Below are 57,671 nucleotides of genomic sequence, written 5' to 3' on the forward strand. Positions count from 1 at the left end.
ACCCCGGCTATTCGAGCTATCCGACGAAGGTCGGCAATCCCGCCCCCGGTTTCGTCGGCGATCCGCTGGTCGTGTGGCGCGAAGTGACGAAGCGCCGCGGCGTGTCGTTGTTCATGCACTATTCGGGCGTGTGGGACGGCCGGGCCGTCGAGCTGCATCCCGAGTGGGCCGCGGTCCAGGCGAACGGCAAGCCGCACGAGCGCGCGACGTCCGTCTTCGGCCCTTACGTCGACGAGTTGATGATTCCGCAGTTGCGAGAGCTGGCCGACGTCTACGGCGTCGACGGCGTGTGGGTCGACGGCGATTGCTGGGCAACGGTCCCCGATTACCGCGAACGCGTCGTGAAGATGTTTTGCGAGCAAACGGGCGCAACCGCTGCACCGAAGGGCCCCGGCGAACCGTACTGGTTCGAGTGGCTCGAATTCCACCGCGAAGGATTTCGCCGGTATTTGCGGCACTACGTCGACGCGATGAAGGCTTCGCATCCGCAGTTCCAGGTGATCAGCAATTGGGCGTTCAGCGACCACATGCCCGAGCCGGTTTCGGCCGATGTGGTTTCCCTTTCGGGCGATTTCTCGCCCGACGACAGTGTGAATTCCGCCCGTTTCGCCGGACGCTGTATCGAAAACCAGGGCATGCCCTGGGACTTGATGTCGTGGTCGTTCAGCCGCAAAACATGGCGGCAGAAACCCGCCGCACAACTCAAGCAAGAAGCGGCCGTCGTCCTCGCGATGGGCGGCGGATACCAGGCCTACTTTCGCCAAGACCGCGACGGAGCCGTCAAAGACCTGTCGCAGATGGACACAATGGCCGAAGTCGCCGAGTTCTGTCGTGCCCGACAATCCTTCTGCCACCGCTCGAAGGCCGTCCCGCAAGTTGCGCTACTGTACTCCACGGCCGGGCACTATCGCACGTCGAATCGTCTTTTTCACTGGTCCGAGCCCCATGTCGTCGTTTTACGGCAAGCCCTGACGGCCATCTTGCAGGAAAACTACGGGGTGCAGATCGTCAGCGAGCACCACGTGCGAGGACATGTGCGCGACTGGCCGATCGTGGTCGTACCCGACTGGGATTACCTCGAGCCCGACTTCCGTGACGAGCTGGCCGCTTACGCCGACGACGGCGGCAAGCTCCTTTTGGTCGGCGAAGGTCCCGCCGCCTTGTTCGCTCACAAACTCGAATCGCATGCTGCGAACATCGTCGCCGTGCCCGCGGTCGACGAACGCTTCACTGCGGCGCTGCGCCGCTTGTTTCCCGACCCGATCGTGACGGTAACCGGTTCGAGCGATGTGGACGTATCGCCCCGTACTCTCGACGGCGTGTTGTCGATCCACCTGGTCAACACGTCGGGGCCGCATGCGAATCCTCCGGAAGACGGTATCCGCGAGATCGAACCGATCGGCCCGCTGACGGTTTCCGTACGCCTTGCGGCCGAACCGAAGGCGATCGTGCTACAGCCGGAAGGGAAAGCGTTGCCGTTTACGTGGCGCGACGGTCGTGCCGTCACGACGGTCGACCAACTGCCGATTTACTCGATCTTGGTCGTGCAGCAATGACCACCCATCGGTAAAGGTGGCCTGGTTTCGAATCCGGCCGCGCTCGCCCTCGGGAGCTCGGCTTTTGGGTTCCTTCGGGGCCACGTGTGAGGCGTGGGCATCCTCTCGGCCCGCGATCGGCCCTTTTTCTGACGTGTGAGGTGAGAGCGTTTTCGGTGGGGGAAACCGACACAACCGCCTAGCACCCCTAATTCAAGCGGGGGATGTGCTCCTCTTTGTGAGGTCACTCGCTGTCAAGGAAAATCCGTGCTATATTATATGGCATCCACCGTTGTGGGGGCTGTGCACGAGGGATATCGCATTGGCTCAGCTCGTGCGGTCCGGTATGGGAAGGGTACTCAATACGGAGATTCCCTTTGGATGCCCCCAAATGGGTGGGTTATCTTTCTTCAAACCAAAGTAGAATGGTAATGGAGGACCGACCGGCGGACGGATCGGCCGGTACCTCTGCCGAATACCGCGTCGCCTACGGCGGCGGCGAGCCAGGTTCTCAGCCGGTTTCGAGTTCAGCATGACAGCCCCCCGCGACAATGCATCGCCCGCGACGGCTTCCGACAACGTCGCCGCGGACGTTCGTCGAAGGCCGTCGTTTGTGCGGCGAATGGGGCATTTCGTCCTCCGATGGTGGGCGACGGCCGCGGCCCTTGCCTTGGGGTTGGCGGTGACGCTGCTTTTATGGCGGTTCGCGATCTTGCGCGAGCAGGGGCGGCTGTTCGGTCAGTTCCGCTCGAATGCCGCCGACCGCGTCCAGGCGATCAAGGCACGCGTCTTGCGCGACGTCGACGCTGGACACTTCTTGAATGCTTTCTACGCGGGTTCTCAAGAGGTGACGCGCGACGAATTCCGCGCGTTTTGCCGTCCGTTGTTCGAACGGTACGGCGAGGTCCGTGCGGCGATGTGGATTCCGCGCCTTACGCCGGAGGACCTGCTCACGCTCCACATGCAAGTGGAGGAAGAGGAACATTTTCGCGACTTCGAAGTGTGGGAGTGGCAGCAGGGGGAGCCGGTGTTCGCCTCGACGCGGGCCGAGATCTTTCCGGTGCTGTACGCCGAGGGACAAGGCGACGTCTCGTGGTGGGTGGGATACGACTTGGGAAGCGACCCCGAATTCTTGGACGGCCTGCGACGGACATGCGCGCGGGCCGATACGACGCTGATCGAGTGCAACCACTTTTTCGGCCGCATGGTCGTCCCTGCCGAGCAAGTCCCGACGACGGATGACGATTGGTTCTCTTCGACGGACGCCGCGGCCGATCGGGTTCCCCCGCCGGTCCCAGAGGACGAACTCGCCGGTCGACACGGCGTGATGATCCTCACGCCCGTCTTCAGCGGCGAGGGAGTCGGTCCCGACGAAGACGCCCGGTATCACCTTTTGGGCGTGGCTGCGGTGGTGATCGACGTCGATCGGATGGTCGAGGCCGCGTTGCCCGCGTTTCTTCTCGACCCCGGCATCGTGATGCGCATCGAGGATCAATGGTCGGTGGAAGGGGATCGCGTGTTGTACAGCGATCCGGGGTTCGATCCCGACGCCCCGCCGGTTCGCACGCTGCTGCGACCGTTGCAATGGACCGAAATGGTCCAATTGGCCGGGCCGACCTGGGCGATCGAATGCCGGGCGCTGCCCTCATTCGCCGGACAGCGTCAAAGCTGGACGTCGTGGACGATCTTGGCCATCGGCATTGCAATGTCGCTGGCGGTGGCGATGTACGTGAACGTCTTGGCGGGCAGGGCGATGACCGTCGCCCAACTGGTCGTCGAACGCACCGCCGAACTGAAAGAGGCGAACCGCAAGCTCAAGGAAGAGATCGCCGAGCGGGAACGCGCCGAAGCGGTCATCCGTGATACGCAGGCCTTGTACATGTCGTTGGTCGAAAGCCTGCCGTTGCACGTGTTGCGCAAAGACCTCGACGGCAGGTTCACCTTCGCCAACAGCTCGCTGTGTGAATTGTTGGGGCTTTCGCTGGATGAGATACGCGGCAAGACCGACTTCGATTTCTATCCGCCCGACTTGGCTTCGAAGTACCGCCAGGACGATCGCCGGGTGATCGAGACGGGCGAAATCTTCGAGGACATCGAAGAGCACGAACGCGACGGCGAAACGCACTTCGTGCAGGTCAAGAAGTCGCCCGTCCGCGATGCCGACGGTCGCATCGTCGGCGTGCAGGCGGTCTTCTGGGACGTGACCGAGCAAAAGCTGGCCGAAGAAGGACTCAAACGGGCGAAGGAGGCCGCCGAGGCCGCCAACCGAGCCAAGAGTATCTTCTTGGCCAACATGAGTCACGAAATCCGCACGCCCATGAACGCCATCTTGGGGATGGCGGAATTGCTGGCCGACACCGAACTGTCGGAAGAACAACGCGAATACGCCCAAATCATCAAGGAAGCCGGCGAGGCGCTCTTGTCGATCATCAACGACATCCTCGACTTCTCGAAGATCGAGGCGGGGCGGTTGGATCTCGATCGCACGCCCTTCGCGCTCCGCGAAAGCCTGGGCGATACGATGAAGGGGCTGGCCGTCAAGGCCTATCGCAAGGGGATCGAGCTGGCTTACCGGGTCGATCCGCGCGTGCCCGAAACCGTCGTCGGCGATCCCTTGCGATTGCGGCAGGTGGTGACGAATCTCGTCGACAACGCGATCAAGTTCACCGAGGAAGGCGAAGTCGTCGTCAATGTCGATCTGGCCGAGCAAAAGGACGATGCCGTCGTCTTGGAGTTCCAGGTTCGCGATACCGGGATCGGGATTCCTCCTGAAAAGCAACAAGCCATTTTCGAAGCGTTCGAGCAGGCCGACTCGAGCACCACACGGCGCTACGGCGGAACCGGCCTGGGGTTGGCGATTTCGTCCCGGTTGGTCCAGTTGATGGGCGGCACGCTCAGTTTGAAAAGCGAAGTCGGCAAGGGCAGCACGTTCACTTTCCGAGTCAAACTCGATGTGACGGCGGAAGGCCGGCAGGCCGAGTATCAATTCCCGCCGCGCGACACGCCGATTCTGATCGTCGACGACAACGAAACGAACCGCCGGATTCTGGCCGAAATGATCGGCAACTGGGGTTTGGCCACGACGACGGCGGCCTCGGCCGCCGAGGCGCAACAATGCCTGGAACAAGCGGCCGCCGCCGGTAAACCGATCGAGTTGGTCATCACCGACGCCCACATGCCCGAAGTCGACGGCTTTTCGCTATGCCGCCGATTGCGCGACGATCCCAAGACGGCCGATTTGCCGATCATCGTACTGACTTCCGGCGACGGCGTGGACGATTTCCGCCGTCGCGACGAGCTTCGCCTGGCGGCCGTGTTGCGTAAGCCGGTGAAACAATCGGAACTGTTCGATGCGGTCGCCGAGGCATTGGGCACAAGCCCGCGTCGTCCCGCGATCGCCGCCGAAATCGAACCGCGCATCCCCGATTTGCCGCCGCTGGAAATCCTGTTGGCCGAAGACAGCGAGTTCAACCGCAAACTGGCCGTCTCGTTGTTGGAACGACGAGGACACCGCGTGACGGTGGCGGAAAACGGACGGCAAGCGCTCGATCGGCTGGCCGAGCGGGAATTCGACGTCGTCTTGATGGACATCCAGATGCCCGAGATGGACGGCTTTGCCGCGACCGCAGAAATCCGCAAAAGCGAACAGTCAGGCGGTAAGCATCAGCCGATCATCGCCATGACCGCCCACGCCATGAAGGGAGATCGCGAGCGGGCGCTGGCGGCGGGTATGGACGGCTACGTCGCCAAGCCGATCCGCGTGAGCGAGCTTTTCCGCACCATGGCCGAGGTCCTTGTTCGGTTCGGCCGCTTGCCCGAATCGACGCTTCACGGCGTGGAACCGCCGGAAACACCGACGGAAACCGAAGTTGCCGCTGCAGACCAGGCCTCGGCCTTGCCGCCCGTTCCCGATTCCGACGAGGCGAAGGCCGAATCAAAGCCGCCGGAAGCGAAACCGGCGGCGGCCGAAAGCGGCGCCTATCCCGCCTTCGATCCGAAGACGCTGGAGGGCGATGCCGCGTCGGACCTCGCCCGCGCCGCCGTCGATTGGACGCACGCCTTGCACACGGTCGAAAACAATCGCGAACTGTTGAACGAGCTTCTGGCCATCTTTCTCGAAGAGGCTCCCAAACAGTTGCACGAGTTGGCCGAAGCGATCGAACGCGATGATCGCGAACGGGCACGGCGCATGGCCCACACCTTGGCCGGCTCGATGCGCTACCTGGGAGTCGAAATCGGCAAGGAAATCGGTTACGCGCTGGAAGGGGCCGTCAAGACGGGCCAGCCGACCGAGACGCTGCAACGCCTGTACGACCGGTGGAAACCGATCGTCGAAAAGGTGCATGACGAGGTTCGAACCTATCTGAACGATCAGCCCCGCGCGTGATCGCCGACGAGGGGATCTCGGTTTGGAGCCGTGCCGCCGCTGCGACCAAACGGGGTCGCACCGTCTTTTCTCCGGCGTTTTTCAAAAAAGAATGGTCAACTGCGCCGAAGTCGGTCTTTGGGCAAAAAGAAACCTCGCAAGCGGGGGAACTTGCGAGGTTTAGAATGGTTGCGATAAAAGGCGCCGCCCGGATTTGAACCGGGGATGGCGGATTTGCAATCCGCTGCTCTGTCGCCGTAACACACCACCCTGCCAAGGATTATGACGACGGATGTGTTGTGGGTCCCTCAAAGGGTCCCCTATTTCTTAAAGAAAGCGGTGGATGGATGTCAGGAAACGGAAGACTGCGAGGTGTGACCGGATTGGACAGATTGCGTCTATGACGTAGTTTCCGCTCCAGCTTATCCCCCGAACTTCGCGCCGGCCGGCCGACCCTGCGTACCGAACGAAAGGCGGCAATTCTGGAATCGCTACGACGGCCAGGACAGCCCGCGGGATGAATAACTTCCCCGTGGGCGTTTTTTGTGCCTGTGTCTCGCCTGAAAAGGCTTCAATGGGGCCACGGCTTTTCAGCCGTGGAAACTCCGCCATCGCCCGTGCGATCGGCATGATCCGCGATAGCTTCAATGGGGCCACGGCTTTTCAGCCGTGGAAACCAGCTCGCCGCAACGAGCGAGCGAGTGGCCGATATGGTGCTTCAATGGGGCCACGGCTTTTCAGCCGTGGAAACCGTTCGCGTGATTCACACGCAGCGCGCGGCCATTCTGCTTCAATGGGGCCACGGCTTTTCAGCCGTGGAAACTCCGCCATCGCCCGTGCGATCGGCATGATCCGCGATAGCTTCAATGGGGCCACGGCTTTTCAGCCGTGGAAACCGGAAGCCCGACAACGGAGCCGCGTCGCGACATGAGCGCTTCAATGGGGCCACGGCTTTTCAGCCGTGGAAACAACTGCTTGAACTGCTCAGTGAGGAACATTAAGTACGGCTTCAATGGGGCCACGGCTTTTCAGCCGTGGAAACTCGAATGCCGGAAGAAGGCCCTGGCCGACAGGTATGGGCTTCAATGGGGCCACGGCTTTTCAGCCGTGGAAACTCACCAGCACGCGGGCCCCCTTCGCGCGCCGCGTCCAGCTTCAATGGGGCCACGGCTTTTCAGCCGTGGAAACCGTTCGCGTGATTCACACGCAGCGCGCGGCCATTCTGCTTCAATGGGGCCACGGCTTTTCAGCCGTGGAAACCGGAAGCCCGACAACGGAGCCGCGTCGCGACATGAGCGCTTCAATGGGGCCACGGCTTTTCAGCCGTGGAAACCCATGCAGTTGTATAGAAGGCCGCTCGGAGGGGATAGTGCTTCAATGGGGCCACGGCTTTTCAGCCGTGGAAACCAAGTTCACGAACTTCGTTCGGTGAAAGAATTCCATGCTTCAATGGGGCCACGGCTTTTCAGCCGTGGAAACCCGCTGTTCCGTTTGTACGAACGCCGAGCTTGCGGACAGCTTCAATGGGGCCACGGCTTTTCAGCCGTGGAAACTCCCGACCACCTGCGAATCGCCTACCCGATGACGGCGCTTCAATGGGGCCACGGCTTTTCAGCCGTGGAAACGCTTGCGTATCGTTGCCCGGAGGATTCCAGGTCCACGCTTCAATGGGGCCACGGCTTTTCAGCCGTGGAAACACCTGCGCGACCTGCTGATTATCCACCGGCACCTGGTCGCTTCAATGGGGCCACGGCTTTTCAGCCGTGGAAACTCGAGGATTCCCCTTGCCTTCGCCGATAAGTATGCTAGCTTCAATGGGGCCACGGCTTTTCAGCCGTGGAAACGCCTCGGCCCGGCCGGTTGCCGCCGGTGCCGGTTCGCGCTTCAATGGGGCCACGGCTTTTCAGCCGTGGAAACCCGAAACAGGTGCCCTTATCACTTGCCCGTGAACCAGGCTTCAATGGGGCCACGGCTTTTCAGCCGTGGAAACCCCACATTCTGAATCTCAATTTCTCGGATCATGATTGCTTCAATGGGGCCACGGCTTTTCAGCCGTGGAAACGCGGCTGCGGCGCGAGCGGAAACGGCGACGGCTGACGGCTTCAATGGGGCCACGGCTTTTCAGCCGTGGAAACGCGGGCCTTGCAAGTCCTTGTCAAATCACGACGTAGAACACGATTTGCGAGACCTACGGCTCGACGAAGCTCAATCTGCATTGCGCGCACGCCACACCTTCTGTAAGTTTCTGTTTCTAAAGAACTTACGCTTGCGAGAGGTCCCCAGGATTCCCGGCAGCACCGGACCACTCGCAATTCCCGATTGTAACCTGCATGTTAACTCCTGATGCGGCCGAAAACAATTCCCTTGCGGTGCGATTTAAATGATAATCGGCCCGCGATCTGAAGGATCGATTCTGGGCTGTCCCCAAAACTCGATGCACGTGTCGCCTCGCCCTCCGATCGGTCCCAGATCGACAAGCATCACGCGGTCGTGCTCCCAGTTCAAGATTTCCCACAAGGCCTCTTTCAACTGCTGCTTTTCGCTCGGCGAGAGCTCGCAACGAAAGACGGAAAATTGAACAGGGTCTCCGAAGCCGCACATTTTCTTGTATGTGCGACGCAGTCGTTTCGGGTCGGCGATGTCGTAACAGATCAAGAATACGTTGCGCATCGTCTTTGATCGACAATGAAGCGGTTTTGCCCGTCGCGGGTTGCTTCTAGCGGGTGACAAACGGCGGATAGTTCGGAATTTCACCGGTGAGGGTGCGGGCCAAGAGTCGTGCCTGGACTTCGAAGATACGGCGATAACTGACTCGGTACTTGAAGATGGGATGTTTGATCTCGGTATTCATGCGGCGTTCGAAGGCGGCAAGTACGGCTCGGCGTCCGGAGTCGGTCAAGGCAACGCTACCTGCTCGACGGATGAACGAATCGGCCGCGACCTCCTGATTGTTGACGACCGTGAGGACGACCGAGTCGCCGATGATCGGCCGAAACTCTTCCGCCATATCGAGCGCGAGCGAGGGGCGCCCGTATCGGGGACGATGTAGGAATCCTTGCATCGGATCGAAGCCGACCGAATGCAAGACGATCGTCCACTCTTTGACCATCATCGCATACACGAACGAAAGCAGGGCATTCACGGGATCTCGCGGCGGACGCCGATTTCGATGGCTGATGTCGAATCCTTGACGATCGCTCAGCAAGCGTGCGAACCCGGCGAAGTACTCTTTGGCGGCCTGCCCTTCGATGCCCATGAGTGAGGCGATATCGGGGGCTCGTTCGGCCCGTTCAACGGCGTCTTTGAGTCGATGCAACAGTCTCGGATCGGCCGGTTTCAGATGGCGCCGCAACATCGTGCGTGCGTTCTTGATCTTGCCGACGACGAAGCGCCGAGCCAATCGCAAGCTGCGTTTCGGGTCGGCGGCAGCGGCGAATTGGGCCGCACGCAGTTCGACATTCTTGTGAATAAGCCCCGTGGTGAGTGCATGAAACCATCCGCCGTACGAGAAATGAACGATCGGAATGCCGGCGGCCGTAATTTCGCGAAGGGCCTGCGACGTGATCTGTACGTTGCCGAAAAGGCAGACTTGGGATACGTCGAGCAACCGGGCTTTGCGAAGGATGTCGCTGCGACGCTTGATCGTCAAAACGTCGCCGGTCTTGCCGAGCGTGACGCCTTGTTCGTTGATGTATAGAGGATGGGCCACATGCGCAGCGGGGATCAATCGGCGGGGCGACGCCGCGGTCGTTGTGTGATCGTCCGCCGCAAAACACGTTTCGTCGGGCAGACAGATGCCGACGAGAGAACATCGAGGGCATTTGGAGCTTGTTTTCAGAGGAGGGGGAATCTTTCCCGAAGCGGCCATATCGATGATCGCCGTGATCCGTTCGCGTGTGCGCGCGATCAGCGGCGGATCGAAAGGGATCGTCACGCGCCGTCGCGACTCGGCATAGTAGAGGATCCCACGCTCACAGGTGTAGCCGTTGGCACGCAAAATCAAGCCTTGGGCGCACAACTGAACTCGATCAGGTTCCCAGGCGCCTTCGGGAATGTCGGGAGCCCGTCCGCGTTTGTAGTCGACGGGCACGGCATGACCGGCTTCGATTTCCACCAGGTCGATTTTGGCGATTAGACGTTCCTGCGGTGCCGACAGAAGGAGCGACCGAGCGTGAAACGCCTCGTGATCGTCCGATCGGTCGGCATCGGGAATCGGCCGATTGTCGCGATGGTCGACTCGTCGGTGGAGGAAACGGCCTTCGCGGGTGTCGAGATTGTCTGCGAATTCACCTTGCACCCATTCGAGATAGGCGAGGCGGGGGCAATAGCAAAACTCATTGAGCATGCGAGCCGGAACGAGGTCGGGAACATCCCGATTCACGTTCGCGCCGAAATCGGCCATGATCTGCCCCTTTGTGCATGACGGTCATGCTTGGTTCGGATTGTCGGCGAAAGGCGGGGGGAAGTTTTCTTGTCTTGTGCGAGCGATAGAAAACGCGATTGGGGCAAAAGTTATTTCCGGTAATTTCCGCCTTATGAATGCGTCTCGGACAATTCTTCCGAAGCGCGTTGCTTGCCGTCGTTTCCAACTGAGGGGATGAAAAGCCCGAGACCGAAGTGGCTCTGATTTCCGATGGCAAACGGTTGAGGCGACCTTGGGCGTGCGAAGGTGATCCGCAGCATCCGGCCGCAACCCGTGACTTTATGGTGTCGACGTCTTCGGCAGAAGCTCGCAGCCCGGATGAATCGGTTTCCGCCGTCGACGCGCAGTCCTATATTCAATCCGAAGCAGTATCCCGCATCGGGATCTTTGAGTGCCGCTCCTACGTAGCGGCTTTCGTGGATGAGCGTCGGTCTTGCCAGCGGCGGATAATCTGCGGGCGCGTCGATGACGGGAAAGTATTGACGAGGCGGCAACGGCTTACTTGCCGTGTCGGCAGGAAGATTCTTTACGAGGGCCGAAAGCTCATCGGGCATGTAATCGAAGACGATTTCTTCGATTTTCGCAACGTCCTCGGCAGCTTCGATTAGGCCTTGAATTTGCAGGCTTCTAACGACTTCGTGTTTCAAGGATCGCATGCGTCCGGAGCTCTTTCGGCCGTGCGAAAGGTGGACCGGACAGAAGTAGGGCGTGGCAGAGACGAGGACCATTGGGCCGTTTTCGGAGTCGGTGGATTGCCACGGCGGATAGTCTTCCGCCTTGCCGACATAAGTCGGTGTGACAAGCAGATCGGGTCGGCCGCCTCGCTGCCTCAGCCGGGTCAGTCGCCGCAAGGCATCGATGTCGCTTTGTTCAAATCCGCATCGTGCCCAAACCATGACATGGTCGATGAACCCGTCATTGTCTTCATCCATCGGCCACCAGTAGGCGTGCTGATGATTCGTGCAGGGTGAACCATTCGGTTGATGGCCGCTCAATCTGGAACTTGGACGACGAGAAAGGGCCATGACGGCACTGCGGAACTTGTCGGCGACGAGCAGCGTGTCGGTAACTGCGGGGAGAACGGCGCGGCCGATCGTGGCGGTGTTCAGGGCGTACCGGACGAGATTGACATCCTCTTTTGCCCTCGATCGCGGGCGAGGCCTGGGACGGGGCACGTCGTACACCGCGTGCGGAACGGCGTAATGCACCCAACGTGTTCCGATCGGCCTTTCAAGTCCGTCCTTGATGTCCTGCCCGGATTCGCGGAGGAGGCAGCGCAGCAGCAGCTTCCCGGGCGACTGTTCCGCCTCTTTCTCGAGGACTTCCTTCAGCCTCTTAGCTTGGCTGGCTTTACACTTGTTGCCGTTGGGCTTCTTTGTGCGCGACAAGAGTTCGATCGCTTCCTTTGTCAAGTCTGCGAGCGGCGCCAACCGACGTTCCAGCAGGTAATCGTGATATTCGTGCCCGGGTGGTTTGCCGTTCTCCCCCTCGATGCAGCGGCATTCCCAATGCGTTGTGTTCGGTACGATCGGGCTCATGCCCTGTGCGGTGATGTCTTTCAGCGAACACGTATGTGCCTCTGCCCGGCACCACGATTCTGCTCGACCGTAGTAGGTCATCCGGCTGAGCAACAGTCGCAGGTCGGCCAACTGCTGATCGCTGAGATCAATGTCCCTCCAATCAAATAGGAGTGGTTGGTCTTTTCGAACGGCGGCAAAAGTGTCGAAGACAGTCGATCCGGTGTTCATGACGCCGCCGCTTTTATGAATCGGAAAGTACTGGCGTGTATGACCGCCGGCGGTCTTTGGCAGCCAGATTGTCGGCGTTGCGGAAAGGGCGTGCAATAGTGTGGCGAGCCGTGAGAGCGGTATCTCGTCGTTGCACTCACCGGCCCAATTGTCCGGCAGAGCAACGTAGTCAGGTGCGGGCCAGACCGGCGTAGGGTTTTTCTTCGTCGAACGCGGCTTCTTACCGGGGTCTACGATGAAATCCGGATAGGGCAGCGATGTCAGTCCGCGGCCTGCGACGGCGACAAGAGCGCGAAGCAACCGCCATTGAGACGGCGGCCACTCGACACGGCCTTCGCTGTGGTGCGTCTGCCAAGAATGCAAGTGCGCCCGCCCGGTCAGAAAACGGATTGAGATTGCAAGGCTCATTCTTCATCCCCGCTTTCCTCGGTTCCCTCCATCTTTTTCTGCACTTTTTTCCAAGCCGTATGCCAGCTCTTTAACGCTTCTTTGACGACTGCGTGCGCTGGATTCTCTACTTCTTCCCCATCAGCCGTCATTTTCGTCTTTGGGTTTTGCTTCAACAGCTTCTGTTGATCATCCTCGTCCTGCCAATCTCCTGTGAGTTCCAGAACCGTCACCTTCTGCTTCTTGCGTGTCACTTCTTTCACTTCGGCTCGCCCGTCGAATCCAGTGAGATCGAACGAATCAGCCGTCACATCATTTTCAAGTGGCGCCTCCCCTTTTAAAGATAAGAACTGTTACGCGCCGCTGTGCCCATTCGTCGCCTTCCGTCTGCCGAGGGAAGCAGGTATCCCGAGCGGTGGTGAATGCTTGTAGGATGTCAGATGACGATGGCCACTTCCCCTCGCCGCCGCCGAGGTCTGCAGGTTTGCCGTCAACAGTCACTTTCAGGTCAGCAACTTCGAATTCGCACGCCGTCCTAAGTCGGAGGTGCTGATGCAGGAAGCGGTCGATCTTATAAAGAGCCCATGCCTGTAGAAATCTGTTCTTCTCCTCGTCAAGGCCGTATCCTTTCAATGTCGACTGGTGAAAGATGAACGAAGCGGTGATAGCGGTCGACGTGAACTCCTGCCGCTGATACGGGATGTTGTCCTTTGCCGTCACTTCGCCACGGTAGACACCGCCGGAATTGGCCAGGTTGGGTGAAGATGCTTCTATGCAGGCTGAGACGAGTCGAGGCAGCCGAATGCGGCCGTCGATTTCTTCGAGAAACACGCCATGGAGGACGCACCCCGGATCGCGTTCGAAAATCGCGGGTACCATTCGCCAGATGTGAACGGGTTGCTGCTTGTTGGCCCGCAGTGCGGATTTCAGTTCATCACGGTAAACCTTGTTACCATTCTTGGCTCCAAGGACATAAGGCGACGCGAGGCGGTGTGGTTCGCGGACGGACGACGTGAGGAACAAATGACCGTCCAGCACTCGGACGTAAGGAATACCCTGGCAGTCGGCGTTATAGTCTTCACCTTGCAGACATACCTCTTCCAGTCGGTTTGCCATCGACTGCACGGACTCGACGAGCAACATGTCCACTATCTCTGTCCCATGATTCTCCTGCGTCGCCTCGGAGTTGGCGCGAACGCCCTTGTAGAGAGCGGGACCGAGATCGGGGAACCCCGTTGGCTGAAATCGCCCTCCCGTTCCCGGTGGAACGCGCAATGTTGCCTCCACCAGCAACCGGGATGCAGAATCGAGCGGCGAAAGATCGAGCGGCATCGTTGGTTCTCCTTTTAGATGGTGATTGCGGGTTTGATCGCCAACGCGGCGCAGACGCCCGGCTGGCAGACGGGTATCAGCAGCATGCCGGCCAGCCGCCGGCATTCACGGACGCTCATGCCAAGGGTTTGCAAGTCGTCGTCGCGCAGTAGCGGGGGATAACCTTTGGCTTGGAGTCGCTGCGCGGCCAGCCGTGCGGCATCCGCCAGGCGTCCTGCTTGCAGCAGCGTCAGGACGTCGAGGCACCGGGGCGGGAACGGTTCGTCGCCGGTGCGGGCCGCAATTTGCCCTTCGACCGGCCGTTTCGGCAACCGACCACCGACGAAGCAAAGCTTGAGCAAGTGATAGACGCGGGGAAGTTCAAAGGCCGCTTGGAGATCGTCACTGGAGACAAGCGGCCGGCCGCGCCACCGGATCGACGTCAACCTGATACGGGCTTCGTCGTCCGCGTCGAACCAGACGGCACCAGTCTGGAGATCAGGCGTCGGCTCGTCTCGCTGCTGCCGGTTGTCGATACTCGATGGCCCCCATCTACCGGTGTCGACCAACGCCAGGCCGTAAATCAGGTCGCTCATTCGCTCGTCGTTGATTTCCCCATGCCAGAAGGCCAGCAGATCGCCGAAGCCGGCACCGTAGGAACTCCACAGCGGTAGTCCGTCGCCGCTCCCTTTCTCGGCATCGATCAGCCGCCGCTTTAACACGGCAGTAAGATTGACTTCCAGCGATGCACCGCGCGACCAGACGGAAGAGTGGCTGGTGTCATCCCACACCCAGGCTCTGCCACGCCGCACGACCGGAAGCAGATTAGCGCGGATCGTTTCCACGGCTACGCTAGGTCCGCTGTCAGCCGACTTCTCTCCCCAGGCGACGATGCCGGCAACGGCACGGGCAAGGCGATACTCGTGACCATCATCATCCTGTTTGAGCCAAGCGGAATTCAAAGCAGGACATGGCGATAGCAGCTTAGATCGATCCTTGAGAACCATCACTTCGCGTTCAATGCGCGATGCTGTGACGAGAACTTCTCGCAGTGCATCGGACACCGTGATCGTGCCATATTCGTTATGTTCCAGAAGCTTCGCCAGCGCAGAGTGGAATCTTTGCCGAGCCCGCACGACTCGTTCGGGAAGCTGTGGCCCCTCCCGAAGATTGCGATAGACATGGCGACGGAATTCATCGAGTTCGGCCAACAAGGGCGCAAACGTCGTTGATGAACGCGATGTCGGGTGGAAGCCAAGAGATGATGCCAGGTAGGAGCCTTTGCCGCGTCGCTCAAAAAGTGCGACACGATAAAACGTGTCGATGCCCCGGGACACTCCGAGTGACTTGATCGCTTCTATCGCATGCAGGGAGTGCTCGGCGTGTTCCCCGGACGGACGTTGGAGTCGCCCCTCGGAAAGCAGCGCGCGTACGCCTTGGAGAGACGTCGGCGAGTGCCAGAGCGGCATCCAGAATTCAGCGCGACAGCGTGTGACTTGAACGCCTTGCTTAGCTTCGTCTTTTATTGAAGTGGAAGCCTCACCCAGCGGCAAGTGATCAATCATGAACGGGAATGCGGATTTGCCCTTGCCGAACTGAGACAACCTCTTTGTCGTCGCGCCCGCAAAGAGGACCGCTCCCTCCATCATCAACACGACATCCCAGGGGTTCGTGGAAGAGGAGGGGGGATTATTGGAACGGGGGTCCAAAAACTCCTGACCGCAATTATAAGAACCAGCGGCAAGCGGAAAGTGTTGGCCGGCCGTTTTGGTCGCGCCGCCTATCCGGGAATCGCCGAAGATGCTGGCGAGCAGCAGATCCCGGGAGTCCAGCTTCGTCTCGAAAAGCCCGATCACTTCCTCAATAAATTCCCAAAAATTGTTCGTAATATCGGCGCTGCCTTCGTTACCGCCGGTTCCGTAAAGAAAACCAAGGGACAACTTTTCCTCTTCGAGTGCCAGGCATGCATCGAGCCAATCCACTGCCCGACTATTCCACGCATTCCGACATATCGCAACGAGTTGAGATTTCTCCTGCTTCTTTTTTGGCTTGGATCTATGCCACCCGTGAGTGCACAAAGCATCTCGAATAATCCGAATTGTCTCGGCAGCGGGCGCGAATCGTTGATTTCTCCGCGACCCGCACACGATACGGTCCAAACGTTGCTTAGTCTCTTTTGTACTATCTTTGAAAAACCCTGGCCGTCCGCCCCACGGCGCGAAAATTGGAGTGGGCGAGTAGACTCGGTCCTCTTTGGCCTGAACATCGTCAAGACCATGGAGGAAGAACGCGGTGACTTCATCTCGCGACCATTTGGTATGAACGTGCAAAAAACCATCCTTCCACCACGCCCTCGCTTGCGGATCAGCTTGTTCGGCGATGAGGCGGAAGACGCCCAGGCCCTTCAGATAGTTCCCGAGCGGTTCAGGCGTGCAGCCGCGAAGCGCAAGAATATTTCCTGGCATCAGTTGCCCTCCCCTCCGCCGGCGTGATTCTCTTGCCCGGCGGGTGAGCAGCCCTGCGTTGACGGCGAAGGGATGCTTGTCGTCCGGCCGCCAGCGTGCTTCTCCTCGATGCTGGCGCGGCAATCGGCCGCTCGTAGTAGAGCTTCGAGATAACCCAGTCGGAATGGGCCAAGTCGTTCCAGCAACAGTTGCATCCGTTCCCGCCAGGAAGCGCCATAGCGAAGCGAGAGGCCCAGTTCCATCGGATCAAGTAGGAGCGTGACTTCCGGTGCGACGATTCCCGCTGCCTTCTCGTTCGCGGCGGGAATTCGGCACGACCGCAATTTATCCCCGTCACGGACGCCGCGGGCCTGCCGCTTGTCCGGGGGGCAAGGGTCAGGTACGTCGTCGCGTTCGTCATCTGGCGAGCTGCGCAGCGACATGCGGACTTTGCCGTGATGAGCGGCTACAAGGTACACGAGTAGGTCTAACTCGTCGGGATTCAGCGAGATAAGTTCTTGCAGGAGCGTGTTTTGGGCCAAGCCGGGTGTAGGTGCGTCGTCTGGCGGTTTGCCGAACTCGGCTCTATCGAGTCCGTCAGGCCACGCAAATGTATCGTGATTAGGTTCGGCTTGATACAGTGACTCCAGGATCGCCAGGGCGCTCGCTAGTTCGTGTCGGTGGCCGGGACGGCGTTTGTCACGCTCTTCTGTGGGGGTATCTGGCGATTGTGGACGGATTTGGTCTCGGCGCCACGCATCAATGGGGGCTTTCGCTGGAGGTTCGCCACCGAGCTTTTGCTGTACGTCTGGATCCTTCAGAATTTCAGCCTTGATTTTTGCGATGAAGGCCGGGTGCGCCTTGCCCCGGTCATGCCAGCGGGCCGCAAGCCGCAGAACCTTGACCTCCGAGTCCGTCAGCCCGGCCGGGTCATGAATAATCTCTTGCAGCTTCTGGTACACGTCACGCGAGTGGTCCAAAATCGATAGCCATTGATCGATCTGTGAGAGATCGTCGGCATCATCGTCGTCGTCCGGGGCAGTTGCCTCCGCCACCTCTATGTCGGGAGGCAGTTGGAACAATTGGAATTCGGTGTGTTGTGGATCGCCGGTCCAACCGAATTCGGGCGAATAGCCACCGCACGCCTTTTCAAGAAGAAACACCTGGCCCGGATAGACCACCTGATCCACGCTGCCGGAATCAAGGCATTCCCAGGGGCTCGGTCGATTGCGTCCTGTCGAGTACCTCAGCCGCCAAATGCGATGACGTTTCAGGACTTGCTTGGCAAACTCTCGGAAGCGGTGAAACGGCACAGGGCACAGCTCGCGGCGGTCGGGTCGAACCTTCCTGTCCGGTTCCTGGCCGTCGTGGATTTCACGCCAGAAGACCTGCACGTCGAGTTCCTCGCCGTCACGAATGTAACGAGAGATATCGATATCGGCCCCTGTGAGGTCCGGCGTCGTATCGAACAGATCAAACAGATCCTTGTCGCGCGGAACGAAGCGGGGATCGTAGGGGAAAAGCGTTGTGGCCTGCTGGCCGGTCTCGTCGCCGTCGATCTGCTGCTTGATGGAAGCCAACGACGACAGGCCGACATCTTTGAGTGCGTTCAGTCGTTCACGCGCGGCAAGCAACTCCGACCGCTCATACGGTTTCGCCCAATCATCGACTGGCTTCCCGTCGTGGCCCAAATCCAGATCGACCCAGAAAACCTGGCCGGACTCGCCAGGGTATCTGGCGCAGCGACCAAACCTTTGCACGAGCGAAGCCCAAGGGGCCAGCTCCGTGTACAGCACCTTCGCTGAAAGATCGACACCGGCTTCGACAACCTGAGTCGCGATCAGTATGCAACGTGAATCGTCCCTCTGGTTCCAGAACTCCCATTGTTGACGCTCATACGACCGAAAGCGTGAATGGATGAGTTTAACCGGAACGCCTTTGAGATCCGGTTTCTCCTTCAGTAGTTTGAAGAGTTTTGTCGCGTGGGCGACCGTGTTCACAATGACCAGCGTCAAGCCGGATGCCGCATGGTTGTCGGGTTTGCTGATGTGATCGGCCAATTGTTGCAAAACACACTGTTTCCGGTCCGCTTGGTTCTTCTTCGTCTTCGGTTGCTTCAACGGATCGATCGGCGTTTTCGAGAGACTCTTTTTTATCTGAAAGAGTTTACCGCTACGTAGCTGCGAATTTGTTTTCTCCTCTTCTGAAAGCTGGTGTCGGTTTTCCCATTCATCGTTCCTCAGCGACCAGTCGACGGCTCGCTCGAGCCAATGCTTCGCCATCGTGGCGCTCATCCAGAGAGAGTGGCAGGGCTTCGGCAAATGGTTCTCATTCTTTGTCGGAAATCCGTCACGGCTAGAACGAAGTTGCAAGCTCCTTCGCCAAGCATCCAACTGTAAACTGGTTGCTAGACTGGTATCCATGATCTGGATTTCGTCGAACACCCACAGGCAGTCGCTGTTCAGCAACCCGAACTCCATCGGCCAACGTGCACGGCGGGCCGCGTAACCTCGATTCAGTGCCCGCGAGAGGAGCATGTCCTGCGTGCCGATGAGAATGGCATCGCGTTCGGGCCACAGTGCCCAGTCCGTACGTTCCTCGCCGCCCATCAGCAAATGCACGGCAATGCATTTCGTTCCCTGATCGCCATGCTGGCGGGCCCATCCGACGGGACTTTCGTCTGCCGGATCGCACTCGTAACGATCAAGCCGGGAAGATGGAAGCGGCAACTCTTTTCCCGAATCTTTTCCCGAAGGCCTCCAAGATGCTTTGCCAGCCAAGAGTCCCAGCCGATCCAGCCAACGAACGGTCTCGGCGAATGTCTGTTCGACGAGGACACGCATCGGAAGGCAGTATACCAGCCGGCGAGGTGTGTGCTTGCGGATCGACTCCTCCGCGAACCGCCGGCGCCAAACCCAGGCGAGAACAGCCGCGGCAGTCTTGCCGAGACCGGTTGGGATATCAAGTAGTCTTGGTAGTTCTTTCCCGCAAGCCAGGCGTTCCTGGTACGGTAATGGACATTCACCGATAGCCTGCACAAAGAACTGCTTGAACGAATCGTTCGACATTGCCTTTCTGCCCACGTTGAAGGCTTGTGATTTGCGCCCTCATATCATAGCAGTGACCGTCAACGCTATACAACTCAAGGCTGGACAACGTGTGTCCATTCTGCAAACTCTCAAAGACTGTCGGCCAGCGTGCACCGGGTTTCCCCCCTGCGATTTGCAGGCGACCGTAGAAGACAGCGCCCCGAAACAGCAAGGAACGGATTCTTCAGTGTAAGTCGTTTCTAGACGAAAGGGAATCCGTACTTCAATGCCCCGAAACAGCAAGGAACGGATTCTTCAGTGTAAGGCCTGGCGGAAGTAACGAAGTGGTACTTGGTGCGGGTAACCGGGATAACCTGGCGGTGATCCTGTGCTTGTTGTTCAGACTGATCTTCCCCGCGGAGCCTGACTCGCGTCGGTTGCCTTTTCTATTTTGTCATCGTGGTTATTTATCTTCACACCACGTTGATATTCGGCCGATTAGGTCGCATGCTCGGCTTTGTGACGCCGCTCTGTCGATATTCCGCCTCCCTCGATCCAAACTGGCGCTGGGACTTATTCGACCTCAAACGATCCGCAAAATCCGCTTGCGCAACGGGCTGCTAGCACGCAGCGAGAAGCATGACAACGAAACAACCAAAGACTATACTGTGACTTACGACAATCGGCGTCCCGCGCGTTAGGCTGACAGCCTTGCAGCCTACAGCGTGATACGTTGACCATTCTAAAACCAAGTTAGGCCGCTAGAATTGAGTTTTCGCTATTACTGCCTGGGAGATCATTTATGCCGTCTGACAAACTGGCAAAAGGGCTAACTGGTGTAGCAGGAGAATATTTTGTGGCAGCGGAACTGTCACGTCGCGGTTACGTTGCCTCAATTACTCTGCGTAACACAAGAGGTATTGATATCCTTGCTTCAAATGCTAGCGCTGCAAAGCAAATTGCAATCCAGGTAAAGACACATCAGGGAGCTAAACCCGAGTGGGTACTGAACAAAAAGGCCGAGAGTTTCTATTCTGACAGCCTGTTCTATGTATTCGTGAATCTGAAGGGTTCTGGCGAGCGGCCAGATTTCTACATTGTTCCCAGCAAGGTGGTAGCTGATTTTGTTAGGACTGATCATCAAAATTGGTTAGGGATGCCGGGAAAATCAGGTCAGCCGCATAAAGATAATCCTGTACGGAAATTTCGTGTCCAGAAGGACAATTCCTGGAACGGTGGGATTTACTCGGCCTGTGAGATTGGAAGGCGGCCTAACAGCCCGTTCCAAAACCGTTTCGCAGCCTACCAGCCCGTTGCACAAGCCGGTTTTGGGGATCGTTTGAGGTCGAATAAGGTCCGGCGGTAGTTTGGACCGCGCAAGGCGGAATATCGACAAACCGGCGTCACAAAGCCGAGCATGCGGCCCAATCGGCCGAATAGCGACGTGGTGTGAAGATAAACAGTCACAATGACAAAATAGAAAAGACAGACGACGCGAGTCAGGCTCCGCGGCGAGGCAAGGCCGAACAGCAAGCGCAGGATCACCGCCAGGTTGTAGCCCATCACCCGCACCAGGTACCATTTCCTGACTTCCGTCAGGCCCCGCAGCCATACCCGACGACTACCGCCGGTATCGCAGACGTGCGCGAACGTCCGCTCGCAGACCTCCGAGCGCTTCCGCTGAAGCCGTTTCCCGCGGGCTCCCAGGCAACGTCGACGGTTCGCGCGATACGCTGCTTCGTGCTCGCTCGGCTTGTCCGTCCAACGACGCTTGTGCCGAAGACGTTTTTCCGGAATGTATGTCCTCCAACCACCGGCGTGCTGCAGCCGCGAAAGCGTTTCCGCCTTGTGATATCCCTTGTCCGCGACCACCTCTTCGGCCGGCGCCATGTTCGCCTTGATCGCGACCTTGTCGGCTGTCGCCAACGTCTCTTCGATGCTCGCCGTGTCGGGCGTGTCGGCCGTGTACACCTCCGCCGCCAGGATCATCCCCGATCCAAGTTCGACCGCGTGCTCCGCCTTGTAGGCCATGTGGGTGCGGCCGTCTTTCAGCTTGGCGATCCTCGCGTCCGGATCGACCGGCGATTCCCAGTCCCGGTTCGAAAGCCTCTTGTCTTGCCGCTGTCGGTCGAAACGACGCAGCTCGTCGTCGGTCGGTTCGTCTGCCTCGGGGTTCTCTTCCATGTAGATCTTGCGGACAAACTCCTTCCAGCTTTCTCCTTCCTCTTTATGTTGCAGCGACTTCAAGGCCGCATTGCCTTCCAGGAAGGTCGCGTCGACGCCCAAGGTCTTGCCGCGCAACAGGCCTTCTTTGCGGGCGATCTCGACGACCATGGCGAACAGCTCGAAAAAGACCTCCAGCGGCAGGCGTTGCCGCGTGCGGCTGAGCGTGCTGTGGCACGGCGTCGGTTCCGTGATCTCGCAGCCCAAAAAGATTCTGGCCGAGAGGCTGTCGGCACAGCGGGCGGCGATCCCGCGTTGCGAGCCGATACCTTCCAGAAAACCGAACAGAAGCATCCGGATCACCACGCCGATCGGTGTCGAGGGGCGGCCGGTTTGGGCATAGTACGGGGCACACAGTGCTTCCGCCCGTCGATCGAAGTCGTGTTTCGCCAGAAGCGCGTTCAGCTTGCGATAAAACGCGGCACCCGGCGGTTCGGGGATCTCATCCCGGCGGATAAACAGCGTCGGCTGCCCGGCGCAATTCCGGCTTGGACGGCCCAAACTGCCGCCGGACCTTATTCGACCTCAAACGATCCGCAAAACCCGCTTGTGCAACGGGCTGCGAAATCGGGCCGATGCGGTAGAATTGGAGTTGGAAGCCATTTTACCCACGGAGAACTGGCGCGATGAAAGCGAACGGCAAACGGACGCAACGCCGGCCGATTGAGCGGGAGTATCTGGCGACACTGAACGAGGTCGTGTCGATTGATACCTGGCGAGCCATCTGCAAGCGGGCGGTCGATGATGCGTTGGCGGGCGACGCAAAGGCGCGCGACTGGCTGGCAAAGTGGCTGCTGGGGATGGAAACACGGCAGTTGACCGTGTTGGCGGCAGAAGAAGTCGAGACGGGGCCTACGGAAGCGGCTGACCGCGAAATCGCGGCTCGGCGGCAGGAAATTGAGGCCGAACGGCAACAAGCCGAGCAAGATCGGTTGTTACTTCAATCGTTCTGTCGGTAGGCCGAGAGTTACACAAAACCCAATTGATTTTGGCAAAAATTAGGCGGGGTTAGGGGGGCATGGGAAGTGGAAACTGGTATCGGTTCGACAAGAAATTGACGGTCGAAGAATCGCTGGCGCTTGCGATACGTGATTTTCGCGGCCGAATCTATCCCCATTCATCGGGTACGATTACCTGGACTTGGAGCGGGGGCAACAAGAGTTCCATCGGCTATGTCGTGACCTGGGGCGACACGCCGACTATCACGCTGCAATACCGCTGGCGAGATAGTGAAAACGTGCGGATTCCCATTCACCTGCAAACCACGCCGGCGCAATTCGGTGGCAAGCGGTGGTGGTTTACCTGCCCGTTGATCGTGGGCGGCCTTGCCTGCAACCGGCGATGTGCCAAGCTGTATCTTCCGCCTGGAGCAAAATACTTCGGCTGTCGAAAGTGCCATGACCTGACTTATCGAAGTTGCCAAGAGGCCCATCGAGAAGAACGGTTGTTCGCAACCATCGGCCGTACGAAGGACCGGCCTGACTGGCTGAAAAGCCGGCAACGGTAGAACAGGGTTTTCGGGACGGCGCTGCTGGGTGGCCACCCGGCACGCCAAGCGGCCTGGGCCGGCGCGGGGAGTTTCTCTTTTGCCTTTCGCCCCGCCCGGCTCAAGCCGGCCCGGACAACGAAAGGCAAAAGCATGGCAGACTCATTCTTTCCGGCTGATCTGTTGAAACGTGCCGGCCACGTATTTTCTTTGGTTGACGAACTCGGCCGGGCATTCGCTAAGGAAGGGCAATATCGGCCGACGTACTGCGATCCTGCGAGTTCGGAACGGTGTGTGCCCACGTTCACCGAAGGGGGCCAAAATTCTGGCGACACTCTTAACTGCAGTGTCCCCACGCCTTCTTGCGCGCGAAATCTGGTTGCTTGGAGCCCCCATTTCAAGGGGGCCGACAGCCCGTGACACCATTTGGTAAATTCCGGGCTGGGCGTGCTAGCTGGACGCAGCGAACCCGCGAACGCCGCACGCGGTGCCCGCCCCGTTTTTTGCTTGCGGCGTCTCTAACCACGGAGGAGGCAGCAGCCGTGACTATTGTTTGTCCCGCCTATTTGTTTCTTGACATCGGCAGCAAGTGTGTGGCCTTGCACTACGTGTCTAAGTTAAACGCGCAGGAGTTGGAACTGCTGGACAAGCACATGCAACACGAAGTTGACGCCGCTTGGCAGTCTTACGCACAGACGCATTGGAGTCAGTGCCACGATGACTTCGGGAATTACGAAGGGGATGGGCCTTATGAACCACCGCCCCGATGGCGGTTTCGGTTTCGGACCTTAGCCGAGCTTCAACAAGACCCGGAAACGTTGTTGCGCATTCAGAGTCAATTGCAAGACCTGCACCGGCTGGTCTGTGCTGACTGTTGGGTTGTGCCCCTTGACGAGCTCCACCGCGTTACACGTCACCTGCCCTATGAGCTTGATGCTGTCTACCGCGACTTGTATTTGGAGTGCGAACGAACTCAGAAACGTATTCTGAAGATGCGCGCCCAGCTAACGCAGGCGGAGTTGCCGGTTCCCTCGCCGGGGTTCGCACCTGGTCCTACCGACTGTGCCCCTTCCTCGTCGATGCAGGTTGCCGCCCTGTCCCAGCGAGGAGGGCAGACGCAACCCCCTGAAGGGCAGTCGCAGTGTGACGGCATCGAAGCAGCGGACGCGGCAAAGACGCTTGGGGGGCTGCCGGCTCCCCCCGAGGCTCAGACTGAATCCGAGATCGCCGAACCCGCTCCCGAGTTGACCGAACGCGGCGAGGATCAGCAATCACCCAAACCCACGCGGCACTACAAACAAGCCTGGCTAGCCGCGGCTTTGGAGATTGTGAAAGACGACCCGTTTATAGCGGATGCCGAAGTTGCCCGGCGGGTCAAAGTCAGCCCAAGCACAATCTGCCGGAACGAGACGTATCAGGCGTTCAAGCTGGCAGCACAGAAAGCGGCACGCCAACCGAGCAGAAAGCCGCGAGGGTTTGTAGCTATCGACGACGAAGGCCGGCGGCAAGTGGAGGGCATTGACAAAAGCAATTCCGGCGAAGGGGTGGAATTCTGAGCAATTGCGTTTCTGCAACGCAATCATTTGAGCAAATTTACATTTTTTCTAAGCCCTTATTTTCTCGGGCCTTACGTGTTTCTTGGTCACACGCAAGGCAATCGCAACGCAATTCTAGGCGGGCTGACCGTGGACTTACGGGGCGTGTTCCACTTCCGGAACCCGAAAGGAGGTCCCGATGCAAGAGTCCCGGTCACTGTTGACGGTCAAGGACGTTGCCACAGCGTTGGCTGTAAGCCCACGGACGGTTTGGCGTTGGGTATCTGCGGGGCGGCTGCCGCAGCCCATCCGCCTTGCGCCGCGGACAGTCCGTTGGCGGCGGCAGGATATTGAAGCCGCGCTCCATGGCAAGGAGGTCGAACGCCATGTCCGCAATCGCTAACGCTCCGATTGACAAAGTGCTGGCGGCTTTAGAAACGGCTGGATGCAAACCACGGGTGGCCAGCAAGGGCTGGCAGGCATTTTGCCCGTCCCACGAATGCGATGGCCAGCGGCACACGCCCAGCCTATCGATCGGCCTGGGTGATGACGGCCGTGTACTGCTTTACTGCCATGGGAACACACGATGTAGCCCTGAACGTATCGTGGCGGCCCTCGGGCTGGAGATGACCGACTTAATGCCGTCGCACGACGGCTCCTCAAAGGCCGCTGCGGGCCGCACCGCGCGAACGGGCAGCAAACCGAAGGGCCAGACCTACTCGAGCGCCGACGAGGCCCTCAAGGCCCTACGCAAGCGGCACAAGCAAGAATCGGCCAAATGGGACTATTGGGAGTATTACGACGCCGAAGGCAACCCGTGCGGCCTGGTGGTTCGTTGGGACAAGCCCGACGGCACCAAGGAAATCCGGCCGATTGCCAAGTACGCCGACGGCTGGCGCATTGCGGCCATGCCCGAACCGCGGCCGTTGTACGGCTTGCCTGAACTGCTAACGACCGACGGCCCTGTCGTGGTGGTCGAGGGCGAGAAAACGGCCGAGGCAGCCCGACAATGCGGACTGACGGCCGTGACATCGAGTGGCGGCAGCAAGGCCGCGAAGAAAACCGACTGGTCGCCCCTGGCCGGTCGGGACGTGATTATCCTTCCCGACCACGATGACGCGGGGGAACGCTATGCCGACGACGTGGCCGAGTCGGCCTACAAGGCCGGTGCGGTTCGCGTGCGTATCGTGCGGCTGGCGAAATACGCCCCGAGGCTGCCTACCCGCGGCGACCTGGCCGACGTGCTGGAGTCGCCCGACTGGTGCGGGTTGCCCCTTGCGGAATCGGTCACCCGGGAAGACGTGGGCCGGTGGATACTTGCGACGGCGGAGAACGAACCTGCGGTTCCTGCGCCGGACGATCCGGCGACATCGGATATTCCGGCGTGGGAGCCGTATCCCACGGAGGCCCTACCCGAGCCGTTCCGGCGGTTTGTGGAAGAAACCAGGAAGGCGATCGGGTGCGACGCCTGCTATGTCGCCATGCCCCTGTTAACGGCTGCCGGGGCGGCAATCGGGACGACACGTTGTCTGCACCCCAAAGACAATTGGAAAGTGTTCCCGATTCTCTGGACGGCGTTGGTGGGCGAAAGCGGGAGCCAGAAAACGCCGGCGTTGAAAGCGGCGATACAGTTTGCTCAGTCGAAGGAACGCGACCTGGCGGCCCAAAACGAAGCCGACCGGGAACGGTACGAAGCGGAGCAAGCGGAGTACGAGAAAGCCGCAAGCGAGTGGAGACGGAGCAAAGACGGTACATCGCAACCGCAAAAGCCCCGTCCCCCCGTGTCACGGCGTGCGCTGGTCCAAGACATCACCGTCGAAGGCCTGGCCGCAATCCTGCGGGACAACCCCCGCGGCGTACTCTTGGCTTGCGACGAGTTGGCCGGCTGGCTGACCGGCTTCGACCGCTACGCCCAAACCCGCGGCAAAGACGTGACGGCCTGGTTGTCGATGCACACCGCGTATCCGATCACCGTGGACCGCAAGACGAGCGGCACGATTTACGTTCAGTCGGCGGCGGTGTCGGTAACCGGCGGCATTCAACCGGCCGTGCTGCAACGGGTATTGAGTGCCGGCCACCGTGAAAACGGACTGTTGGCGCGTCTCTTGCTGGTAATGCCCCCGCGTCGCTGTAAACGTTGGACCGAGGAAGACACGTCCCCGGAAACCGTTTCGGCGGTGGCGCAGGTTTTTGAGCGTCTGTGCTCCCTGGAGCATGGCTACGACAAAGACGGCAACCCGGTGCCGCTAAAGCTGAAATGGACCCCGGACGCAAAACTGCGCTACACCAAGTTTTACAACCAACACGCGGAAGAACAGAACGAAGTCGAAGGGGAATTGGCGGCGGCGTTCTCGAAGCTCGAGGAATTGCCTTTGCGGCTGGCTACCATCTTCCACATGGTCCGGTACGCGGCCGGCGAAGACGTGGACCCGGACATCGTGGACGCCGACAGTATGCAACGCGCGATTGCCTTGACGGAGTGGCACAAGCGCGAAACCAAGCGGGTATACGCCTTGCTGTTGGGCGAAACGGCGGACAAGGAAACCCGGCGGCTTATCGAGTGGATCGAAAAGCAAGGCGGCGAGGTCACGAGCCGTGACCTGACCCGCAACCTGCGACGCTACAACAAGAAAACCGCTGAGGCCGAAGCCGCGCTGCAATCCCTAGTCGAGAACGGTTTCGGCGTGTGGAAAGACACTTCCTTTGACCAAAAGAGGGGTAGGCCGACGCGCGTTTTCTGCCTTGGTGACAAGCGCCGACGCCGACGAAATTCCCATAAAACCGGTGATTCTTTGATTTTCGTCGGCGTCGGCAGTAACAACAATGCCGACAAAACCCCGGAACCCCATCCAGTGAGGGAGGCAACACCGAAACCCACACCCCCCACAAGCGTGAACTGTTCCGATGAACCTGAAAGCGGGGTTATCGCCGGCAATCCCGATCCCGAGGTTGTTAACTGGCTGCTCGATGAAGCGTTTCTGGAGGACGACGGAGGGGCAGACTTGTGATTCACGAAGCAACCGCAACACCCAGCCCGGTTGATGCCCTGGCAAAACGGTTGTGGCAGGTGGGCGTTCGCCGGATCGAACCCCGACCGGGCGGCAAGATTCGGTTGTGGCCAGCGACGGTCCTCACGCCCGACTTGGTCGAAGACATATTACGGCTGAAGCGCCAGCTGCGCCGCAGATGCCAACCGCCCCCTGGCTGGCCAAAGCAAATTTCGTTGCCGCAGTGGTGGTGCGAGTTGGCCCCGTTTTTCGAGATTCGGGAGGCCCGGCGGCATTGGTGCGAACACTGCCGCTTTGTGGTGGCCGTTTGCTGGGACAGCCCGTCTGGGCTCCGCTGGTGTTGCCCAAGGTGTGGCCGGTCCTGCCAAGAGCCACCGGCCTAGGACTTCGAGCACGACCGGCCCCCCAATGGGCGCTGTCGGATGCACGGCGGGCTATCGACCGGACCGAAAACCGCCGACGGGCACGGCCCGAGGCTGGCCTACAGCGGTCGAAGCGTGACGCCGGAAGCAGGCTTCGCACGTCCAGATTCAACCCCCAGAAACCTGTTCGGACTAGCCTTTCCAGAAACGTAGTTGACGGTACGGCAATTATGCCTATGATACCGGCCATGAGTAAGCGACTTCCCTTGTCCGACCAGATACGCCAAGCCGTCAAGCAAAGCGGTCTGTCACAGTACGCCCTTTGCAAACTCACAGGAATCGACAAGGCGGCCATGAGCCGGTTTGTAAATGGCGACCGGGGGTTATCCCTCGCCACCCTGGACAGACTGGCTGATGTGCTTGGTCTTGAAGTGGTGGCCCAACCGGCGAAGCGGAAGGGCACGCGGCCGAAGAAAGGGGGCTAGCCCATGGCTCGGGTCTTTCGCAAAAAACGTGTCCGCTACGTGGCTGACGGACGGCGGGTGACAGCGGCCGAGGCCAAGCGGCTCGAAGCCCAAGGCCGGGTGGTGGAAAAGCGAACTGAGAAAAGCCGCAAGTGGTATATCCGCTATCGGCTGCCGGATGGCCGGGTGCGGGAAGTGTGCGGCTATACCGACAAAATGGCAACCCAAGCCCTGGCCGTTCAGCTACAACGCAACGCAGCCCGTGAGGCAGCGGGACTAAGCCGACCGGCGGATACGTACTTGGCCGATCCGGTGACAAAACACTTAGCCGATTACCAAGCAGCCCTTGAGGCCCGAGGCCGAACGGCCAAGCATATCCGGGGGACCTTGCAACGGATTCGGGCTGTATTATCCAAAAGCGGTGTCCGGCGACTGGGCGATGTGACCTCGGCCCGGGTGGTCGATGCCCTGCTTGCGCTTCGCCAAGAGGGCTTGGCAACTGAAACAGTCAACCACTACCTCACGGCAATCAAGATGTTTTGCCGCTGGTTGTGGCGGCAAGGGCGACTGACCGAAGACCCTCTGGCCGGCCTGTCGAAGTGGAACGCGGATGCCGACCGGAGGGTGATTCGGCGGGCGCTACGAGCTGATGAACTGGGGCAATTGATTCGCACGGCCGAGGCTTCCACCTGGACATTCCGAGGTTTGGACGGCCACGCCCGGGCGGCATTGTATGTGATGGCGGCCTATTCAGGCTTGCGCGTAAGCGAACTGAAGCATCTAACCGCAGCAGACCTGAACCTGACTGGCGACCCGCCCACGTTGGCTGTGAGGGCGGCCTATGCGAAGAACCGAAAGCAAGACGTGCTGCCCCTGCCCGGCGACGCAGCCGAGTATTTGGCCGCTTGGCTTGCCTCAAGGCCGATTCGGCCGGTGGGGACTGTCCGGTTGTGGCCGGGTTCGTGGTGGCAGAAGGCTGCACAGATGCTCAAGACCGACCTTAAAGCCGCAGGGATCGCCTCCGAGGTAAGCGGACAGGTGCTGGATTTCCACGCTCTGCGGGCGACGTATGCCACGCTGCTGGCAAGGCAGGGGATCAATCTGCAAACAGCCCAAGCCCTCTTGAGGCACAGCGACCCGAAGCTGACGGCCCGGACCTACACAAAGCTGGGCATAACCGACCTCGGGCAGGCAGTGGCGGGCTTGGCGTTACCGCAATTGACCGAGGGGACCAAGGCGAAGGGGGCGGAGACGTGAGGAGCCGAGAATTTTGGGTCCCTCAATGGGTCCCCTCGAATTTGACTTTTTATGACCTTTGTTGGCACTGCCCGTCGTTATTCAGACGGGCCGGAAAAAAACTGTGGCAGCCGTACCTGCTTGCTATGGCACGACTTGGCACAAGCTGTCACAAACTGTCATAAAAGGCGCCGCCCGGATTCGAACCGGGGATGGCGGATTTGCAATCCGCTGCCTTAGCCACTTGGCTACGGCGCCGACCGTTGCAGGGCTAGCGCCCACGCAAGATGCCCCCATTATGGGAAACCTTGCGTCTGATTGCAACGGGGGAAGCAACCGCGAAGTTGGGCTCGGTACGCAACCATTCATCGGCTCAACCAAGTGCCGGTCGCAACGATTTTTCGGGCCTGCGCGGCAAAATCACCCGTATTGGGGGTGCAGAGTTGGGGTGGACGATCGGCCGTATGGGATGGATGCAATCAAGCGCCGAATCCCCAGCCGTAGATGAGGACCGCCGCACCGGCGGCAGCCAGCAGGATGGCGGGCAGCCGGGCCGCATGACGTGGCGCATCTCCCAGGCGGCTTTCCCGCACGGCGAACAAGCAGCCGATCGCGATCAGAACGAGTCCCGCGATCGAGACGACGGTCATCGGCAACATGGCGGCGGGCTTGGCCAGGTCGCCGGCCGTAATGGCCAATGCCGAATTCTTGCCGCCCGGCTCGCGAAGCGCCATCGGCAGGTACACTCCCCACGAAGTAAACTTTGCCAGTCCTTTCGACATGTGTCCGGCCGCGACGACCAGGGCCATCGGCAGCGCCAATCGCCGCCATGCGTCCAAAAGGTTTTCGGCGCCCCGCAAGAGCCACACGATTCCGCCGAGGACTGTCCACACAACGGCCGGCACAACGAACAGCATCCACACGCCTTTGATCCAGCCTTCCGAAACGAGGCCCGAGAGTGCTTCGGCGACCTGGTGCGGAATCCACAGATAATACGCCTGGGCCGCCTTCCATTCGCTGAACAGCTCGTAGGTGACGAACCCCGAAACGAGCATGACGAACAAGGTGACCGGCCACGAGGCGATCTCGCGACGGCGATCTTCGGCTGCGAACAGCGGTCGCAAGTACAGCCCCATGTTGTCGTGCGGGCAGGCCTTCATACATTGGCCGCAATACAGACAGTCGTAGCTGTCGGCCAGTTTTTCAGGGTTGAGCAAACTCGGGCAACTTCGGCCGTCGGGCTTGGTGCGAAGTTCGACCGCATGGCAGTTCTTGCCTTCGCAAGCGTCGCAAGTGTCACGGCGTTTCGAGCGGACGGCCAGCATTCCGCCCCGCCCGTACACCGCCAACAACAGGCCGACCGGGCAGAATCCGCGGCAAAACGCGCGATCTTTCCACAAGATTCCCGTCAGTGCCGCGGCGGCCAACAAGATGAACAAGAATATCGACGTGTAATGCGGGATCCGATGAAGCTGGGCGCCGGCGATGCACAATTGAATGGCCGCATAGGCCAAAAAGATCAACACTCCGCTGTGAAGGGCGCGACGGAGGACCATTTGCGGCCAGCCGACGGCGCGGGCGAGACGCTCGGTCCCATTCGAGACCAGTTCCAGAGGACACACGGCACACCAAACGCGGCCGAAGAGAACGGCCGCCCACACCATCGCCGGCCACCACATGCCCCAAATCACGAGATTGACGATGTTCGTCTTGGCAAACTGTTTCGTCTCGACGCCTTCGGGCGGAAAACGATTCCAACCGTACAAGGCGAATGCTACGAACAAGCCCAACAGCACAAGCTGAAACAGGTAGGGGAACCACTTCGCCGTGAACAGTTTTTTGACAACACCTAGTTGCAACAGGTCGATGCCTCGGCGCGGGGCGATGTGGTTCGCTGCCATTTCGTTCAATCCTCGTGCATGCGGTCCTTGTCTTTGAGGACTTCATCGACGAGTTCTCGAAGTTTGGCGCGGGCGCTCTTGAGGACACGTTTGCCCTTGGGCGTGATGCGATATTCTTTGCGTCGTTTACCGGCGACCACGTTGTCGTTCGAGACCAGGATGCCGTCCTCTTCCAACTGATGCAGGATGGGGTAGAGCGTGCCCGGGCCCATCTTGTACCCGTGGCGTCGCAACTCCTCCATCATCGCCGTACCCCAAATCGGCTCCTTGGCCGCGTGGTACAGGATGTGGAGCCGCACAAATCCCCCGAAAAAATGGCGAAGCAACTCGCGACTCATGGTATCGAAATCCGATATCGATGTTCGATAGAATAATTCTGGACCGGTAGGTCGTCAATAGGATTAACGACCTTTCGGCTGCGTTTCAGCCGGGCAAAGACCAATTCTCGCCGACGGGCCGCAACGGGGAAAGACGCGCCCTTTGGGAAAAACGCCGCAGTGCGGGGCCGAGCAACACACCGGGCGGGCGTTCGGCGAGCGAGGATTCGCCGGCGACTTCTGCCACGTAACCTTGGGCCGGAACCGGCACCCCGCCCCCCATCGGCTCGTCCGGCCCGAAACAACATGCGGTCCCGGCGCATGGAAAGCACCGGGACCGATCTTATCGGCCGTCGCCGCGGAACGGCCGGACCAAGTTTCTACGAAGCAAACGGTCACGGGCCGTGCCGAGCGAGACGCGATCAACCCTGCCCTTCGGCATTCCAGCCGTACGTGTGATACGCGAAATGCGACTCGCCGTCCGAAGTCAGGTCGAAGAGGCCGAAGCCCTCGGGAAAGCCCTTGTGGGCGCCCTTCCACCAGCGTCCCGACACGGCTGCGTTGCAGACGTACTTCACGCCGCGATAGAGGACCTCGTCCAGCATGTGGATGTGTCCCGAGACGGCCAGGCGCACGTTGTGCTCGGCGAATAGCGAGGCCAGCGTCTGCGCGCCCGTGCACATCGTCGACGCCGAGATCTTGAATGCGCCGTCGTTGACCGCGTTGGGCAAGACGGTGACCGTGAGGAAGGGGATGTGACTGACGACGACGGCGGGCGTGTCGGCGGGCTTGTCGCTCAGATCCCGGCGCAACCAGGCCAGTTGCTCCTCGTCGAGTCCGCCTCGGTAGAGGCCCGACTCGGTCGGTTGCACGCTGTCCAGCACATAAAACCGCCATCCCCCGTGATCGAAGGCGTAATACGGCCGTTCGATCTCCAATTTTTCGCAATACATCTTTTTACCGAAGCCCGCCGTTTCCTCCGTCACGCCGTGCTTGCGCCCCCAACCGAAGACGTCATGATTGCCCATGCAGTGCCGGACGGGGATGTCGGTGTTGTCGGCCAGCACCTTCTTCAAGAGATCGAACAACATGGAGGATCGCTCGGCCGACTGCTCCAAGGCGTCCATGATGAGATCGCCGCCGGTGAGGATGAAGTCGGGCTTGGGGTCCAGCTTGTTGACCGCCTGAAGGCATGCCGCCAGTCCCTCGGCCGCCCGCAATTCCGGCTGCACATGAATATCCGTCAGGTGGACGAACCGAAAACCGGCGGGAGCCGCCGTCGCCGCGGCCTTCGCCGTAGCGGATCGTCCCCACACACACCCGCCCAGCGCGGCCAAGGCCCCCGCCAACACGTTGCGCCGTGGAATGCGGTTCATCACTGCTGATTCCTCCTCATTCTTGGACATTGGTGGCACGCCCCGGTATCACAATCGCGCAACCGGACACAAGGCGATGGAAAGGCAATACCTGCGATCACCTCGGCGAAAATTCTAGACACGGTACGGGACGGTTTCCACGGTCGTCGTCGGAATTAACCGTTTTCCAACAAACACGCGGGCGCCGCACCGTGGTGCCGCGCCCGACGGGATCGCATCGAAAACAGACCGGCAACCGGTCCTACACTTCTTGCGGCACGACGTACGGTTCGCGGTAGTCGCGGGTAAGGAGCTTGTCGGCCTCGGGGGCGTCGATGAAGCGTTCCTCGGCCGGGTTGAACCGCAGGCGTTTACCCAGCGTGCAGGTGAGCTTGTTCAGGTCGACGCCCAAGGCACCGGCGAGATTCTCTTCGAGATACTTCCAGCTCGCGGCCGCAAGATCGTTTTCGGCGAACGCTTCGGCTGCTTCGGCGAATGACGCCTCGCCGCCGGTGCGGTACGAAATGTTCCCCAAGTGGCACAACGCCGCCGAATAGTGTGCCGTTTCGATCTCGGCATTGAGATCCTTCGGATTGCGGCTGCGGACGGCCGCCATGAAGTTGCGGAAATGGTCGCTCTCGGGGCCCATCTCGACCTCGACGTCCAGCGATTCGCCTTCGTCCGATCCGTGCGGGAAGAACTTTCCGCCGCGAATGACGCCCTCGGTCGTATAGAACTCGTTGGTCACCTTGGCGTCGAATTTTCGGTTGCCGTTCCACGATTTGCCGACCAGCCCGCACACCTCGAACAACAGGATGACATCGCCGAAGCCCATCATCGTGATCTGCATGTTCGGGGTTTCGCCCTGATCTTTCCAGTTGTGGTCCGGTTCGTCGACGTAACGACCTCCGGCGCTGACGACCCAGTCGGGGAGCGTCTTGCCGATCGCCCAGCGGGCTATGTCCATCTGGTGAACGCCTTGATTGCCGATTTCGCCGTTGCCGGTCGGCCAGAACCAATGCCAGTTGTAGTGCACGAGATTTTCGTGATAGGGCAGTTCGGGGGCCGGGCCGAGCCAAATATCGTAGTCGAGTTCCGGCGGCGGATCCTTGACTTCTTTGTACCCGATCGACCAGCGGGGCTTGCTGGCATAGCCTTTCGAGACCAGCAGCTTTCCGTACTTGCCGCTGCGGGCGGCGGCCGTCATCACGGCCCAACTGCGGCTCGAGCGGCTTTGGGTGCCGTGGGCGACGATGCGACCGTACTTGCGTGCGGCTTCGACACACTTGCGTCCTTCGAACGGATTGTGGCTGCACGGCTTTTCGACGTACACGTCTTTGCCCGCCTGGCAGGCCCAAATCGTGATCAGCGAATGCCAATGATTGCACGTGGCCACCGAGACCGCATCGAGGTCGTCGTCTTCGAGCGCCTTGCGGATGTCCTGCACGCAGGTGGGGGTATTGCCGCCGAGTTCTTCGATCTTCTTCGCGCGGCTTGGGAATAGGCGGCTGTCGGGATCGATCAGGTATGTGACACGGACGTTCTCCATTTGTGCAAATGCGGCCATGTGCGCCTGACCGCGACCGTTGATACCGGCCACGCCGACGTTGATCGTCTCGTTCGCGCCGAAGATACTGCCGTGCGCCGAATGGGCGAACAGGGGAACCGCGACCCCGGCGGCCAGTCCGCCGGCGGCCGTACCGAGGAAACGACGGCGGGAATAACGCGTCATGGTAGGACCCTCCACGAGGTAACTGACGAAGCGGGACGAAGTCGGATGTGTCGTCGCTGCACGAATTCCGAACAACGACCGCCGGTCATTGAACCATCGCGCGCCGCGGAAGTCCAGAAAAAACGTTTCTTGCAGCAAAGAGCGGCGAGAAATCAAGGCGGGCTGAATCCCCGGCCGCCTTGCGATACACTGGTACGAAATCGCGTCGGGGGCGGGCCTCGACGACCGAACGCGAACGAACACGCGAAGGGGCACAAGCATGAACACCACGCGGCGGGGTTGGCTGATCGTTCTGGCGATTCTGCTCTGTATGCCGGGATGCCGGGACGATTCGGCGAATACGGTCGTCGTCTACACGGCGCTCGATCAACCGTTTTCGGAGCCGATCCTCAAGGAATTCGAACACCGTACGGGCACACGCGTTGCGGCCAAGTACGACGTCGAAGCAACGAAGACGGTCGGGCTGGCCGAGGCCATCCGCGCCGAGCGGCAACGTCCCCGTTGCGACGTGTTTTGGAACAACGAAATCCTCAACACGCTGCGACTCGATCGCGAAGGGCTGCTGCGTCCGTTCTATCCGTCGCAAGCCGAGCATTTTCCTGAGGCGTTTCGCTCATCGCAGGGAACCTGGTACGGGTTCGCCGCCCGCGCACGCGTGTTGATCGTCAACAAAGGTGTCGCCGAAGACGAAGCCCCGACTTCGATTTTCGACCTGGCCGATCCGAAGTGGAAAGGGCAAACGGCGATCGCCAAACCGCTTTTCGGCACGACCGCCACGCATGCCGCGTGCCTGTTTGCGCATCTCGGCGACGACGAAGCCCGCGGATTCTTCCGGCGGCTGAAGGAAAACGACGTGCTCGTTCTCGAAGGGAACAAGCAGGTGGCGCAGGCGGTTTCGACCGGCGAGATCGCCTTCGGTTTGACCGACACCGACGACGCCATCGTTCAGATCGAGCGGGGCAGTCCGGTGTGGATCGTCTATCCCGATCAAGGCCCCGATCAAATCGGCACGTTGTTCATTCCGAACACGATCGCGATCGTCGAGGGATGTCCGCATCCCGAAGCGGCCGAGCAACTGGCCGACTATCTGCTGTCGAAAGAAGTGGAAACCCGTTTGGCGGGCGGTCCGAGTGCGCAAATTCCCTTGCACGACGAATGCGATGTTCACGTGCGGGTCAAGACGCCGCGCGAAATCAAAGCCATGCCGATCGACTTCGAGCAAGCCGTCGAACATTGGGACACCGCAGCCGAGTTTCTCCGCAAGGAGTTCCTGCAATGAACGGAGTCGCACCGCGAGGGCGGCTGTTTTTCAGGGCCGTATCGCACATCGGAATCGTTTGTTGGATCGCCCTGGTTTGGACCGCGTGTGCGCAGGCCCTGGCACCCGAGAACGTGTTGCTGGTCGTCAATCCCGAATGTCGCGATTCGTTGACGATCGCCAACCATTATCGGTCGTTACGGCAAATTCCGCCCGAAAACGTCTTGTACGTGCCGTTCGACCCCACCGTGAACATCACCGATGTCGATACGTTTCGCGAGCGCATTTTGAAGCCCGTTTTGGCCGAGGTCCGCGACCGCGCCGAAAAGGCAAGGATCGATTGCGTCGTCTATTCCGCCGGCTTTCCCTGGGGAATCGACGTGAACCGTGACGTGGCGCGCTACTTGAAAGAGCAAGAAGCCGAAGGCTCCGACGATTCGAGCGACAAACCGAGATGGCCGAAGACGCTGACCATGCGGGGATCGCTCAACGGGCTCACCTACCTGGCCGAGGGCGTGATGAATCGGATGCCGCAATACTACATGAGCCTGCGGGCGAACCAGTACATGCGGCGGGCGATTCCCGAGCAAGCGGGGCATCCCACCCTGCCCTTTCGCAGCGATCTGCAATTCGGCGCGCACGGCGAGTTGCTCTCTTCGGGCGGATTGAAATATTTGGCGTCGATGGTCTTGGGCGTCGTCGACGATGAGAATACTCGCGGCAATACGGTCGATGAGATTCTCGCCTATCTGCGGCGTTCCGCGGCGGCCGACGGTACACATCCGCCGGGCACCATCTATTTCGTGAAGAACGACGACGTCCGCTCGCGCACGCGACACGATACCTATCCCGAAGTCGCGGCGCAGCTCGAGAAGTTGGGGGTTCACGCCGAGATCGTCGTCGGCAAAATGCCCGACAATCGTCCCGATTGCGCGGGCGTGATGATGGGAACCGCGTTTTTCGAGTGGGAAGATTCCGGTTCGACGATCCTTCCCGGGGCGATCTGTGAGCATTTGACCAGCCTGGGAGGTGTGATGGCCAAACCCGCGTTTCAAACGCCTCTTTCGGAGTTTCTGCGCCACGGTGCCGCCGCTTCGTCGGGAACGGTCGTCGAGCCGTATGCAATCCAGGCCAAGTTTCCCTTTCCGACGTTGCATGTGCATTACGCTCGTGGATGCACCGCCGTCGAGGCCTTCTATCAGTCGGTGTTCGGACCGTATCAATTGTTGATCGTGGGCGATCCGCTTTGTCGTCCTTGGGCCGAGATCCCCGAGCCTGCGTGTGAAAACCTCGACACGGCAAAACCTTGGTCGGGTACGGTCGTGCTGCGACCGACGATCGCGGAGCCGATCTCGACCCCGGTCGCCCGCTTCGATGCGTACCTCGACACCCGTCATGTCGGAAGTTGTGCACCCGGCGGCGAAATCGACTTCGACACCGCTCAATTTGCCGATGGTTACCATCGCTTGCGGATCACCGGCACGCTGGACAACGTCGCTGCAAGTTGCGGTTCTCGGGTGTGGGAAGTGCGCCTCGCCAATCACGACATGGTTCTCGAACAGGAGGTGACGCCTACGGTCCGCGTGCGAGAAGACGAGACGATCACTTTCCGCCTGCGCTGCCCCGGGGCTTTCGCCCTAGTCGTGCGATCGGATACTCGCGTGGTCGGGCGTTGCCTGGGTGAAGAAGGCACGATCGACGTTGCCGCATCGAAGCTCGGATCGGGACCGGTGCGCTTGCAGCCGGTGGCCCTGGGGCGACCGCCGCAAGAATTCGTGTTCGGCAAGCCTGTCTTCTTCGACGTGATTTCCTCGCAAGGCGATGAAGAGTCTCGTGAAACGAACATGTCGCGGGGCGGGATTCTGCCGAACGGCAATTCGGGTTGGGAATCGCTCGAGCGACTGTTGGAAATCGTGCCCCGCCAGATACCGGTCGGATTGGGCAACCGATCGCGGGTGCGCTGAATCGAAAGGCCATTGCGGTTCCACGGACCCTTGGCAAAAATGGGTAAAGAATCGCGGTCACCAGCCTGCGCAGATGCCGGCCGATAGTGATCCCGCCCTGGTACGCCGGTCGTTGCGTATCCTCTCGCCTCGTGCGACCGGCAAATCGTCCCCCCGATCGAAGTTGCTTCACGAGGTTTTCCATGTCTTCTGTACGTCTTGCCCTGTGCGGTCTGTTGGCGACCGCCTCGTTTTCTTTCGGAAAGTCCCTTTCTGCCGTCGAAGTGGAAATTCCCGATGCGTTTGTGCATCCGGGCATTCTCCACAGCCGCGAAGAACTCGAATTCGTCCAGGCCAAGGTGAAGGCCGGAGAACAACCTTGGAAGGATGCCTGGGACGAGCTGCGCAGTCACGATTTTTCGCAACTCGATTGGCAGCCTCGACCGCGGGCCGATATCGTTCGCGGGCCGAGCAATCGTCCTGATATCGGCGGTACGAACCTGATTCGGGATGGTGCTTCCGCGTATTCCCACGCCATCCAGTGGTACGTGACCGGCAACAAGGCACATGCCGAAAAGGCGATCGAGATCCTCGACGCGTACGCGAAAACGGTCCGCTCGATCGGCGGCCACGACGCGAAGTTGCTGGTGGGCATGGTAGGCATCACGTATACGAACGCGGCCGAGATCCTTCGCCATACGCCCTCGGGTTGGCCGGAAGAAAGCAGGCGACGTTTCGAGCGATTCTTACGCGAGCAGTTTTACGCCGTCATCGAAGATTTCTATCCTTCGGCCAACGGCAACTGGGACGCCTCGATGATCCAGACGATGATGGCGATGGGCGTGTTTTTGGATGATCGGGCGATGTTCAAGAGAGCGGTCGATTACTACCTCAACGGCGTCGGAAACGGAGCCGTCCGCAACTACATCAACGAGTTCGGCGAGTGTCAAGAATCCGGCCGCGACCAGGCACATACCCAGATGGGCTTGGGATACCTGGGCTGCGCCGCCGGAATCGCCTGGAAGCAGGGCATCGACCTGTATGGGGCCTACGACAACCGCCTGGCCAAAGGCTTCGAATACACCGCGAAATACAACCTCGGCCATGATGTGCCCTACGTACCTTACCGCAGTTACGAGGGGCGCTACTTCTATCGTTCGATTTCGGATAAAGCTCGCGGCCGTTTTTCGAGTATTTACGAGCGAGTTTATCACCATTATCACGATCGCGCCGGCCTGGAAATGCCGTTCACGCGGCAGGTCGTCGCCCAGATTCGGCCCGAGCCGTGGAGCGGGGCGCATGCCTCGTGGGGCACGTTGATGCACGCATCGGGTCCGTTGGACGAAAAGTAGGGTTTTCAACCGCCGCTTGCGGCAATCAACCGGCCACGGCGGCCGCGGCGCCCCCCAAGAATTGCTTTCGCGGTTCTTGTCGCTCGAAGAGAGACTTCGGGTTCCTCCTGAAACGGGTTTTGTCGCGATTGCGACTCGACGCCCATCGAATTCCGGCGCGATCCGGGGTTCCCGTTCGTTCGACTCTGCCCCCCTCCAGACGGAAGCAACCTGTCCTTTGGAGTGGGTGTTTGTGCCCGTTTCGCGGTTGTGTCGTTTCGGTGCCGGACGATAATAGAATATTGGCGGTCTGCGATGTCCGAGGGCGTTTTCGGCACGGCACGTCGAAGAAAGTGCCGTCGGCAACCGTTCCTTCGGCCGGTTTCGTCGTCGGTTTAGAGGCCCGACGGCAGATCGCGGCGCGGCCGCCTCGCGAACAGAGCAAGAGGAACCGTCGATGGCTGCATTCGATCCCTATCACGTCTGGCTGGGAATTCCTCCAAAAGATCAGCCGCCTGACTACTATCGGCTGTTGGGGATCAGTCTGTTCGAATCGGACCCCGACATCATCGAAAAGGCCGCGGATCGCCAGACGATCTTCGTTCGCCAGTTTCTCGCGGGCGAACATGCCGAGGAAGCTTCGCGGCTGCTTCAGGAAATCAACGCCGCGAAAATCGTACTGTTGAATCCCGAATCGAAAGCGGCTTACGACGCCCAACTTTCGCAGGCGGGGATAAGCATCGATGCCGACAGGCCTTTGGTGCGGCGGCGTTCGCCGGTCCGCTCGCTGCTCGGAGTGGTGACCTATTTGTGGACCCATCCGAATGTGACGGCCTCGCTGGCTGCGGTCATCATTTTGATCGTGGCGGCGGTGCTGGTGATACCCGCGATTCAAGGCCCTGCGATGCCGGGCATGACGGCGACCAATCCGTCGACCGATACCGGCGGTTCAGAAGGCGGACAGGCACCGGCGACGCCGCGCGAAGGGAACGCGCCCGGCGATGCAGGTGCGACGCCGAACACCGGCAGCACGGCGGTTGCCGGGGAATCGTCGGGGGAAGCTTCGCAGCTACCAAGCGGATCGGCAGCGGGAACCGAGAACGGCGGCACGCCCGAATCGGGTGTCCCGACCGAATCGGGCCCGCCGTCAGTCGTTCCTACCCCCGGCGGAACATTACCCGGCGGCCTGAATTTACCGCCCGTGCCGGGCGTCGATCCGGCGCACGATTTCGATCGGCCGGGAATGATCGGCCGGATGGTCGTCGGCTCGACCGACGCCGGGGTCGTGTTGCGGTATCAACCGGGAAACAGCTTCAACGAAAGCATCGTGAAGCAGTGTCTCCGGCAGTTCGGACTACCCGAGACGGATGAACGCCGGTTGCAACTTGAAGCGATCGTTCGCGTTTCCAGGACGACGACCGCCCTGGTCCAGCTCGTCGGTGACGGGTCGGTCGATACGGTTTCGGCGGTATATCTCGACGGTGCATTACTGGCCCAAGCCGGATCGCAGTACGGCGCAGCGAACGCGTCTCGTCGCGTCTTTACGCAGGGCGACCATTATTTGCAGTGGATGTTGGCCGGTAGCGACTTCGGTAGTCAGCAGCAGTTGACGATCCGGGCGTTGGAGTCGCCTTCGGCCTTGCCTGAAGAAACACCACCCGATGCGTCGGCGGGCGAATCGCCGGAAGATGGTTCCGGAGCCCTGATAGCGATCGTGTACGACAACGTGCTGCTGGCCAAGATGCACGAGGCGGCGACGATCGGTCGCGTCGAGATCGCGCCGGGCTTTTCGTTGTTGACCCCCGAGCAACTCGCCCAAGGCACGGCCGGACAACCGACCGAGACCGAACCGGCCTCACCTGAGGAAGTCGTCGCCGGCGGCAAGCAACCCGTGCCCGATTTGGCCGCAATCGACGCGGCGCGGTTGGACATCCACGGCGTATTCGAGAAGGAATATCGCGACGCCCGCAGTTCGACCGAGGCCCGCGCCCTGCTCGCCCGGACGCTGTTGAAGGAAGCGGCCGAAACCGGTGACAATCCCGCGGTCCGTTATACGTTGTACGACGAAGCCCGCACGCTGGCCGTCGACGGGGAAGCGCCGTCGTTGGCGATCGAGGCGGTCGATTCGATGGGGCTGTACTTCGATGTCGACACCTGGCAGTTGCACGTCGAGACGGTCGAGCAATTGGCCAAAGAGGTCGGTGCGACCAAGGCCCGGGACGAACTTGTGCAATTGGTCGATCGGTTGATCGACTCGGCGATCGACGCCGATCGTTACGACGTCGTGCCGCCTTTGGTCAAAGCGGGCGCGATGACGGCGACGAAGCTGCGCGACCTGGCATTGCGGGACTATCTCGAAGCAAAACAAGAGCGGGCGAAGCAGATCGAGCAAGCCTATCTGCAAGCCAAGGCGGCGCTGGCGCAATTGGTCGAATCGCCCGACGATCCGAACGCCAATACAATTGCCGGTGCCTTCTATTGTTTCGCCAAGCGCCAATGGACACGCGGCTTGCCGATGCTCGTCAAAGGCGACAACGCCATGATGAAGACGGTCGCTCAGGCCGATCTCGCCAAGCCCACGTCGCCTCGATCGCAACTTCAACTCGCGGACGATTGGTGGGCGCTTGCCGATACGTTGGAAGAACCGCTGAAAAGCGGCGCGCGACGACGGGCCGGTTGGTGGTACATCTTGGCCGGACCGCAGTTGCGCGGTGAAGAACTCGAACGCGCCCGCGAAAGAGCCGTCGAATCGGGACGCATTATCGACCTCCTCGACTTGGCGATGAAGCGAAAGGCCCTGATGTTGGGCAGTTGGCAGCGGGTAGGCGGATTGGTTTCGTCACTGGAACCCGCGCCGCGCGTCCAATTCAACGTGTTCGCGCCGGATCGCTACCGGCTGGATTTGGTGATCGAGCCGCTGGCGGCCGCCGGCAAAGAAGAAGATCGCGAAAAGCTCCCCGGTCGGGAAGGATTCATCGTCGGCTTGCCGTGGCGAAACTATTGGTTTACTGCGGTACTCGATTGGAGCTTGGGCCGGCAGGGGAATGCGGCATTCTTGGCGTTGTACGACGGCAAGGGCCCCGATTCGTCGAATCCGACATTTCGACCGAACAAGCTGCTGCGCTCGAAACGTCCGAACTATGTAAGTTATGAGGTGACTGCCGACGGCGTCACCGTCATGGTCAACCGCATTCCGATCATCCAATACACCGATTCATACGACCATTTGAAGATGCCGCCGGAATGGGCCGTTCCCGGCAAGCGGCGCATCTTCATCGGCACCCGCTTTTGTTCCTACCGTATTACCAAGGCCGACCTGATCGACCTCGACGATTGAACTGCTTTCGGGGGGCGGTCGTCCGGCCGTCGGCAGAGCCGAATTTGCGGCCTGTACCCGATGTATTCCCGCCTCGCACGTTGCGACGTGCGTTTTTTGCGAAACTGCCCGTGATTGTGTCGGGTTGAAACCGACAGACGGGTGATTGCATGCTATTTCCTTCCAGGGGCACGGAACAGAGAGGACCCACCTGATGCGTTCCCGTTTTGCGCTAGTCGTCTCGATTGTGGTTGTGGTCGCCGGTGTGGCGGCCTTCCGCATGTTCGCCCAGAACACCGAAGCCTCGCGCCAAGTGTTCACAGTGCCCGAGCCGTTTACCGAGGCCGAAGTCGAGCTTCGCGAATCTTTCTTGGAAAAATATTGCTTGGCGCACGATCGCGGTGATGTTTCGGCAGTCATGGAATTGGCCTACACGGCCGGAGCGACCGACGAGGTCGTCGCCGCCTACCGTGCGCGATTCCAAGACATTCTCGACCACGAGTTGATCGGTGCCGAGGCGACTCCCTTGGTCGCCCCCGAGCAGGTCGCCGCCCGCGTCGCCGCGCTGGGTTACACGCCGAACATGAAGCCCTACGCCGCCCTCGAGATCATCGTGATCGACGGAGACGAACCGAGGACCGATTTGTTTCTGTTGGGGTTCGCCGACGGCGGTTACCGGATCGCGCTCCCCGCCGCCAACGTACAACCCCGCTGATCGCCGCGGCGGTTCCGATGCGAATCGGCGTCGAACGTGCGCGCATTCGGCACGGTCACGTTACTGGTGATAAGTGTCGGTGGCGCCGCGATCCTGCAATGATTCGCCTTCTTCCAGCATCAACAGGCGATAATGATAACCTGCCGAAACGACGATCTCGCGAAAGGTAGGCCACACGTCGAACGAATCGGACCAAAGGCCTACTTGCAGAATGATTCCGCGAGGACGGCCCTGGCATTGTCGAAGCCGTTGCAGAATTTGACCGGCGTTTGCTTTGGTGATGGGAATACCGCGATCGGGGCGCGGCGTGACGGTCGTCGCGAGCAAACCATCCGACAAGATGATGAAGTCTGCGGTGTTCAATCCGACGGGATATCCGTTTACGTACCGGTGCCACACGTACAGGCGATCGTAACGAATGATCAATGCAATGCTGCCGCGGATTTCGCCTGATTTGTCGCGCTCGCCCGGCAGAGCGACGGCCGATTGGCTTGCGCCTAGGGTATCTTTCACTTTTTCGCGCGCGTCGGCGACCGCCTTTTGTTTTTCCTCCAATTCCTGCTCGAGGGCGCTACGCTCGGCATTCATCTGCGCGATCTCGGTACGAAGTTGATCGATCTCGTCCGTGCGCGCGGCGATGTCGGTCTGGAGAATGCGTTCCCGTTCGAGCAATTCCGCGTATGCTTGCCAACGTTCTCGTATTTCGGCGGGCAGCCCTTCGGCCGCCTCGTTCAGCCGGGCCATGTCTTCACGCAGCATCTCTTGCTTTTCGCGCAAGCGGTCGCGCTCTTGTTGCAACACGACCGCCTGTTGTTGTTCCAGAAGCTGTTTCTCTTTTGACTCGACGGAATTGCGCGTGAGCACGGCCAGCAAGATCGTAATCAGCACGATCCCGCCGAAGGTGTTGCAGATCGTATCGAGCATCAGCTCGAAGCTGTCGCCGACGCCGGCACGTTTCACGATGACTTCTCCCGCGTTACGGTTGAACGGGCGGTGCGAAAGAGACTTGCATCGATTCGCCGATCGGCTCGAAGCCGTGCGGCACGCCGGATTCCCGAAGCTTTTCGTTGAGATTCCATCCGTAGTCCTGCATCGAGGGTCGGATCAACAGAAACACATAGCTTTGCCGGGACAACGACTCGATCCAGTCCAGGGCTTTCCTGAATCGCTCGCCGGGCGAACCGGTGAATGAAAAATGTTCGACTGCGTTGCCCGCCTGGTCGAGCCGAGTGACGATCCACACGTCGTTGCCCATGTCGAGTACGTAGCGGACGTGCGTTTCGAAGCCCGCGACGTTGAACACGGTCAACTCGCCGCTGCTGAAGCGGGCGACCAGGCCGTTGAGCTTGCGCAGCTCGGCGTCGAGGTCTTTGAGTTCTTGTTGGGCGGCTTCGGCGAACCGGCCGGTTTGAAGGGCGATTTCTTGGTGTTCCTGCCGCAAGGAGGCGACCTCTGCGATCAGTTCTTCGAGTCGGCTTTCCAGGTTTTCGACCCGCTGCGCGAGCTGTTCGATTTGTTCGGCGTCGATCGTTTGGATGTTGCCTTGGGCTTCGGCGAGCCGGCTGATCTGGGCTTCTTGGGCTTCGATTTCGCGTTCGAGTTCGGCGATCTCTTGCCGCAAAGCCTCGATGTCGATCGTCGCCGTCTGCTGCGCCTGCACGGACGTTTGGAACAACTTCAACGCCAACAGCAGCGCGACGAACAGCAGGATCCCCATCACCGAGGTGATGATGTCTTGGAACGAAAACAGGCTGACGCTCGGTCCGCTTCGTCTACGCATGGCTGTCGGATGTGACCTCGTCGAAGATCAGTCGCAGGCGGCCGACGACGTGTCGGCTGCAATATTCCGAGCACGCTTCGAGGAATTCGTATTCGGCCTTTTTCAACACGGTGATCGCCAGTTGAATGACCAGCGCGCAAACCAGCGCCAGCAAGGTCGTATCGAAGGCCGTACCCAAGCCGCCGGTCACCTGGCGCAACCCGTTGGTCAGGCTCGCCATGTCGCCGCCTTGCGCCAGCACTTGGCTGAACGAGCCGATCGACTGCGACAGACCGAGCACCGTCCCGATGAAACCCAATACGGGAATCGCCCACACAAAACCTTGAACCAGGCTGTAACTGGTTTCGAGTGCGTCTTCGTCCTGCTCGGCGGCGGAGCGAAGGATACGATCGACGTCGCCCACTTGACCGAGGTTGCGCAGGTTCGACAAGGCGCCCAGGATTCGGTTGTAGAGGATGAAGTTCCGCGGTTCGTCCGCCGCCGCAAACACGTGATCCACGACCTGATCGACCGTCAACGGCGAGAGGACGAAATCGGGCGAATCGGGCACGACGGGATAGCGCAGTGCTTTTCGCTGAAACACCAACTTGCGCCACTTGATGAACAGCAGCACCAAGGACCACACGGCCAGATATGTGGTGGCGTACTGCGTCGGCCCGCGGTGAAGCAAGATGTCGGCCCAAGGAACCCAATCGGCGGGTGCCAGGGTCAACGCTCCGAACAGAAGTCCCGTCAAGATCGCGGCCACCAGGGCCGAAAACATCGCATTGACGCGGGTGAATCGCCCGCCGCGAATCCCGAAACGTTGCTCGGGATCGTGCCGGTGCCACTGCAATGCAGCTTCGACCGACTGGCCGGGCTCAGAAACGTATGGCGAAAACTCGAACATGATTTCTCCGAATTCGAATCTTGAAGTTCGAGCGGATGTGTTCGGCCGAACGAACGCCTCTCACGATGATGCCTAATTTCCAGCGCCGGCGGCCAGCACGATGATCAATAAAAGCAGCAGTAAGAGCATCCAGAATACACAAATTATGCCGGAGATGGTCCAAAACACTCGCCAATGGCGAAACAAGTCGTTGAATTGCCGCCACGTGGCGAACGTTTGAACCGAGGCGATCACGCCCACGGCGCGGAACAACGAAAGGACCGCGATCAACATCGCCACGTGGCCGATCGTGGCCATGATGGCGCCGAAACGCTCGGGAGGGTTCTCGCTTGCCACGATCCCGGCGATGCAGATCAGCAGGCCGACGCCGGAGATCAAGGCCAACCCGATGCCGGTGATCAACGACCACGTGCTGCACTGCGAAAGGAGCACTTTGGTTTCGGGAGGGAGCTCGAACAATTCGCCGAGATGGGCCTCGGACCGCGTCGGCAAATCGGGGCCGGTCACGACGTTTCGGCGTTTCTTGGAATTCGTTTTCGACTCTTTGCGGTTCGTATCGGCCGCGGGCAAGTATTTGGCCAATGCCGTGGCGTGAAGCGGTGTCCAAGACTCCATGCCGGCGCACCACACGTGGTTCTTGGCCGTCAGCGCGCCGGAGGCGATCAGGGAACGTATCTGAGATTCGGGCACCGGGCCGAACTCTTGCGCGTCGATTTCGTAGTACCACTTGGTTTCGTCGGCCGTTTGCGGAGGTTTGTCGCCGCTCGACGCCGATTCGGCGGCCGGTTCGGGATCGGGTTCCGGCGTCGGATCGGGCGGAAACAGCTCGGCCAGGTTGCCCGCGGCACACCATCCGTTGCCGTCCTTCGAGACGGGATGCGAACGGGTCAGTTGGCCGCGATCGATCAGTTGTTTCACCTGGTCGAACCGCAACGGCCCCAAGGCCTTGCCGCGAACCTGGACGTAGTACACCGAATTGGTGGCTTCGCTCATCGTTCACCTCGTGTCGGAATCGAACAATCGATCGGGTTGGAACATGACGGCGATCAGGAACCGGTCGGCGTCTCGAAAATGAACACGGGCATCCCGCTGGGCAGTCGCGGGACCGACCATTCGATTGCCCCGTCTTCGCCGATACGGGCGATCCGACGGGCGTAGCGGATGTCGGACGTCTTGCCCGAGAACGGGAACACGATCAGCGACGTACCCGCCGCGGGCTGCGGGGCGTCCGGATCGAATTGCACATGCAACGAGCGCTCCTTGTCCGTGTAGACGAATCCGATCCATCGCAACATCGGCAGCGGACGGCTTGCAGCGGCTGTTTGCTCGGCCATGGCTTTTTCGAAGGCTGCAAGTTCTTCCTCGGAAGGCAGGAATTTCGCCTCGCGCGATTCCGGCTCGAGTTCGGTTTGAAACTCGTACGCACCCGTCGATTTGTCTTTCTCGCGCTCAACCCGACGGATGAAACGTGTGAACACTTCCTCGGCCGGTTTGCGAATGAAGTCGCCCTCGTCGCCCAGCGACTCGATCGTGTGTACGAACAATCGGCCGAACAACAAATCGTTGATCGGCGGCGGAGACGGCACCTCGCCTGTGGAATTCGGCCTCGGCGTCTGCCACGGATCGTCGGGTTTCGTCCAGTGAACGATTCGCTCACGCTGAAACTCGACCATCAAACGAAGAATTCGGCCGATGTCGGCTTCGAAGGTCGGCGACGCTGCGTCAAGGTCTTCGATCGCCGCGGTCACCTTCCGGGCCAATACGCTTTGACCGGACGGCCCGTAATAGATTACGTCGCCCAGCTTGAGAACAGCGTCGACTTTTTTCTTCTCCTGGTCTTCTTCCACCGGTTCACCGAACCACGCGTCGTAGGGGTCCTGCATTTCGATGCCCACGAGCTGTTCGGGATTGGAAGGGCTGCCCGACAGGTTCCAGAGGTAGGCGACTCGCTCGAAGCGTGTACCGGTCGCCGTCTCCAGCCAGCGGCAACAATTCAGAGGCGGTTTGTCCCACGTCGTTCTCAATTTCCGGATGACGGCGTCACGTTTCGCTATGGACTGCACATAGGGCACGAGGCTGCCGGGAATGTCGATATCGGCGATATCCGGCGGTACGGTGCGATCTTCGAGCTGCGCCGCCAACGCCTTGGCCTGTTCGACCGAAAGAGTGCGGCACCAGGCGTTCCATTCGCGGGCGAGGTCGTTCCAATCGTCGACGCCGTCCCACGGCAACATCTGCAACGCCGTCTTGCAATCGGCCGAAACGGCATCGTTTTTAGCGGCCGCTCGTTCCAACATCCGCTCGTATTCGAATCGATCCCCGACGGCCGCGGTCAAAGGTTCGAGCCAGGCACGAAACTTTTGGAATTCGTCGAACCGTTCTTTGACCAGGTCGATGCGCGGCAACAGCGCCTTCGCCGCGGCGGATTGCGTTTCGGGAACGGCGGGGTCGCTCAACAACGCTTCGATCTTCGACCGCAGCACCGAAAAATCGTTTTCGCTGAGCGTCGCCAGGTCGGCCGTTTCGAGTTTGCGGATTTCTTCCTGTAGATCGTGGAAGGCCGTTTGCCAAGCGGCGCGGGCTTCACGTTCCAATTCGGCCTTCACTTCGCCGAGACGACTTTTCAGTTTGAGGACGACCGCTGTTTCTTCGTTCGAAACGGCAAGGGCTTCGAGCTGCTCGATCGGGGCCGATGCCGGATCGCGATCGGCAATCGCCTTTTCGATTCGGCTCTCGAGGGCTTCGAATTGACGCCGCCGCCCTTCTTCTTCGGCGCAGGCGGTGTCCAGCTCGGCGACGGCCGCCTGAACTTGCGGATGGCCGGCCAGTTCCGGTTTTTCGTTCCGCAGACGTTCGACATACTCTTGCGCCGCGTCGAAATTGCGCTCTTGGATGAACGTGCGGATGGTTGCGATCACGTCGCTGCGCTGGCGGCGTTCGGTCACCTGCATGACGACGAAGAAGACGGTGGCGACCAGGACAGTCGCCGCTGCGCCGACCAGTGCCAACTTGAATTGGTAGCCGCGGCGGGCCTCGGTCTCGCGTTCTCGACACGCCAAGGCATAGCGACGGCGCAATTCGACGGGAAGTTCGCGGCCCGTGCGCGTAGCCAACTGATACAGCTTGTTCAGCTCTTCGAGGGAAGCCTCGCGGTCGATCGCCGTTTCCAGTGCCCGCACGGCGCGGCGTTCCTCCTGGAGACGGTGTTGTTCATCGCGTTGTTGTGCGGTCCATTCGCGGGCGGGAAGGACCTCGCGCGACACCGAGGCGTCGTCGCCGACGCCGAGTTCGCTTCGTAGATCGTCGAACTCGACGAGCAACGATTCGGTTTCGTCGACATCTCCTTTTGCGTACGCTTCGTGAATTCTTTTCGCCAGTTCGTGCAATCGTTCTTTCTTGTCCCGCAGACGCAGCTTTGTCAGCTCCTTTTCGGCGAGGGCGGTCAGTTTGGAAGGCGGCGCCTTCGCCCAATCGAACGAATTCAGCTCTTCGTACAAACGTTCGAGTGCGTCGCGGTCGCCGTTCTTCACCGCGGCCTGGATTTCGCGGCCGATTTCTTCGTGACGTGCCGACTCGAAGGCGTGCAGGTCTTCCTGCCAGGCAAGATTGAGAGGATCCGCCTGAACGAGCTGACGTAGACATTCGATCCGTTTGACCAGCGGCGCCCGCACGATATTCAAGTAGCACCATTGTCGGCGCAACGCCTCGGCACCGGCGGACGATTGGTAGATCTCTTGCAAGATATCCAAGTGGGAGACCTGCAAGGACGGCGGCGCGGTCAGACCGAGTAGCCGGCAGAGATCGATCCAGGTTTCCCGCTCCGGAAAGTCGAGCAGCGTCATCAGGTCGATCAACCGCGGATCGTGTTCGGCCAGCCGCAACGCCTCGGCGGTCTCTCCCTTGCGTACAAGATCGAGACATTCCGAGATGCGGTTTTGGACCGTTCGACAAAGCTCGACGTATTCTTCGGCCAAGGTCGCCATGCGATCACTGTCGACGTCGGCCGGCGATGCGACCGCCGCGCGAATGTCGTCGATGACGTGCTGATACGTGCGTGTGCTCATGTCTCTTTCGTTTCGACTTGTCGCATCGCGTTGCGCGGTTCCGAATGGAAACCGCCAAAGTCATTCGGCTTTGAATTGAATCTCTGGGAACGTGACTATTTCGGTTATTTCGCGGCCTTGCGGTCCGGACGGCACCGTCACTTTGATCTTCTCTAGTGTCGCACTTCCCTCGAGTGTAACGGTCCCGTTCCGGAACATCTCGTACTCTTTCTTGGGAACGGTGATTTCCAGCACCAGCCCTTGTAGTTCCATCTTGACGGTCACGCTCAATGAGTCACCATCCTGATTGGATTTCGGCTTGAGGCTTCCGCGCCCCGGCTTCCCTTTCGTCAACTTGATTCCGTTTTGTGCGTCCAACCGGAACGTCGAATCGGTTGCCCCGGATAGCGGGGAAATTTCCAGCGTACTAACGGTCACACTCTCGAAATCCGTCCAGTTGACATTTTCCCCGTCAGGGGGGAAAGAAAATTCGAGCACGATTTTTTGTTGGTTTGGATTGCTTTTGTCCTCTTTTCGCAGGGTGACTACTTGCTTAGAAAACGCGTCGCTTGGCTTAGGAAACGCGTCGCTTTGGCAGAAGATCGCATATTGCCCGTCCCCTAATCGCACGAGATCGCCGGTCTCCGGTCCGTTCCCGCCTTTCGTGCCGCCGTCGGCGGAAATCAATTCGAAGACCCGATGCTGCGCGGACGACGTGACCAACTGTCGCCAGACGACCCGTTTGTTCAGATCGACCAGAATCGGGCCGGATGATCTCCTGGGCGGATCGTTCGGTTGCTCAGCCGGTGGTTTGCGATTTTCGTCGGGCAGCCCTTCCCGCGGCGTGTTGCCGGCCGTTTCCCCTTGGTCGACGGGCGGCACAGGCTTTGACCCTTTGGGGTTGGACGATTTCTGCTTGCCCGAGTTGTCGCCGGGCGGCCCTTCCTGGGACGGTGGAGCGGCGTTTTCCCCGCCCTCACCAGCACGTTGCTCGCCCGGGTCGGGATCGTGTGGTGTCGGCTGCTCAGGATCGTGTGATGTCGGTGGGGCGGAATCGCCTTGTGTCTGCGATTCGTTCCGGGGCGACGCCTCTTCGGAAGTTTCCGAGTTTCCCGTGGTCGCTTCGGTATTCGTGGGCGACTTGGCGGGCTGGTCGTTTCCGGGGCCGGGTTCGCGACGTGTCGCAGCGGCCGGCGTATCCTTGCCTCCGCCTGCGGCGAGCAAGAAAGGCGCCCCCGAAAAAGCAACGCCCAAGGCCATCCCGACGCCCAGCACGAGTAGGAAGCCTGCGACCATCAGGACCAACGACCATGCCGACGAGCGTCTTTCCCGTGTGACCGGCGTTGGCGTAATGGACATGGGGGCTTCGACCGCCGTATGCCGGGCGGGAGGACGCGACGGTTCCTTGAAGCTGGGCGGCGGCGGCGATCCCGGCCGTGGAACATCGTTGACGATCGGCGCCTGCGGTTCGCTGACGGGCGCGATCGCGGGCCTGGGGGCGGCGGAAGGTTTCGCCGGTGCCAACATGCGGCCTTCCCTCGCAGCGACGACCGACGGCGTGGGCTCGGGAACGGGCTGCGGCGCAAGCAGGTTGATCACCAGACAATGGCGGCGATGCACGGCCGCTTCGGCCGCGGGCGTGCCCTCGATGCACACCTTCCACGGTACCTCGAGTTCGGGCGGAAACTGGTCACAAAAATAGGTCGTGAAACCGACCTTCCAACGCCGATCGGGCGGCAACAGGGCCAGGGCTTCGGCGATCAGCGCAAGCGTATCCATCTGCGGTGCGGCGATGATATAGGCGGTCGGATTCTTCGCTGCGAGGGCCGTTTCGGCCAGCAGGCCCGCCCAACCGGCGTCTCCGGCAAGGGCTTCCCACCGGCGGCACGGTTGCGGATCGACGTCGCCGTGAGGCAGCGGTCGTGCGCCGTTGAGGAGGCCGACTTGGCCGTCCCATTGCCTTTCAAAAACGCCCGGCTGCATTGCCAACCAGGCGGGGCCGCCCGGCGGAAGCTCTTGCGGGGTGAGCACGAGATGATGCGCGAACTTGTTCGTGCGGCCGGAATAGTCTCGCCCCGCGTCGCATACCCGCGACAGCACGTGCCACACGCTGCCGCTGTGCCGCAACAGTACGTGGTTGTACGCAACAGGGTTGTTGCCGTTCGCATCGGGCGGGAAGATGTGCGAGTAGGCGCTCAGTCGCTCCAGTTGCCGCTCGATGTCGATCGGCAAGCCGCGGGTCGCCTTCACCGTACAAAAACCGCTGCCGCGAAGCCCTTTAGGTGCCGAGGTATGCCAGAGTTCGTAGCTCACGTGTGTTTGTCCCCCTTGTGACCGTTACGATTCGGAACGCGGTTACCCATCGCGCCGTTCAATGTGCGGGAGAGTTCCGGGGAGCGGGCGGCGTTGCCATGCGAGCGGCTTCTTTCGCCTGCCCGATGATGCCCCGCTCCCACTTGGCCAGGTAGTAGAGCATCGGAACTTCCGTCCAGATCGGCGATAAGTCTTTGGGGCGAAACCCCCAACGGTCCTCGTCTTCGGCGCGACGCGGGACGCAGCCTGTGGCCGATACCGGAACGTACACCACGCGATCGCAAAGGTCCTCGGCGGTGTTGACGATTTCCGGCGTCAAGCGGCACAACAGGTCGCGGACTTGGTCCGACACCCGCTCGACCTTTTCGACCGTCACTCCGCACAACCCGGCCTTTTCCACATAACGCCACGGCGGATCGAGAGGTTCGTCGATCAAGTGCCGCCAGGTATCGCACTTGGTGACGACGACGATCAACGGCGGACGGTCTTCTTTGCGGGTGTGTTTCGTGCTACGAATGATCCGTTGTGCGGCCTCGCTGAGTACGGTCTCTTGCCGCATCGCCACCCGCCGGTGATGGATCGCCGAGGCCGGATCGCCGTTGCTTGCGGCCTGCAACGCGCGCGAGAAACGCACATCCTGCGTGGGATCGAACAAAAACATGAACAAGTCCGACGCACTCAGGTGGCGCGTGACCGGCTGTTGGCCCGTTTCTTGACCGGGCAGAAAACTTTCGCCCGCGTTGTCGTAGATCGAAATCAGTCGCCCCAACGATTGCATCGCCGCAGCGTTCGGATGAGTGCGCAGCGGCTTGAGCGTGAACAAGAACGGTTTCAGGTATTGAACCGATCGGCTGCCGAAGAGCACGCTGCTGTAGTGCTCGCCGAAGGTTTCCGTCTTCGGAAGTTCGACCAAGTCCTCCTCGTTTTGGTTCAAGAACAACAACGTCTCGTACTCGTTGAGACGCTGGTTGATCATCGGGTCGGCATCGGCGAACGCGACGTGAAAATGCCGGCTCAGAACGTTTCGCAGCATCCACGCTTGCGAGGTGATGAAATACGACTTCCCGCACGCGGGCGCACCGATGATAGAAACGATCCGCGGCGCCAGCTCGATACATCCTCGCGGAATCTCGAGGTGGCAGTTCGGGCAGGCGGTCTTGTTGCAGGGCATCCCTTTCGGATCGATCGCCTCGCAATTCGGTGTGAAACGACTGGGGCGAAAACGCCGCTGGTAGTCGTTCCCCAAGCGGGGATCGCCGAGCAGGTCCGGATGCTCGGTGATGAACAGGATGTCGTACACCGGAAACGTGTGCCAGCAGTGCGGACAAAGAATCGTCTGCCGTACCTTGTAACGCTTTTTCGAGTTGCTTGTGCTCATAAGCCTGCCGTCGTTGTCGAGAAGAGAACTATTCGGCGATCAGCGGTTTGTCGGCGTCGGGGACGCGACCGGGGGCCACACCGCCGCCGATGCGTTCCATTTCGCTCAATAGTCGACCGGCCAATCCGCGGCATTGCGCGTCCTGATCGACGAAGGGAGCCAATGCCTGGTAGGCTTCCAGCAAGCGGCGATAGCGTGATTCAGCCGATCCCGAACCGGCGTTCTTCAACGCCGCTTCAGCCGCGGCAACGGCGGCTTGGCGTTCGCGGGGCGAACCGGTCGGCGCGCCGCTCGCGGCGCTGGGGGGGAGCTTGCCGCCGGGTAGTCCGGGGATGGCACCGGCGTCGTCATTACCGCCCGCGCCGGACGTGCCGCCGATGTCCGTTCCCGCGTCTTCACCCGAAGCTCCGTTGCCGCCGCCGGCCTGTGAACCGCCGGAGCGGGAAGCATCCCCGCCTTGGTTGCCGAAAGAATCCCGCCCCTCGCTCCCCGCCGGACGACCGTCGGGACCGTCTGCCGGACTACCGCCCCGTGTGCCGGCGGAAGAACCTTGCGAGGTTTCGGAAGCGTTCTCGGAGCTGTCGGCGGGATCCGTCGATGCATCGCCGCCCGCAGCACTATCTGCTTGCGAGGCATCGCTTTCGGTTTGCGTTTCTTCCTGCGAGGTCGAAGATGCTGAATCGGGCCGCGGACACCCCGCAACGAAAAGAAGAACACAGAACAACCCCAACAGCGCAACGGTGCGAGGAAGAATTGCCCCAAAATTCATCGCATTGCCCCTTTGTTGAAGTGACGCGGGCCGGATGGTATCACGATCTGCCCTTCGTCCGGCCGCGGTGATCGACCGATGTGCTTTTACGTCGCACGACGACCGATCGTCACACAGAAAGTTCTAGCATATGATACCGCGAAACGTCGTACGGCAGAGCGCTTTCCCATCGTGAATCGGCCGCATATTCGCGAGATCGACCATCCGTCGTCCAATATACACGTTAGGTTGGACACACTATGTCCAACCTTGATGCGAAAATACGATTAAGGCCTTTGAACAGCCGATATCCGTGTTACAGTAACGAAGAAAGAGACGTAAGATTCGTCGTGCGACAACTTGTCGAACACACGACAGTCAGTCGGGGGCAGGTGATCGTGACCGGGTTCCGCACATTGATCTATCTTGAAATCCAGGGGCAGATTCGCGGGCCGTTCAGCTTGGCCGATATCGTCCGATGGTTGCAACAGGGGCGAATCTCCCTCGACGCCAAGGCGTCGATCGACGGCGGCACATGGATGCCCCTCGGTCGCGTGCTCGAGGCGATTCAAGCGTCGCACAACGTGCCGGCGGCGCCGCGTTTGGACCAGCGGGCGAAACCCGCTGCGCCGCAACCGCAAGATAATAAAGAAGAAAAAGTCGAGCCGCTTGCCCGGCCGCCGCGACTGCCCGAGTCACCGCAGTCGGCGGAAGTGTCCCGACGATCACTACCGGATCGATTCCGTTTCCGTGAGTGGCGGGCCTATTATGCCGTTGCGGCCGGCTGCCTGGTGTTGATTTTGCTGGCCGGCATCGTCATCGGTGTGACCGCGGGCAAGCGTGCAGAAGTCCAGACGGCGCAAGCAGAAAGCAACAAACCAGCAACGTTCGAAACCAAAGAAGAAGTCGACACGCCGGCTGCCGAACCGGGGTCTTCGTCCGAGTCGGCGGAGGAATCGTATGATTTGGCCGAGGAAGAGCCGGCACCGTCGGCTCCCCCTCCCCCCGAACCGGAACGAAACGAGGTACCGCCCGAGCCGGACGAACCATCCAAGCCGAAAGACAAGCCGACCCCCGGCAGCGAGGCCTGGATCGCCCATGTCCGCCGCGCGACGGTCGTCGTGCGGAACCAGAGGAGCGATGGCAGTAGTCTAGGCAGCGGCTTTTTCGTGGAGGCTCCCGATGGTAAGCCGGTGATCATCACGAACTACCACGTCGTCCAAGGGGCGATTGCACTCACCGTCGAACTGTACGACGGCACGACGTTGCGGGTCGATCAGATCCAGCGATTTCCGAAAACCGACCTCGCTTTCCTGCGATGTACGGGACTCCGGGCGCCGCAAATTCTCGAGTTGCGAACGACGAAACCGATCGTCGGTGAACCGACCTACGCCTACGGCGCCCCCAAAGGGCTTTCCGGCACGCTGACACGCGGTGTGGTGAGCGCGTTGAGATCGAGTGATGAGTTGACCACCACGATCCCTGAGCTTTCGGGAATGCCTTACGATTGCCGGATGTGGATTCAGACCGATACAACGATCAACCACGGCAACAGCGGCGGTCCCTTGCTCGACGAAATTGCAAGAGTCGTCGGAGTCAACACGCTCGGCTTGTTTGAAGCGGGCGTCGAAAACACGAATTTCTGTGTGTCGTCACTGGATGTCGTCGATCGGCTGGCACGGATGCAACTGGAGCCGTTTCAGCCGGACCTGGGCGGGGATGTGGCATTGGACGGCGTGGATGCGCAGGTTGCTCTGACCACGCTTATCTATTGGGGAATTGCCACTGCTACCGTCGCGGAGTTTCTGGCGTCTTTAGACGACGCGGGCGAACTGCCGCCCCAGTTGTTTCTCCAGCGTGTGCGAAATCAAGCGATAAGTTCGGCCGCGTTGTTGTCGGCTCTGGAAGTCGAAACCGTCGATCCGGCTGCACTGGAGTGGGGGCGAGAAGTTCAGGCGTGGCTTGCCGCCTTTGCCGATTTCAACGCAACGGTGTTACAGCAAGGCCTATTGACGCAAGTGGATCAACTTCGGTTTGCCGCCTTGTGCGTAAAACTCGAGGAGATCGGTAAACGTCAGGATCAAACAAAACGGTATTTGACGCGAAAGTACGGCGTTGCGTTCCCTTGACTTGAGGTGTGAGGTCGACGCAAGACGGCCGGTGCCGCAGCGTGCGCGAGCGGCACGATCGACGGGGCAGAAAAGAGGCAACGGTTCCTTTGTTCCGAATCGAAGGCAACGTTGTCCGACGAAAGGGGCAGATCATGAGCAGTGCGTTCGATCCGTATCATGCGTGGTTCGGGATCCCGCCGAGTGAGCAACCGCCCAACTACTATCGACTGTTGGGGCTTGCGCTATTCGAGAGCGATCCGAACGTCATCGAAGCGGCCGCCGATCAGCGGCTGGCGTTTCTCCGCACGAAGACCGGCGGTGCGTACGCGGCCGAGGCATCCCGGTTGATGAACGAGGTGACGCAGGCACGCCTGACGTTGTCGGATCCCGCCCGCCGACAGGCCTACGACCGCCTGTTGCAGCAAGTGCAGCAGCATGTACAGGGAGTGGCGTCACTTCCGGGAGCGGAGGCGTTTCCGCAGATTCGCACGGAGCGCTTGCCCGCAACGCAAAAGGCCGCCGTCAGGAAGCGTGGAAACGGTCACCAGACGACGCTGGTCGTCGGCAGCATTGCCGTGGCGCTATTGGTGATGATCGGCGTGGTCGCCTTGATGATGAACATGGAGCGGTACGAGCCGCGCCCCGTGGAAGAGACGGCGCAGGCGAATACAGCGCCGGCGCCGAAACCGGAAACGACGCCTCCCGCGGCGCCGGAAACGGCGTCCGAACAAGCGCCGCCGGAAGAACCGGCACCGGCCGAGCCGCCGCAAGAACCGACCGATTCGACCGAGAATCCTTTCCAGCCCGTCGAAGAACCGGAAACCCCCGAAGTGCCGGTCGTGACCACGTCGTTGGAATATCCGAAGGCCCGGGAAGCCGTGGTGACGGTGGTTGCCTTTTCGGATCTGGGCGAAACGCGGGCGACCGGCGTGTTGCTGGAAAAGCCCAGGGTCGTCGTGACGACGCACGGAGCGGTAGAGGGGG

37 protein-coding genes, 1 tRNA gene, 1 pseudogene and 1 CRISPR repeat array (2 of these 40 only partly in view) are annotated in these 57,671 nt (G+C 60.3%); of the genes and pseudogenes, 18 read left to right on the forward strand and 21 right to left on the reverse strand.

The window, feature by feature from the left end; translation table 11 throughout:
• Together ACYQ2I_RS17505 and ACYQ2I_RS17510 are read left to right on the forward strand one after the other, a co-directional pair.
• Nucleotides 1-1,556, forward strand: partial view of a hypothetical protein gene (locus ACYQ2I_RS17505; protein WP_460168325.1) — the 3' portion only. It extends 277 nt beyond the left edge of the window; the window shows 1,556 of its 1,833 coding nt (coding positions 278-1,833); the start codon falls outside the window, past its left edge; its stop codon occupies nt 1,554-1,556.
• Between the two features lie 511 nt (nt 1,557-2,067).
• Nucleotides 2,068-5,922, forward strand: a complete 3,855-nt coding sequence (locus tag ACYQ2I_RS17510) for a response regulator (protein WP_460168326.1) — start codon at nt 2,068-2,070, stop codon at nt 5,920-5,922.
• Nucleotides 5,923-6,469: 547 nt separating this feature from the next.
• Nucleotides 6,470-8,036: a CRISPR direct-repeat array (repeat unit 36 nt; unit sequence GCTTCAATGGGGCCACGGCTTTTCAGCCGTGGAAAC).
• A gap of 241 nt (nt 8,037-8,277) precedes the next feature.
• Here the strand turns inward: ACYQ2I_RS17510 and cas2 are convergent.
• The 7 genes from cas2 to cas3g form a co-directional block, all read right to left on the reverse strand.
• The gene (cas2, locus tag ACYQ2I_RS17515; RefSeq protein ID WP_460168327.1) at nt 8,278-8,571 is read right to left on the reverse strand and encodes a CRISPR-associated endonuclease Cas2; all 294 of its coding nucleotides are present in this window, start codon (nt 8,569-8,571) and stop codon (nt 8,278-8,280) included.
• 46 nt (nt 8,572-8,617) lie between these two features.
• The gene (gene cas4g/cas1g / locus ACYQ2I_RS17520; RefSeq protein WP_460168328.1) at nt 8,618-10,303 is read right to left on the reverse strand and encodes a CRISPR-associated endonuclease Cas4g/Cas1g; all 1,686 of its coding nucleotides are present in this window, start codon (nt 10,301-10,303) and stop codon (nt 8,618-8,620) included.
• 131 nt (nt 10,304-10,434) lie between these two features.
• Nucleotides 10,435-12,480: a type I-G CRISPR-associated protein Csb2 gene (csb2, locus tag ACYQ2I_RS17525; RefSeq protein WP_460168329.1), complete on the reverse strand. Its 2,046-nt coding sequence runs from the start codon at nt 12,478-12,480 to the stop codon at nt 10,435-10,437.
• A complete protein-coding gene (locus ACYQ2I_RS17530) occupies nt 12,477-12,770 on the reverse strand; it encodes a hypothetical protein (protein WP_460168330.1) in 294 nt (97 codons plus the stop codon). The genes csb2 and ACYQ2I_RS17530 overlap by 4 nt, the downstream gene beginning before the upstream one ends.
• Before the next feature lie 7 nt (nt 12,771-12,777).
• Nucleotides 12,778-13,791, reverse strand: coding sequence for a type I-G CRISPR-associated RAMP protein Csb1/Cas7g (gene cas7g / locus ACYQ2I_RS17535; protein ID WP_460168331.1), 1,014 nt, complete (start codon nt 13,789-13,791; stop codon nt 12,778-12,780).
• 14 nt (nt 13,792-13,805) lie between these two features.
• A complete protein-coding gene (cas8g1, locus tag ACYQ2I_RS17540; RefSeq protein ID WP_460168332.1) occupies nt 13,806-16,235 on the reverse strand; it encodes a type I-G CRISPR-associated protein Cas8g1/Csx17 in 2,430 nt (809 codons plus the stop codon).
• The gene (gene cas3g, locus ACYQ2I_RS17545) at nt 16,235-19,282 is read right to left on the reverse strand and encodes a type I-G CRISPR-associated helicase/endonuclease Cas3g (RefSeq protein WP_460168333.1); all 3,048 of its coding nucleotides are present in this window, start codon (nt 19,280-19,282) and stop codon (nt 16,235-16,237) included. The genes cas8g1 and cas3g overlap by 1 nt, the downstream gene beginning before the upstream one ends.
• A 763-nt stretch (nt 19,283-20,045) precedes the next feature.
• On the opposite strand from cas3g, the gene ACYQ2I_RS17550 reads away from it, so the two are divergent.
• Entirely contained in the window at nt 20,046-20,609 is a 564-nt protein-coding gene (locus ACYQ2I_RS17550) for a hypothetical protein (protein ID WP_460168334.1), read from the forward strand.
• On the opposite strand, the gene ACYQ2I_RS17555 is transcribed toward ACYQ2I_RS17550, so the two are convergent.
• Nucleotides 20,546-21,967, reverse strand: a complete 1,422-nt coding sequence (locus ACYQ2I_RS17555) for a transposase (RefSeq protein WP_460168335.1) — start codon at nt 21,965-21,967, stop codon at nt 20,546-20,548. The genes ACYQ2I_RS17550 and ACYQ2I_RS17555 overlap by 64 nt on opposite strands.
• A 125-nt stretch (nt 21,968-22,092) precedes the next feature.
• On the opposite strand from ACYQ2I_RS17555, the gene ACYQ2I_RS17560 reads away from it, so the two are divergent.
• From ACYQ2I_RS17560 to ACYQ2I_RS17595, 8 genes and pseudogenes are all read left to right on the forward strand, one after another.
• Nucleotides 22,093-22,425, forward strand: a complete 333-nt coding sequence (locus tag ACYQ2I_RS17560) for a hypothetical protein (RefSeq protein WP_460168336.1) — start codon at nt 22,093-22,095, stop codon at nt 22,423-22,425.
• Between the two features lie 59 nt (nt 22,426-22,484).
• Nucleotides 22,485-22,973 (forward strand): hypothetical protein, encoded by a 489-nt coding sequence (locus tag ACYQ2I_RS17565; RefSeq protein ID WP_460168337.1) that lies wholly within the window; start codon nt 22,485-22,487, stop codon nt 22,971-22,973.
• Between the two features lie 521 nt (nt 22,974-23,494).
• Nucleotides 23,495-24,508, forward strand: a complete 1,014-nt coding sequence (locus ACYQ2I_RS17570) for a hypothetical protein (RefSeq protein WP_460168338.1) — start codon at nt 23,495-23,497, stop codon at nt 24,506-24,508.
• Nucleotides 24,509-24,686: 178 nt separating this feature from the next.
• Nucleotides 24,687-24,890: a helix-turn-helix transcriptional regulator gene (locus tag ACYQ2I_RS17575; protein WP_460168339.1), complete on the forward strand. Its 204-nt coding sequence runs from the start codon at nt 24,687-24,689 to the stop codon at nt 24,888-24,890.
• Nucleotides 24,874-27,495: a YfjI family protein gene (locus ACYQ2I_RS17580; protein ID WP_460168340.1), complete on the forward strand. Its 2,622-nt coding sequence runs from the start codon at nt 24,874-24,876 to the stop codon at nt 27,493-27,495. Before ACYQ2I_RS17575 ends, ACYQ2I_RS17580 begins: the two co-directional genes overlap by 17 nt.
• A 407-nt stretch (nt 27,496-27,902) precedes the next feature.
• Nucleotides 27,903-28,070, forward strand: a pseudogene (locus tag ACYQ2I_RS17585) (HGGxSTG domain-containing protein); the annotation flags it as partial.
• Between the two features lie 35 nt (nt 28,071-28,105).
• A complete protein-coding gene (locus tag ACYQ2I_RS17590) occupies nt 28,106-28,342 on the forward strand; it encodes a helix-turn-helix domain-containing protein (protein ID WP_460168341.1) in 237 nt (78 codons plus the stop codon).
• Nucleotides 28,343-28,345: 3 nt separating this feature from the next.
• Nucleotides 28,346-29,578 carry a tyrosine-type recombinase/integrase gene (locus tag ACYQ2I_RS17595; RefSeq protein WP_460168342.1) on the forward strand — a complete coding sequence of 411 codons (1,233 nt, stop codon included), beginning with the start codon at nt 28,346-28,348 and terminating at the stop codon, nt 29,576-29,578.
• 165 nt (nt 29,579-29,743) lie between these two features.
• On the opposite strand, the gene ACYQ2I_RS17600 is transcribed toward ACYQ2I_RS17595, so the two are convergent.
• The 5 genes from ACYQ2I_RS17600 to ACYQ2I_RS17620 all read right to left on the reverse strand — a co-directional run bounded on the left by ACYQ2I_RS17600 (nt 29,744) and on the right by ACYQ2I_RS17620 (nt 34,862).
• Nucleotides 29,744-29,815, reverse strand: a tRNA-Cys gene (locus ACYQ2I_RS17600).
• A gap of 221 nt (nt 29,816-30,036) precedes the next feature.
• Nucleotides 30,037-31,458 (reverse strand): 4Fe-4S binding protein, encoded by a 1,422-nt coding sequence (locus ACYQ2I_RS17605; protein ID WP_460168343.1) that lies wholly within the window; start codon nt 31,456-31,458, stop codon nt 30,037-30,039.
• A 5-nt stretch (nt 31,459-31,463) separates the two neighbouring features.
• Entirely contained in the window at nt 31,464-31,796 is a 333-nt protein-coding gene (locus tag ACYQ2I_RS17610) for a PadR family transcriptional regulator (RefSeq protein WP_460168344.1), read from the reverse strand.
• Between the two features lie 401 nt (nt 31,797-32,197).
• A complete protein-coding gene (locus tag ACYQ2I_RS17615; RefSeq protein ID WP_460168345.1) occupies nt 32,198-33,151 on the reverse strand; it encodes a metallophosphoesterase family protein in 954 nt (317 codons plus the stop codon).
• A gap of 241 nt (nt 33,152-33,392) precedes the next feature.
• Nucleotides 33,393-34,862, reverse strand: coding sequence for a Gfo/Idh/MocA family protein (locus ACYQ2I_RS17620; protein WP_460168346.1), 1,470 nt, complete (start codon nt 34,860-34,862; stop codon nt 33,393-33,395).
• A gap of 259 nt (nt 34,863-35,121) precedes the next feature.
• On the opposite strand from ACYQ2I_RS17620, the gene ACYQ2I_RS17625 reads away from it, so the two are divergent.
• The 5 genes from ACYQ2I_RS17625 to ACYQ2I_RS17645 all read left to right on the forward strand — a co-directional run bounded on the left by ACYQ2I_RS17625 (nt 35,122) and on the right by ACYQ2I_RS17645 (nt 43,425).
• On the forward strand, nt 35,122-36,141 hold the full coding sequence (locus tag ACYQ2I_RS17625) for an extracellular solute-binding protein (RefSeq protein ID WP_460168347.1): 1,020 nt from the start codon (nt 35,122-35,124) through the stop codon (nt 36,139-36,141).
• Entirely contained in the window at nt 36,138-38,084 is a 1,947-nt protein-coding gene (locus tag ACYQ2I_RS17630) for a hypothetical protein (RefSeq protein WP_460168348.1), read from the forward strand. Before ACYQ2I_RS17625 ends, ACYQ2I_RS17630 begins: the two co-directional genes overlap by 4 nt.
• 182 nt (nt 38,085-38,266) lie before the next feature.
• Nucleotides 38,267-39,415, forward strand: a complete 1,149-nt coding sequence (locus tag ACYQ2I_RS17635) for an alginate lyase family protein (RefSeq protein WP_460168349.1) — start codon at nt 38,267-38,269, stop codon at nt 39,413-39,415.
• A 436-nt stretch (nt 39,416-39,851) separates the two neighbouring features.
• Nucleotides 39,852-42,731 (forward strand): hypothetical protein, encoded by a 2,880-nt coding sequence (locus ACYQ2I_RS17640; protein ID WP_460168350.1) that lies wholly within the window; start codon nt 39,852-39,854, stop codon nt 42,729-42,731.
• A gap of 193 nt (nt 42,732-42,924) precedes the next feature.
• The gene (locus tag ACYQ2I_RS17645) at nt 42,925-43,425 is read left to right on the forward strand and encodes a hypothetical protein (protein WP_460168351.1); all 501 of its coding nucleotides are present in this window, start codon (nt 42,925-42,927) and stop codon (nt 43,423-43,425) included.
• Nucleotides 43,426-43,485: 60 nt separating this feature from the next.
• On the opposite strand, the gene ACYQ2I_RS17650 is transcribed toward ACYQ2I_RS17645, so the two are convergent.
• From ACYQ2I_RS17650 to ACYQ2I_RS17685, 8 genes are all read right to left on the reverse strand, one after another.
• Nucleotides 43,486-44,385, reverse strand: coding sequence for a hypothetical protein (locus ACYQ2I_RS17650; RefSeq protein WP_460168352.1), 900 nt, complete (start codon nt 44,383-44,385; stop codon nt 43,486-43,488).
• A gap of 16 nt (nt 44,386-44,401) precedes the next feature.
• Nucleotides 44,402-45,205: a zinc ribbon domain-containing protein gene (locus ACYQ2I_RS17655; protein WP_460168353.1), complete on the reverse strand. Its 804-nt coding sequence runs from the start codon at nt 45,203-45,205 to the stop codon at nt 44,402-44,404.
• Nucleotides 45,198-46,094: a MotA/TolQ/ExbB proton channel family protein gene (locus tag ACYQ2I_RS17660; protein WP_460168354.1), complete on the reverse strand. Its 897-nt coding sequence runs from the start codon at nt 46,092-46,094 to the stop codon at nt 45,198-45,200. The genes ACYQ2I_RS17655 and ACYQ2I_RS17660 overlap by 8 nt, the downstream gene beginning before the upstream one ends.
• Nucleotides 46,095-46,166: 72 nt before the next feature.
• Nucleotides 46,167-47,087: a DUF4339 domain-containing protein gene (locus ACYQ2I_RS17665; RefSeq protein ID WP_460168355.1), complete on the reverse strand. Its 921-nt coding sequence runs from the start codon at nt 47,085-47,087 to the stop codon at nt 46,167-46,169.
• A gap of 53 nt (nt 47,088-47,140) precedes the next feature.
• A complete protein-coding gene (locus ACYQ2I_RS17670; protein WP_460168356.1) occupies nt 47,141-50,158 on the reverse strand; it encodes a coiled-coil domain-containing protein in 3,018 nt (1,005 codons plus the stop codon).
• 60 nt (nt 50,159-50,218) lie between these two features.
• Nucleotides 50,219-52,450: a GAP1-N2 domain-containing protein gene (locus ACYQ2I_RS17675; RefSeq protein ID WP_460168357.1), complete on the reverse strand. Its 2,232-nt coding sequence runs from the start codon at nt 52,448-52,450 to the stop codon at nt 50,219-50,221.
• A 58-nt stretch (nt 52,451-52,508) separates the two neighbouring features.
• Nucleotides 52,509-53,828 (reverse strand): DUF2254 domain-containing protein, encoded by a 1,320-nt coding sequence (locus tag ACYQ2I_RS17680; protein ID WP_460168358.1) that lies wholly within the window; start codon nt 53,826-53,828, stop codon nt 52,509-52,511.
• Between the two features lie 28 nt (nt 53,829-53,856).
• The gene (locus ACYQ2I_RS17685) at nt 53,857-54,597 is read right to left on the reverse strand and encodes a hypothetical protein (RefSeq protein WP_460168359.1); all 741 of its coding nucleotides are present in this window, start codon (nt 54,595-54,597) and stop codon (nt 53,857-53,859) included.
• A 329-nt stretch (nt 54,598-54,926) separates the two neighbouring features.
• On the opposite strand from ACYQ2I_RS17685, the gene ACYQ2I_RS17690 reads away from it, so the two are divergent.
• Together ACYQ2I_RS17690 and ACYQ2I_RS17695 are read left to right on the forward strand one after the other, a co-directional pair.
• A complete protein-coding gene (locus tag ACYQ2I_RS17690; protein WP_460168360.1) occupies nt 54,927-56,705 on the forward strand; it encodes a trypsin-like peptidase domain-containing protein in 1,779 nt (592 codons plus the stop codon).
• Nucleotides 56,706-56,839: 134 nt separating this feature from the next.
• Nucleotides 56,840-57,671 carry the start of a trypsin-like peptidase domain-containing protein gene (locus tag ACYQ2I_RS17695; protein ID WP_460168361.1) on the forward strand. It continues 1,379 nt past the right edge of the window, so 832 of the gene's 2,211 nt are visible here — the first part of the coding sequence; it begins with the start codon at nt 56,840-56,842; its stop codon lies beyond the right edge, outside the window.

This window comes from Thermostilla marina, assembly GCF_054657455.1.

Bases quoted from the DNA above. Each gene is read 5' to 3' on its own strand.
- ACYQ2I_RS17510 (WP_460168326.1), top strand. From the start codon at position 2,068: ATGACAGCCCCCCGCGACAATGCATCGCCCGCGACGGCTTCCGACAAC.
- cas2 (WP_460168327.1), bottom strand. From the start codon at position 8,571: ATGCGCAACGTATTCTTGATCTGTTACGACATCGCCGACCCGAAACGA.
- cas4g/cas1g (WP_460168328.1), bottom strand. From the start codon at position 10,303: ATGGCCGATTTCGGCGCGAACGTGAATCGGGATGTTCCCGACCTCGTT.
- csb2 (WP_460168329.1), bottom strand. From the start codon at position 12,480: ATGAGCCTTGCAATCTCAATCCGTTTTCTGACCGGGCGGGCGCACTTG.
- cas7g (WP_460168331.1), bottom strand. From the start codon at position 13,791: ATGCCGCTCGATCTTTCGCCGCTCGATTCTGCATCCCGGTTGCTGGTG.
- cas8g1 (WP_460168332.1), bottom strand. From the start codon at position 16,235: ATGCCAGGAAATATTCTTGCGCTTCGCGGCTGCACGCCTGAACCGCTC.
- cas3g (WP_460168333.1), bottom strand. From the start codon at position 19,282: ATGTCGAACGATTCGTTCAAGCAGTTCTTTGTGCAGGCTATCGGTGAA.
- ACYQ2I_RS17550 (WP_460168334.1), top strand. From the start codon at position 20,046: ATGCCGTCTGACAAACTGGCAAAAGGGCTAACTGGTGTAGCAGGAGAA.
- ACYQ2I_RS17560 (WP_460168336.1), top strand. From the start codon at position 22,093: ATGAAAGCGAACGGCAAACGGACGCAACGCCGGCCGATTGAGCGGGAG.
- ACYQ2I_RS17565 (WP_460168337.1), top strand. From the start codon at position 22,485: ATGGGAAGTGGAAACTGGTATCGGTTCGACAAGAAATTGACGGTCGAA.
- ACYQ2I_RS17575 (WP_460168339.1), top strand. From the start codon at position 24,687: ATGCAAGAGTCCCGGTCACTGTTGACGGTCAAGGACGTTGCCACAGCG.
- ACYQ2I_RS17580 (WP_460168340.1), top strand. From the start codon at position 24,874: ATGTCCGCAATCGCTAACGCTCCGATTGACAAAGTGCTGGCGGCTTTA.
- ACYQ2I_RS17590 (WP_460168341.1), top strand. From the start codon at position 28,106: ATGAGTAAGCGACTTCCCTTGTCCGACCAGATACGCCAAGCCGTCAAG.
- ACYQ2I_RS17595 (WP_460168342.1), top strand. From the start codon at position 28,346: ATGGCTCGGGTCTTTCGCAAAAAACGTGTCCGCTACGTGGCTGACGGA.
- ACYQ2I_RS17605 (WP_460168343.1), bottom strand. From the start codon at position 31,458: ATGGCAGCGAACCACATCGCCCCGCGCCGAGGCATCGACCTGTTGCAA.
- ACYQ2I_RS17610 (WP_460168344.1), bottom strand. From the start codon at position 31,796: ATGAGTCGCGAGTTGCTTCGCCATTTTTTCGGGGGATTTGTGCGGCTC.
- ACYQ2I_RS17615 (WP_460168345.1), bottom strand. From the start codon at position 33,151: ATGAACCGCATTCCACGGCGCAACGTGTTGGCGGGGGCCTTGGCCGCG.
- ACYQ2I_RS17620 (WP_460168346.1), bottom strand. From the start codon at position 34,862: ATGACGCGTTATTCCCGCCGTCGTTTCCTCGGTACGGCCGCCGGCGGA.
- ACYQ2I_RS17625 (WP_460168347.1), top strand. From the start codon at position 35,122: ATGAACACCACGCGGCGGGGTTGGCTGATCGTTCTGGCGATTCTGCTC.
- ACYQ2I_RS17630 (WP_460168348.1), top strand. From the start codon at position 36,138: ATGAACGGAGTCGCACCGCGAGGGCGGCTGTTTTTCAGGGCCGTATCG.
- ACYQ2I_RS17635 (WP_460168349.1), top strand. From the start codon at position 38,267: ATGTCTTCTGTACGTCTTGCCCTGTGCGGTCTGTTGGCGACCGCCTCG.
- ACYQ2I_RS17640 (WP_460168350.1), top strand. From the start codon at position 39,852: ATGGCTGCATTCGATCCCTATCACGTCTGGCTGGGAATTCCTCCAAAA.
- ACYQ2I_RS17645 (WP_460168351.1), top strand. From the start codon at position 42,925: ATGCGTTCCCGTTTTGCGCTAGTCGTCTCGATTGTGGTTGTGGTCGCC.
- ACYQ2I_RS17655 (WP_460168353.1), bottom strand. From the start codon at position 45,205: ATGCGTAGACGAAGCGGACCGAGCGTCAGCCTGTTTTCGTTCCAAGAC.
- ACYQ2I_RS17660 (WP_460168354.1), bottom strand. From the start codon at position 46,094: ATGTTCGAGTTTTCGCCATACGTTTCTGAGCCCGGCCAGTCGGTCGAA.
- ACYQ2I_RS17665 (WP_460168355.1), bottom strand. From the start codon at position 47,087: ATGAGCGAAGCCACCAATTCGGTGTACTACGTCCAGGTTCGCGGCAAG.
- ACYQ2I_RS17670 (WP_460168356.1), bottom strand. From the start codon at position 50,158: ATGAGCACACGCACGTATCAGCACGTCATCGACGACATTCGCGCGGCG.
- ACYQ2I_RS17680 (WP_460168358.1), bottom strand. From the start codon at position 53,828: ATGAGCACAAGCAACTCGAAAAAGCGTTACAAGGTACGGCAGACGATT.
- ACYQ2I_RS17685 (WP_460168359.1), bottom strand. From the start codon at position 54,597: ATGAATTTTGGGGCAATTCTTCCTCGCACCGTTGCGCTGTTGGGGTTG.